Raw genomic sequence first — 57,178 nt, 5'->3', positions numbered from 1 at the left:
CCGGGGTAGGCGGCAGGTCGCCGCCATCGGCGGGGTTGAGGTTGCTCACGGATGTATCGGACAGCGCCTGTTCGTCGCTTCCGGCCTCTGCCTGCGTATTTTCGTAACCGCGCAGGTCCTGCCACACGCCGCCGCCGAACCGGCCGCCCGCAAAGCCGCCAAGGCCATAGCCCGCCGCGATGCTGAGCAGCATTACGGCTCCACCAACGATCCAGAATCTTGAAGACATTAACGCATCTCTCCAGCGACTCCATCCTATCACTTCAACCGTCCCCGCGCATTGGGGTTCCGGTGGGCGGCCTGTATCCGATAGTTCAGAATGGCGCAGTCCGGTGGAGATAGGAAGCGGAATAGGGCGGGGCGGCGCGCCGCCACCTCTTGCGGTCCCGATGGTTTGCGGGGTGGAGCTTGCTGCCCGTGCGGCGTCGAAAAATCATGCGGCCGCATGTCTGGAGAAGTCTCATTTGCCCAAAGGGCGATGGCGTTATCCGCGCATCTCTGTGACGACGCGGCCCGCTAATTTCTGACGCATCACTACCGGAAACAGGAGGAGTGGGCGAGTGATCTTGGATAACGCTCCTAGAGAGGTTTCTGGATGCTTCGCAAACTCTTGTTTTCATCAACGATTCTGCTCGTCCCCACGCTTGGCGCACCGATTGTCAATGCGCAGGAGGCAAGCGCGGCGCCGGATGAGGCTGAATCCGGCCAGCCCTCCAAGATCGAAGATATCGTCGTAACCGCGCAGCGGCAGACGTCGAGTGTCCAGCAAACGCCTCTGGCGATAACAGCGGTCGAAGGCGACACGCTTAAAGATCGCGGCATCGCCGACATTGACGCGCTGACGCGCGCGATCCCGAATGTGAACTTCTCTCGCCTTGGCGGAGACGCGCGGATATTCATTCGCGGTATCGGCCTTGAGGGCGTCGATGCGGGCGCCGACGGCCGCGTCGCCGTCTACACCGACGATGTCGTCAATGCGCGTTCGCAGGCGGCTCTCGGCTCCCTGTTCGACATCAACCGCATCGAGGTGCTTCGCGGGCCGCAGGGTACTCTCTACGGGCGCAATGCCACGGCGGGCGCGATCAACATCATTTCCAATGACCCGACCGATACGTTGGATGGCTATGCCGCAATCACTGCGGGCAACTATAATCTGATCCGTACCGAAGGCGCGATCAGCGGTCCTTTGTCCGACACGGTTTCGGCGCGCTTCGCTTTCCAGACCAACGACCGCGACGGCTTTGGCAGGAATATCATGACGGGCAATCCCGTCGATAGCGAACGCAGCAGGGCGGCGCGCGTGAAGCTGCGTTTTGAGCCTTCGGATGCGTTCCACCTTACCCTGACCGGCGATTATCGGTGGGAGAATGACAATGCGGGCGGTTACGCCTTCGTCCGGTTCAATCCCTATTATGTCGATGTCAATGTCGCCAACGGCTTCGCGCATCCCGAAAGCCGGCGTGATCGCGCCGGCCTGGACCAGCTCTTTTACATGGAGAATTACGGGCTGACCGCGAACGCCGTTCTGGAGCTTGCCGACGGTCTGCAACTCACCTCCATCACCGGATATCGTCATGTCGATCAGGCAAGCAGTCTGAGCGGCGACGATTCAACCGCGCTGACCACCTCCTATGATGTGGCGACAGGGGCCAACCAATGGACCCAGGAACTGCGCGTCTCGCTACAGCGCGGGCCGATAGACCTTGTGGCGGGCGGCTATTATTTCCATGAGAAGAACAGCTTCAGGCTGAATTTCGGCGTTTCGCCTCTGGTGTTCGGAGGCGCTGCATCGCCGCTGTATCAGGGCTTTGGCCAGGGCGGCTTGCAAAAGACGGACGCCTATGCGGCCTTCGCCCAGGCGACCGTGCATCTTACCGACAGGCTCGGCATCGATATCGGCGCGCGGTACAGCTACGAAAAGCGCAGCATCACGCGCTATAATCAGCTCGATTTCGTCAATCTTTTTAATATCGACACCCCGCTGGTTGTGGGTTGCTCAGCTCCGCCGCTCACCGGCTTCATCCCCGGAGTAACGAGCTGCAGCACCAGCGGCGCGGACAGCGCATCCTGGTCGTCCTTCGATCCGAAGGCCACGATCCATTATCAGGTGGCCGATGGCGTCATGGCCTATGCGACCTATTCGCGCGGCTTCAAGAGCGGCGGTTATGACCTGACCCAATTGAGGCCGGCCTATAATCCGGAGCGGCTGACCAATTATGAGGCGGGCATCAAGGCCGACCTGTTCGACCGCCGGGTCCGCGTCAATCTGTCCGGTTTCTATTATAATTACAGCAATCTGCAGATCACCATTCTTGAATTTGAGCCTCCGGCGCCGGGACCGGTGACCCTCAACGCCGCAAAGGCGCGGCTTTATGGCGCGGAAGCGGAAATCATAGCGGTTCCGGTCGATGACCTCCGGCTGGGCTTCAACCTTGCCTGGCTGCACAGCGAGTATCGCGAGCTTTCGGACAATAACCAGTTTACCGGGCAACTGGAAAATCTCGCCGGGAACCAGTTGACGTCCGCGCCGAAATACAAGCTGGTCGGCGAAGTCGGCTACACCTTCCACCCCGGCTTTGCCGATATCACGCCCCGCGCGGAATTGAGCTGGACCAGCAAGATCCAGTTTTCCCAGTTCAATTTCGATTTCCAGTCGCAGCCCGCCCGCTGGGAGCTGAACCTCTATCTCGATGTCGTGCGCAAGGATGACTGGACGATCAGCGCCTACGGCCGGAACGTGACCAACAAGCTCTATTATCTTGGCGAAATCGTGCCCGCGCCTTTCACCGGCGCGCCAGTGCTGGGCATGCCCGCCGCACCGGCGACTTTTGGCCTGTCAGTCACGAAGCGCTTCTAGGCGCGCGAAAGCGTGAGGAGAAACAGATCGATGTATAACCATAATATGGTCGGGTCGAACGATGTGGCGGCGTCGAAGAAATTCTACGACGCGACCTTTCAGGCGATAGGCGGCGCGGAGGGGACCATCAATCCCAATGGCCGCGTCATCTACACCCATAATGACGGGATGTTCCTGGTCTCCGCGCCGCGGAACGGAGAGCCGGCCACCGTTGGCAATGGCTGCACCATCGGTTTTGCGATGGAGAGCGTCGCACAGGTCGATGCCTGGCACCGGGCAGGCGTGGAAAATGGCGGAACGGCGATCGAGGACCCGCCGGGTGTCCGCGAAGGCAGTGGCGGGACATGGTATCTTGCCTATCTGCGCGATCCGACGGGCAACAAGCTGTGCGCGGCGCACCGCCTGGCATGAGGCGGTTGAGATGTCCGCAATGGAACGCTGGGTTGCTGAAAGGCGAATAGGTCCATCCCGCGGGCTGCTGGTAAATTGGCGCGGCAAGCCAGAGCGGCGACAACGCGCATTTACCGTCCATTCCAGCGCGTGTGATCGAGACGGATAATCAGCTTTGGATGTGAATGCTTTGGCTTCTTTTGGGTGAATGGAGAGCGATATGGACCGCCAGCTAACGACGACGGGCAAGGTCAACCGGAAATTCGAAATCCGGGGCATCAACCATATTGCCCTGGTCTCCTCCGACATGCAGCGCACCGTCGATTTCTATGAAGGCGTTCTCGGCATGCCGCTCATCAAGACCTATGAGATTGGTCCGAACGGCAGATTTGGCCAGCATTTCTTCTTCGACATGGGCAGTTCGTCGCTGGCCTTTTTCTGGTTTCCCGACGCGCCTGCGTCCGTGCCCGGCGTCACGTCCGTTTCAAGCCTGATAGGCAGCGTGACCGCCATCGGGACGATGAACCATATCGCTCTGGACGTCGATGCCGACCGGCTGCCCGAATATAAGGCGCGGCTGGAAGCGGCCGGCGTCGAGGTCTCGCCGATCGTGCATCATAATGATGTCGCGCCTGCGCTGGGGCCGGACGCGCTTGAGGATGTCCATGAAAGCAACTGGGTCAGCTCGATCTATTTCCGGGACCCGGACGGCATTCATGTCGAATTCGCCGGCTGGACGCGGCTGTTCACCGAAGCGGACATAGCGTGCAAGGCTGCGACGGCCGCCGATGCGGAAGGCTGGTCCGCCAAACGCGACGCCATAACGGCCTGATGCCGTATCCAAACCGCGTCAAACCGACATGAACCCAGTCCATGTCCGGCCCTGCGCCGGATCTTAGGGGACGGCATGCCGCAACCTATCCCGGCGGCAGTCGAGATTATCCATCACCGGCCGCGCGCATCGGCCACACACTGAATATTTAGAGGGCAACACAGATGAAGATTACCGTTTCCGATGGCAGCTTTGACGCCTATGTCGCGCTTCCCGAAGCCAAGTCAGCGCCCGCCATCGTTGTGATCCAGGAGATTTTCGGCGTGAATGCCGATCTGCGGGCCACGTGCGATGAACTTGCCAGCAGGGGTTTCATCGCCATTTCCCCCGACCTGTTCTGGCGCGATGCGCCGGGCCTTCAGCTCAACAAGCTGGACGAGGCGGAGTGGGCGCAGGCGTTTGCGCTGTACCAGGCATTTGATTTCGACCGCGGCGTGCAGGATGTGCTGGCCACGATCGAGGCCGCACGGTCCATAGAGGGCGGCAACGGCAAGGTCGCTGTCATCGGCTTCTGCCTGGGTGGGCTGATGACCTATCTCGCCGCCGCACGGGGCGATGTCGATGCGGCGGTCGCCTATTATGGCGGCGGCACGGACCAGCATCTTGGCGAGGCCGGTACGCTGACCGCGCCGCTGATGGTCCATCTGGCCGAGGAGGATGAATATATTCCGGCGGATGCGCAGGCGAAGATCAAGGAGGCGTTGGCGGGCAAGTCCAATGTCGAGGTGCATAGCTATGCCGGATGCAACCACGCCTTCGCGCGGCATGGCGGCGTTCATTATGACGCGAGTGCCGCCACATTGGCCAATCAGCGGACAGAAGCCTTCCTCCGTCAGTCGCTCGGTTCCTGACGGGGCCGGGTCAGTCGAAGGCAAGGCGGCATAGCGGGAGTATATGATGGACGTCAGCTTGGGTGAACTGCGCGTGCGCCAGGTCGCTGAACTCGATCTTGCCTTGCCGCTCGACGCCATCCTGCCCGGAATCGGGGGCGAAGATCTGGCGCGCCTGAAGCAATGGTATTGGGACGATGCGCTGTCGCTCGATCCCGCCACTGCGCAATGCGCGCTCAGCATGCACAGCTATCTGGTCGAGATCGACGGCAAGAAAATCATCATCGATACCTGCAACGGCAATCACAAGGATCGCACCATGCCGTTCCTGCACCGGCTGACGACGCCGTGGCTGGAACGGCTCGGCGAGCTTGGGGTGGCGCCGGAAGATATCGATATGGTGCTTTTCACGCATCTGCACGTCGATCATGTCGGCTGGAACACGCGTCTGGAAGGGGACCGGTGGGTGCCGACCTTCCCCAATGCCCGCTATGTATTCGGCCGCCGCGACCTCGACTATTTCAGCACGACGGAGGCGGAGGCTGACCTTTCCCATCAGGAGGCGTTCCGGGATTCGGTATTGCCGATCCTTGAAGCCGGTCTCGCCGATATCGTGGAGGAGGACGCCGTTTTGCACGGCGCGTCCGGGGATGGGGTCTGGCTTCGCCCCGCATTCGGCCATACTCCCGGATGCTGCACCGTGCATGCCCGCCGCGGGGGACCACCTGCGCTTTTCTCCGGCGATATCCTGCTGCATCCGGCCCAGATTGTGAGGCCGGACCTGCACACCAGCTTTGACCGGGACGAGGCGCTGGCGGCGCAAGTGCGCCAGGCGCTGATCGAGGAAGTCGCCGATACCGATACGGTTATCTTTCCGGCGCATTTCATGCAGGGCGCCGCTGGCCGCATTGAGCGGGATGGCGAGGGTTTTCGCTACCGGTTGGTGGGCGAAACGCCGCCCGCCGCTGCATAGCCGCATCGCGGCGGCATCATGACAGACATTGGAGATCGACAGTGGCGATAACAGTGCTTCCGGTTCGCGACCGGCTGGGGGTGCGGCCCGGCCGCCTGTTCATCAACGGTGCATGGACGGATATTGGCGATGCGCGCTACGATCAGATTCATCCATCGACCAATGAAATCGTCACGGACTTTGCCGAAGCCGGAAAAGCGGGGGTGGATGCGGCGGTCGCGGCGGCGCGGCGCGCCTTTGACGATGGCCCCTGGTCCCGCATGGCCGCGCGGGAGCGTAAACGCATTTTGCAGCCGATCGTCGAGGCGATCTACGCCGCGCAGGAGGAAATCGCCCACCTGCAGACGCTAGACAATGGCATTCCCATTAGTTTCAGCGTGGGCAGCCGGGTGTCGGGCCGGGTCGCCGGGGACATATTCGATCATTATGCCGGCTGGATCGACAAGGTCACGGGGGAGACCTTCCCCCAATATACGGACACGACCAACCTCCATTACATGACTTTCCGGGAGCCGGTCGGCGTTGTCGCGGCGATCACGCCGTGGAACGGGCCGGTCATGACGTTCGCGATGAAGGTCGCCCCGGCGCTCGCCTGCGGGAACAGCGTGGTGCTCAAGCCCTCCGAACTGGCGGGGCTGGCCATTCAGAAACTCGCCGACATATTGGCGCAGTCGGAACTGCCGCCCGGCGTGTTCAACCTTGTCACGGGCGGTCCCGTAACGGGCGAGGCGCTCTCCACGCATCCGGGTGTCGATAAGGTCAGCTTCACCGGCAGCCCGATGGTCGGCGAAAAGATCATGTCCACCGCGGGCGGCAATATGAAGCGGCTTACGCTGGAACTTGGGGGCAAGAGCGCGGCTCTGGTCTTTCCCGACACGCGGGACGTCCGCACCGCCGCGCGCAACCTGATGGGGTTATGTTCGACATTCCTGTCCGGCCAGGTCTGCTCCACGCCGACGCGCGCGCTCGTTCACCGCTCGATCGTGGATGAATTTGTGCATCACGCCAGCGAACAGGTGCGCGATGTGAAGTTTGGCGATCCGTTCGATCCTGCAACCACCTCGACCCCGATCATTTCGAAGCGGCAACTCGACAGGGTGCTTGGCTATATCGACATTGGCAGGAAAGAGGGCGCGCGGCTGCTGTTCGGCGGCGACCGGCCGGGTGGAGAGCTTGCCATCGGCAACTGGGTCAATGCGGCGCTGTTTGTCGACGTCGACAACAGAATGCGCGTTGCGCGCGAGGAGATTTTCGGACCGGTGCTATGCGTCATTCCCTTTGACGAGGAGGCCGAAGCCATCCGCATCGCGAACGACAGCGAATATGGATTGTCGGGGGGCATCTACACGGCCGACCTGACCCGCGCCTTCCGCGTGGCCAAGGCAATGCGGACCGGTTCGATCGGGATCAACGGCTATTCGGTCATGCCCAATTCCCCAGCCGGCGGGATCAAACGCTCCGGGTTCGGGCGCGAGGGCGGCTGGGCGACGATCGAGGAATATACGGAGCTGAAAACCGTCATGCTCAATCTGGATGCGTAGGGGACTGTCCCTCACTCCGGCGGACGGTCTGATGCGTTCTCTTAGTCCGCGCTGACCCTTTATCCTGCGCTGGCGTTGCGGGTGAGCAGGTCGGCATAGGCGGCGCGGGCGCGCGAAAGCATGACCAGACCGGCCAGCGCCGACACGCAGCAGGTTATGGCGAGCGATTCCCCGACCCTTGCCTCATCGGCGAACCCGATGTCGGTGATCAGCGCTACGATCGTGGGCGCCAGGCCAAGGCCGATCACGCTGATGATGAATATATAGACGGCCGAGGCCATCCCTCGCATCCGGTTGGGGGTGACAAGTTGCAGCGCGGACGCGGCAAGGGCGGTTGGAAGCGAGTAAGTGAAACTGACCAGCCCGGCGATCGCCAGGACGAAGGCATAGCTGTCCGCAAATGGGAGAAGCAGCGACAGCGCCGCCAGCCCGCAAGCCGCGAATAACGGTACGACCATCAGCGCGTCTTTACGCCCGGAACGCTCAAGCCACCGGGATACGATAGGGCCGGACAAGACGCCCGCCGATCCGCCGATAAGCACCAGGACGCCATATTGTATCCCGACCTCCGACGCGGATGCCGCAAATTTGCGGATCAGCAGCGTCGGCATCCAGGCCGGAAAGGCGTAGAGCGAGATGACGATGCCCGACATGCCGCAATAGAAATTGAGATAAAACCGCCTCTCCTTGCGAAAGCGGTCCATGACCTGGGAAAGGGTCATCGGCTGCTCGCTTTCGCCGCCCCGGCTGCTCTGCCGTGCGGGTTCGCGCACGAAGAATATCAGCAGCAGGATGACCAGCGCGCCCGGCAGGGCGGCCATCACAAAGACGAACTGCCACGGGGCCAGCCCGAAAAATGTCTGCCCTTCGGAAAGCCCCAGCAGCAACCCGCCGAATATGAGCGCCAGACCGCTGCCGATATAGGGACCCATCAAATAGATGCTCATCGCCCGTGGAACCTGTTGGGCGGGGAAACGGTCAGCGATCATCGACCAGGCGGCGGGGGTCAGGCTCGCCTCCGCCCCGCCCACGCCAAAGCGCGCGACGAACAATTGCAGATAGCTTCGCGCCAATCCGCAAAACGCTGTCGCGGCGCTCCACAGCGCGACGCCCAGCAACAATATGCCCCGCCGGTTGCCGGTGTCCGCCAGCCGACCGAACGGGCCGCTGAACAGGATATAGGCGGAGGTAAAGGCCACGCCCTGCAGCAGGCTGAGCTTTGTGTCCGACAGGTCGAATGCGTCTTTCAGAGGGCCGACCAGCAGATTGAGAATTTGGCGATCAATAAAGCTTACCGTGAAGGCGAGCGTGAGAATCGAGACCATGATCCACGCGCCAGCATCCGAGCGACCCTCTCCTTGCCGATTGTCGTTCATGCGAGGCCGCCGGGAGTGACGTGCGACATTGCGAATGCTGGTCCGACTTGGTGCGTCAATGCGCCAGATCCCTTCTTCCTCTCTCATGGCGGACGCATAGCTGTATTCAGCTTATGGTGGCCGACATCCGGTGGATATTTTACCTACGCAACGGCCGGAGCCATGACGATCTCTCTTGTGGAGATTCGGATCATGGCTTCACTGCGGCGGTTAAGCAATATCACCCGAAAACAGGAGTAAACTTGGATCATGTTCAGCGGCAAGTAGGCACATGATGTGCCTGGGGAACATTATTATACTGTTCGACCAGTGAAACGCCATGTCGCGAGAGAGGCGGGTTGCGGCGATCTCTTCGTCGCTCGCCGGATGTGGATCATTCCCGCCGTTTCAAGAGATGCGGGGCCATCGCCCGCAGTTCGTTCACAAAAAGCGCCGGTTGTTCCCAGGCCGCAAAATGGCCGCCGCGATCGACGAGATTATAATAAGCGAGAGCGGTGAAACGCTTCTCCAGCCAGCGCCGGGAGGCAAGAATGGTTTCACCGGCAAAGCCGCTATAGGCGGTCGGCAGACCGATCGGGGGTGGGGGCGCGGGCGGCATGGCGCGCTTCAATTCCCAATATAGTTTGGCGGATGACGCGCCGCTGTTGGTCAACCAGTAAAGGCTGATGCCGTCGAGCATGCGGTCCATCGACAAGGCGTCGGTTATATGTCCGCCATGATAATCGGCCGCCTCGAAAAACTTGTCGAACATCCATGCCGCCAGACCTGCCGGGCTATCGGCCAGGGCATAGGCGATGGTCTGGGGCCGTGTCCCCTGAACGGCGAAATAGCCCATCCGTTCTTCGAAAAAGACGCGCGCCCTGCCCAGATATTCGCGTTCCTGTTCATCGGCATTCTGGATTTCTTCCGGCGTCGGCTGAAAGAAGGACATGTTGAGGTGCAGGCCCGCGCAGCCCTGCGCACGCATATGCCCCATGGCCTCTGCAACGGCGCTGCCCAGATCGCCGCCCTGGCAAATCCATCCGTCATACCCAAGACGTGCCATGAGCGTGGCATAGGCTCCCGCTATCCGCCCGATATGCCAGCCGGGTTCGGATGGCTTCCCGGAGAAGCCGAAACCCGGCATCGACGGCACGATGACGTGAAAGGCCGGCGCATCCGGCGCGCCATATGCGGCGGGGTCCGACAATGGCCCGATACAATCCTCAAATTCCAGTATCGATCCCGGCCAGCCATGCGCCAGAAGGATTGGCGTGGCGTCCGCCCTGGGCGAACGCACATGGATAAAGTGGATGTCGACGCCGTCGACTTCGGTGATGAACTGCGGGAAGGCGTTCAGCTTCGCCTCGCAGCGCCGCCAATCATAGCGTGTACGCCAATGGTCCAGCAGCGCGCGCATCTCCTCCATCGGCGGCCCCTGCACTCCATCGCCGGCGGTTTCGCGATCCGGCAGGCGGACATGATCGAGGCGGCGCGCAAGATCGTCCAGATCGGCCTGCGCCACGGCGATCTGGAAGGGGCGGATATCGTTCATGGATAGCTTGTCCTTGCTCATGTCAGCCGGATACGGATGGGCTGACCGGCGGCTTCCAGCGCCGCAATGCCGTGTCCTGCTCATAGGGTTGCGGCGACGGGTAGGTGATCAGTTCGATCAGCCCGCCCCACGGCGCCTTGATGAAGCAGAATTTATTGCCTGGGCCGCCTTCCGCGCGGGTCAGATCCCATGGATCGTTCAGCTTCTCCGCGCCCGCGGCGACGGCGCGGGCCAGCGCAGCATCGATGTCGTCGACATAGAGCGCGATATGCTGCCAGCCGAGATCGCAGCCCCGCAGGGCCGGACGCTGCCCGTCCACCGCGTCATATTCGAACAGTTCCAGCGTAGGGCCAGTGCCCAGCTTATACATTCGGATGCGCGAAATGCTGAGGCCGGCCGGCCCCAGGATCATCTGCTCCACCGCCGCGCCTGCGAAGGGAGGCTGGGACCGGTTCAGCGTTTCATAGAGGAACTCCACCCCAAAGGCTTCGAACAGGAAAGTTTCGGCCTCCTCAATGTTGGGAACCGTCACGCCGATATGGTCCAGCCCCCTGACCGTGATGTGCGTCATGTCCGTCTCCTCAATTCAATATTCTGCAAGGTCCTGGCCCATGATCACCGCGCCGCTGAAATATTTGCGCACGCCATCGGTGTAGGCCCGCATGTCCTTCTCATTGTCGAAGCCCATGACGGCGTGGGTCAGGATCACCATTTTTACGCGGGCGCGGGCCGCCATCTTGCCGATCTCCTCCGGCGTCAGATGCTCATGGGTCATATGATCGACTTCGGCGGTCAGATGGTCCTCCGGCACTTTGAACTGTTCCTTCAGGAAGCGGATCGAGGCGGGCACATCGATGACCTCGCTGACCAATATGTCCGCGCCCTCCGCCAGCGCTTCGATCGCCGGGCTGGGACCGGAATCGCCGGTAAAGACGATCGACCTGCCGGGCGTGTCGAAGCGGTATGCGAAGGATTTGCCGCCAGCGGGCAGCCTTGATTTGTCCATCGTGTCATAATGGCTGTTCTCGACAGCGGTGACCTTCACCAGATCATCCTGATAGATCTGAACAGGACCGGATCGTTCGATCTCGCTGACCTTCATCATCTCTTTCAGGCCCTGGCCCGGGGGCAACTGCGCCGTGAAAATGGTTTCGGGAACGGCCAGATATTGCGCCGCGCCATCGGCGACCGATCGGGTTCCGGCCGGGCCATATATTTCGATCCGGGTGGCCGGACGCGCGACCCACCGGAACGCCATCAGCGGCGCAAGGCCCGCCATATGGTCCATATGCAGATGGGTGATGAACAGCCGGTCGATTGCCTTGGGCTGAAAACCGGCAAGGGCGAGCTGCCGCGACACGCCGTCCCCGGCATCGATCAGGTAGAGCCGGTCGCCGACCTGCAAAAGGCTGGCCGGTTGCGCGCGCTTCACACGCGGGATCGGGCCGCCCGCCGTACCCAGCAGGATGAGGCGGGTGGACGGCGCAACGTCAGCGGCGGCTTTTGTGGGTTCAGCGCTTCCGGGCTGCGCGGACAGGGGGGCGCTTCCCCATATCAATGCTGAAGCGGCGGTGGCCGCGATCAATCGGCGGAGTGTCATGGATGCGGCTTTCTTCGTTCGGGCAATCAGAAACTACCGGGGTACAGGCCGCCATCGATCAGGATATTCTGCCCGCTGATGTATCCGGCATGGCCGCTGCACAGATAGGCGCATAGCGAACCGATCTCCTCCGGCCTTCCCACCCGGCCAGCGACCGGATTGGTGGTCAGATGCATGGTGATATCCTTGGACTTGCGCAGCCGGTTGGTGTCGAACGGGCCGGGCAGGATATTGTTGATCGTCACGCCCTTTCCCGACACCTGCGGAACCAGGCCGAACACGAAATTGGTGAGCGCCGCGCGGGCGGCGTTGGACAGGCCCAGAACCGGAATCGGCACCCGCACGGTGGACGATGTGATATTGACGATCCGGCCGAACCCGCGATCCATCATCCCGTCGATAGACATGCGGATCAGCTCCACCGCGGCGAGCAGGTTGGTGTCGAGCGCGGCGATCCATGTGTCCCTGTCCCAGTCGCGGAAATCGCCGGGAGGCGGGCCGCCTGCGTTATTGACCAATATGTCCATCTGTGGCGCGGCGGCGACGAGGGCGGCGCGGCATTCGGGATCGGTCACGCTGCCGGCGACCGTCATGACCTCCACGCCGGGCACCGCGGCGCGAATGCTTTCAGCGGCTTCGGCCAGCGCGTCCGGGTCACGCCCGTTGATAACGACGTTCGCGCCTTCCATCGCCAGCGCGGTCGCGCAGGCGCGGCCCAATCCGTGGCTGGCCGCGCAAACGACCGCCCATTTGCCTGCAATTCCTAAATCCATTCACACTCTCCTGCCGGAATTGATGCCGTGTTCTTAGCCCTGCCGCGATCGCGCATCCACTTTCGCTTGCCATGCTGGCATGCTAGACTTTAGGGCAGCCGGAAGTGCGCCGAAATGAAGATGGAGCGGGTGTTGACGAAGAAGAACGCAATCCATGATCTGCTGATCGAACGCCTTCTTTCCGCGCATTACGCCTTTGGCGAACGGATATTGGTGAAGGAGTTGGCGGCCGAAACCGGAATCAGCCGCCAACCCATTATGACCGCGCTCAGCAAGCTGAATGCTGACGGGTTCGTCCGCATCATTCCGCAGGTTGGGTGCGAGGTCATTAATCCGGCGAAGGAGGAAATCGCCGACTTCTTCTTGATGTTCGAACGGATGGAGGGGCTGTTGGCCGAACTCGCCGCAGAGCGCAGGACCGACCGGCAACTGCGCGATCTCAAGATCATCCAGCATCAGCTCACATTGGGTGACGGCCACGTCATCACCCCGCAGGAATATTGCGAGATCAATCGCGATTTCCATCAGATGATCCATGAGATGGCCCATTCGCCCTTGCTGGACGAACGCCAGCGCAACAATTTCAACATGTCGGATTTCTTCATCAACCAGGCGGTGGGTTTCGAGCTGTTCATGGCCGACGCGATGAAAGAGCATGAAACCATCATCGACGCGCTGGAGCAGCGCGATGCCGCGCGCGCCCGCAAAGTGTCGGAGGAGCATATCGCCGCCATCCGTAAGGCGGTGCTGTCGGGCGTCGCCGGATAGCGGGTTGCCTCCACCGCGATCGCCCGCCCGGCGGCGCGAGATATGCGGCGATCAGCCCAGTTCATAGTTCCGGCCGAAATCCGGGGGCGGGGGGCCATCGGCCGACCAGAGGAACATGCCGTCCTTCTTGGTCCATTCCATCGGCTCCCATTCCGCGTCGCCCGGAATATAATCGATGTCGCAGAAATATTCGGCCATGCCGTTCCACGGGTCGCGGAAATAGTGGAAATAGTTTGATCCCACGCCATGCCTGCCGGGACCCCAGGCATGTTTATGCCCCTTGCTGAGAAAGGATGTGGCGGCGACTTCCGCCTCGTCAATGTCCCCCATTTCAAAGCTGGCATGGTGGAAGCCCGTGCCGTCCGATTTCAGCATCGCCACCACATGATGGTCGCTGCTGCCGGAGGTGCGCATGAACGCGGCATAGCCGTCGGTGATGCGGTCGCTCAGTTGGAAACCCAGCACCTCGCAATAGAAGGCCGATTGCGCAAAAACATCGCGCACGAAAAGAATGAAATGGCCCATTCGCCGGGGCTTTGGCTTGATGTCGAAGGGCGGGCATCCCTTCTGCGCCAGCCGCATATTCAGGCCGGGGCGGTTGATGGCGGCTTGTTGGCTATCGGTGCGAAAGGGCGCGGCTTCGGCAACCTGCACATTGACCAATATGCCTTCGGGATCGCGGAACCAGATGCCGTCCGCAGCGCCCGTAAAAGGCGGATCGAGCAAGGCGATCCCGCGATCCTCCAATTTCTTCTGGATCGCGACCAGGCCGGTCGCGGTGGTCCCGAATGCGGCGTGATGGAATTTCCGGTCCTGCCCCGTTTCGATCAGCAATATCTGATCCTGATCGCGGCCGAAGCACCGCATGGCGACATGATCAGGCCGGTCCACATTCTCCAACCCGAAATCCTCATAGAAATCGGTTCCGGCTTTCATCGATGGTATGCCAAGAGCGATATGCTGTAACGATGTGATCATGCTTCCCTCTCCGATCGGGACTGCCCCGTTGGACGCGCGTTTCAATCAGGCCGCTGCGGCGATACCCATGCCCGCATTCCATTCGGCGATATCCTGATAATAGATGTCCCTGTGACTGGCCGGGCCGGCCGCGCTTTGCGCAGCATAAGCTGCAACCCAGTTGCGTACTTCATGGCATCCGCAACCGGCGATGGCGGTCAATTCGTCCTCGCCCATCTCCTCTATGGCGGAGAAATCCCCGGCAACCATCTGCGCCATGAACGCGCGGTCCCATTCGGGATTGAGCGGTAGCGATTCCGCCTCGCCCCGCGCCAGTTTCCGCGCCAGTTCGAAATTCGCCTCCTCGCGCGCGCGCAGCACTTCTATGGGGGGATTGCGCCCGCCGATCAGCATCTCCGCGACATGCGACGGCGCGGTCCGGATATTCGGGATAGGCGGATCGTGCGACAGTCCGCCGGAGCCGAGAATGAGCACGCGCTTGTTCAGCGTCATCGCCCAGCGGCCAACCTCAAGACCCATTTCCCGGACTCGCCGGAAAGAGGGCAGGGGCGGCCCGGCGCAGTTGATGTGAATGGGTATGGTCGGATATGCGCCGACGCCGCCGGTGAGCAGCACGGGGATCTGGGCAAAGCCGTGGTCCGCCTGCATCCGGTAGGACAATGCCATATCGATATCGTGAGACAGCAAATGCCGCACGCAGTCGAGCGCCAGTTCCTCCGGCACATCGAAATCGCCGCCGCCAATGTCATAGTCGCCAATCGAACTGGCCCTGATCCCGACGGTGAATGGCGGCATCACATCGTAGAAGAAGCCTTTGAAATGGTCGGGGCCAAAGACGATGATAAGCTCCGGGTCATATTCCCTGACTTCTTCGGCGAGCATGGAGAAATGCGCCCGGACCTGCGCGTCCACCACAGGGTCGGCCGGCATATGATCCATTAGAGGCGTGTGCGAGGCACAGATCATTCGCAAGGGCATGGCGGTCCTATTCTACCAAGGCGGCGCCAGCGGCCGCCGTCTGTCGAGCGAGAAAGGCCAGGTGGAGGCTGTTGAACTCGTCCGCCTTCTCCCATTGCGGCCAGTGCGCGCAGTCATCCATGATCACCAGCGGCTCGGCATTGGGAATGGCAGCGACGAAACGCTCCCCCGTCGCAACCGGCGCGGTCGGATCATGATCGGTCCAGATCACCAGCGTCGGCGCCTTGATCGCTGACAGGCTTTCGTCGGTCAGCACATTGCGCATGCGGATGTCCATATTCTGCAGGCAGAGGATATGCTCCATTGCCTTCAGAAAGCCGGGCTGGGTGTAGATGGCGTAACGCAGTTCGATCAGGTCGTTCGTCACCAGCGAAGGATCGTTCATCAGCCACTCCAGGCGAGCGCGCACGGTTTCCAGGCTGGCCTCCGCCACCGCCTTCATCGTGACGTTGTAGACGCGCTCCATCACCTTGGGATCGGTGTTGAGGCCGCCCGCCGTATTGAGCGTCAAGGATGCAGTGCGTTCAGGATGGTCGATGGCGAATTGCGCTGCGATCCAGCCGCCCAGGGACTCGCCATGCACATGGATGCGGTCGAGGCCCATCGCATCGCAAAAGTCTTTCAGATGCGCGACATAGTGGCGGATTTCATAATCATGGTCGGGCTTGTCGCTATAGCCGTGGCCGACCATGTCGAGGGCGATGGTCCGATACTGTTCGGCGTGGGGCAGCAGGTTGCGGGTGAACGCCTCCAGATGGCCGCCGGTGCCGGGAATGAATACCACCGCCTCGCGTGCCGTCGCGTCACCAGCCTCCACATAGCGGGTACGGATCGGCCCCGCCTGCACATAGTCGAGGCGAATGCTGCCTCGCGCTATTTCCGGCCAAAGATACATGTTCGAACTCCAGTTTATTCGGAGACGGCCGCCATGCCGGACCAGTTTCCGGCGCGGCGGCTGTCCTGTCAGGCGTAATCGTCGAGGGTTTTGAGCAGATAGCCTTCAAGGATTTCGCCGGTTTTGGGATCGAGGCGGGCGGTGCTGGCGTAGACGTCGATCACGTCAGCTTCGCCGGGGATGGCCCCGATCGGGTCGCCGCCCTCCTTCACGATCTTCGCCTGCTGCTTGAGGATTCGGCGAAGCATCACCACGCCCATATCCGCTGTGGTCAGCCGTTCCTCGGAATGAAGCGTGATCGGTCCCTGGCTTTGTTGGACCAGGAAATCCGTCTGCCAGCGCTGCTTATCCTCCAGCGTCCAGGTCCGGTAAGCCTCCGGCCGTCCGGGACCGAATTTCTCCGGGTCCATCATGACCAGATCGCCGATCGGCAGTCCGCCGTCCTTCTTCACGACCCAGGCGGTGAAGGACCGGTAATTATGGTCGTCGACCGGCACCACCCATTTGAAGGACGGCTTGCCCGCTTCAAAGACCGGGCCTTCGCAATGCATGTTGGGGAAGATGGTCTGGAAAATCGCCTGGGTGATGACGCCCGCGGTCTTGTTTTCCCATTGGCCGATCCAGGAGATGCTTCCCTTGTCGAACGCCTTGAACTTGCAGGGATCGGGATTGAAATTGATATATTCGTTGAACTGCATTCCGTTGATCGTGGAGTGCAGCGCTGACAGGTGCAGCGGGTCCATGAAATTTTCGAAATTCTGGAGCCAGTTCATGTCCATCTGACCCTCGACGAGAGCGATGGGCGCTTCATCCGGCGGCTGGCTGCCGCCGGTCGGCAGGATGATCTCATCATCGTCCAGCGCATCGAGCAGGGGGTTTTCGGGGAATAGCGGCTCCTTGTCCGCTGGTCCCATATAGGTGAAGGCGATGCCGTATTTCTCGATCACCGGATACCAGGGTTGCCGGATCACGCGATGAAGGTGGGTGCTCTTGGGATCAAGCTCGCAGGGCGTGTCCAGCAGATGGCCCTGCGTGTCGAACATCCATCCATGATAGGGGCAGCGCAGGCCCTGCGGCTCCAGCTTGCCCAGCACCAGGGAGGCGCCACGATGCATGCAGCGCGGATACATGAGGCCCGCCTTGCCCTCCGCATCGCGAAACGCGACAAGGTCCTCGCCCAGAATGCGGATCGGCAAGGGCAGGTCGTTATTCAATTCCGACGACAGCGCAAAAGGCTGCCAATAACGGCGCAGCAATTCCCCCATCAACGTGCCCGGATTCGTCTCCGTCAGTTCATGGTCGTGAGTTGCCCTCGGCCGGCCATATTGACGGCCCGTGCTGTAGTCGGAGGCCCTGCCGGTCTTTGGTTCAGGCGTGATGGCGTTCATATGTCAACCTCTCCAGAATGCAGACATCGCGCGAATCATACTAGCATGCCAGTATTGACGGTCCAAGCGCTTTGAAGCACGCGCCATCAGAAATTGAAGCCGAAGCGAAGGCCGATTTCGCGGCCCGTAGACAGGAAGCCAGTCAACGCCTTGCCCGCGCCCGGCGCGTCCGCACCGAAATCCAGGGTCTTTCGGTCAGTCAGGTTCTTGCCGAACAGTGACAGAGTCCATTGGCCCTCGGACGCCTTCAGATCGAGATGGCCGTCCAGCTTGGCATAGGCTTTCTGCTCCTGCAGAGGCTCATGGTTCGGCGAGGCATTATATTTGGATCGCGCGAACAGGGCCAAGCCGCCCGCCATGTCAAAGGCGCTGTTGAGCGCCCACTGATAGTCGATGCTCAGCGTGCCTGTCCATTTGGATGCGAACTGGGTGCGCGTGCCGGAAAGATCCTGGAAGCAGCCATCGACCCCGCCATTGGCGATGGCCTGAGCCACGGTGCAAGGCTGACCGGGGAAGTCGAGATATTTTGCGTCCAGATATGCGCCGGACGCATTGATGCGCAGGCCCTGGATCGGCGCGTAGTTCAATTCCAGCTCTATGCCCTGCGTCCGGGCCTTGCCCACATTCGCTACGACGAAGGAGGCCGTCTGGAAAATCGACGCCTGCAGGTTGGTGAATGTCGTGCGGAACGCGATCAGCGAGAAGTCGAGCGTGTTGTCGAAAACCAGCCCCTTCACACCTGCTTCGAAGGATTCGGCGCGTTCCGACGCGAACTGCGCGCCAGCGGGCGTCGGGCCAAGGGGAGGAACGCCGGTGTAGAAATAGTCGAATCCGCCAGCCTTTTCGCCGCGGACATATTTCACGAACGCCTGGCTTTTGGGTGCGATCTTATATTGCAGAACCACCTGCGGCTGGAAGAATTCGTCCCGGAGCTTCAGCCCTGTGAACTGGTGAGGCAGGACGCCGGTTCCGAGCACGAAGAAGGGCGTGAGGGCCGGGTTGGGGGAGAGCGCGTCCGCGCCGCTGTCGAACGTCTTGCCGGGCACGACATTGGCCGCCACCAGCGACTGATCGGCATTCTTGCGAATCCAGCTATAGCGCGCGCCCGCTTCGATGCTCAGCGAGTCCGTAAGGTGGTAAGTGAAATCGCCGAAGATCGAATAGGATTTCTGGATCTGATCCAGATTGCCGTTCAGCGCGAATGGCGGCAGCACAAGACCCGGCGGTAGGGTAGGCGTGAGGTTGAAGTCGATCGCCGACCACACGTCAAAAGTATCGCGCTGGAAATAGCCGCCGACCGTCGTATCGAGCGCGCCGAAGCTGCCCGAATAACGAAGTTCCTGGCTGAACTGTTTGTAGCGGTAAGCGAGGTAGGCGTTGAGGACCGGAACCGGTGTGGGCGAGGGCAGCGACTGGGCGAATTTCAGGTCGCGATATCCCGTCGTCGATGTCAGCGTGCCATTGCCCAGGTCGTAATTGATGTCGCCCTGATAGGTCGTGTTGCGCAGGCCGAGGAATGTCGGCTGGAAGAAGGGCGCTGCAGTGTTATCGACGCTTGTTACGGCATCTAGCCTTGTATCCGGCAGCGTCAGGAAGCTGAAAATCGTGGGACTCATGACTTCACCCGCCGATCCGGTTTCCCGCATCCGGTCATATTCCGCTTTCAGCGTGACGGTCAGGCCGTCTGCGGGCTTCGCGCGGAGGATTGCGCGGGTCGCATAGTTGCGGGCCTGCGGATCATGTTCGCCGGTCAGTTCATTGAAGACCGGCCCCCTGTCGCGATACTGGTAGATGCCGGAAACACGGATGGCGATATCCTGACCCAAAGGAACGGTCACGCCGGCCTGCGAAACGATTTCGTTGAAATTAAATCCGTAGGCGATGGAGCCGTCGGCAGACAATGCATCGCCAGGCTTCTTGGTCGTGATGTTCAATGCGCCAGCGGTCGCGCTATTGCCGTAGAGCAGCACCTGCGGCCCCTTCAGCACTTCGACCCGCTCCACATCGAACAGCGGCAGGCGGATGTCCTGATCGCGACCATAGGACACATTGTCGATGAACTTGCCGACCGCTTGGTCGAACGAGATATTATTGCCGGAGCCAAAGCCGCGGATCAGGGAGAAGGGCAGGTTCGCGCCGCTCGACACCGTGAAATTGGGAATGCGGGAGGCGAGATCGACGACCTGCGTGATCTTCGCGGTGGTCAGCGCCTGACCGGAAACGGCGCTGATCGAGATGGGCACGTCGCGCAAATTCTCCTCGCGCTTGCGCGCGGTGACCACAATGTCGTCAATGCCCGAAGCTGCCGCATCGGCGGCATCCGCTGGCTGCGCTGCAGGGGCGGATTCCGATTGGCCCCATGCGGGAACGGATATCATCGCCGCGCTCAGCAACAGGCAACCGCGCAAAGTGAGATGCCTCATCTCAGTCTCTCCCCAAATACTTATATCGCCGCATCGAATGCGGCATTTAAGGACGCTCAAAAGTGCATCCAGTTACAAATCTACTATTAACATGCTACCATGTCAAAGAGAAATTTGGAGAAGGATTCCGGCGCGCGCGGGGAAGCCTGCGCCGTATGATGGCGGTCCGGTAAGGGAAAATGTGAGATTGGGCCGTCCAGTTCCCAGGACAAGTCCGACGGCGCAGCGCATTCGCCCGCTGGCCGGGGCGTGGCGGGGCATCCTGCCCGGCGGTCGCAAGACCCAATGATAGAATTGGTCTCGGCTCAGAAGCCTGGCGTTATTGGCCGGTCAGGCCGCAGGCTGAAGCCCGCGCATCATTTCAGACGGAGGCGACGACTCGCTGGCGTTGCTCGCCCAAGCCAGTGATGGACAGCCGCATCTCGTCACCCACCGAGAGATAGAGCGGCGGCTTCATGCCAAGTCCGACCCCGGCGGGTGTTCCGGTTGCGATCATATCGCCCGGCTCCAGCGTCACGAATTGGCTGACATAGGACAATATGGTCGCGACATCGAAGATCATGTTGCCGGTATTGCCCGCCTGCCGCCTATGGCCGGAAACGTCGAGCGTCATTTCAAGCGCGCCGACATCCACCTCGTCGGGCGTCACCAGCCAGGGACCAACGGGGCCAAAGCCGTCATGCCCCTTGCCCTTGTCCCAGGTGCCGCCCCGCTCGATCTGGTCGAAGCGTTCGGAGATATCGTTGACGAGCACATAGCCCGCGATGTGGCGAAGGGCGCCCGCCTTTTCGACATAACGGGCGCGGGTGCCGACGACGATGCCCAGTTCAATCTCCCAGTCCATCTTGGTGGAACCGCGGGGCATCGGCACATCGTCATCCGGGCCTGCGATCGCGCTGATCGCTTTCATGAACATGACCGGCTCTTTGGGCACGGGGTTGCCGGACTCGGCGGCATGGTCGCGATAATTCAGGCCGATGGCGATGAATTTGCTGGTGCGGGCGACGGGCGGGCCATAGCGGACAGGCGCGCTGATCAGCGGCAATTGCTGCGGGTCGAGCGCGGCCAGCCGGGCAAGCTTGTCCGGGTGCAAGGCTGCCCCGTCAATATCATCGACAAGGCCGCTCAGGTCGCGAAGCTGCAAGGCGGCGTCCAGCATCGCCGGCCGCTCCTGTCCTTTCGGCCCGATCCGCGCCAATTTCATGCTTTTTCCTCGCACCCACTCCGCAACATAGCGGAACCAAAATCCAGCCGGAGCAGAAGCCCCGCGCATGGCGTGGCGGCGTCATGCGCAGCCGCCCGGACGCCGTCAACCATATCAGCCCATCCGTGCAGGACGCTGGTTGCGCTTCACTTATCCTTGGTGAGCGTCGATTCTGGCCGCTGGAACTTGCGGCTCAGATGCCCGACCCCGGTCTGGTCGCCAAGTGCGAAGCCCCAGGAATAGCCACCTTCGGGATTGCACAGGATTTCCCATGCATTGTCGTCCTTGTCCCAGAAGTAAAAGCAGTAGGTGCCATGCTGAACCACCGGCTTGCTGATCTTGTGCAGGCCCCATTTCTCGGCATCGCGCTTCACGATTTCATAGGATGCATCGACCTCCGCCTCTGTAGCGACATCGAGACCGTTATGATTGAGGAACGGCATATTCTCCTTGCCGTTTGCAGGGCCTTGCACAACCACGATGATCTGGTCTCCGCCCATGCGCGCCCAGAAGGCGACGGGGGCCATCTGCACGGTCTGAAAACCCAGAAACTCCTCAAAGAATTTCCGCGTGAAGGCGATATCTTTGCAGTCCAGCGTGGCATGCGAATAAAAGCGCGTCTTGAGGGCCGGCTTTACCTTCTCTCCAACTGATTCCGTCACGGTTGCCATGATCTAGTTCCTACCGAAGTTAAGACATATGATGTGCGTGTTGCGTTTATAGATGATTGCATATGCGGTGCGTAGCATCGGGCAAAATCGCCTGCCGTCCCCTGCCGCGGGCATCCTTGAAAACCATCCGCGTGGTTTTGAAAAATATCGGCCAGGTGATCGCGCGGAGTCTCTTGCATCGTGTACGGATGTATACGTCCTTTTATAAATGGATGCAATTGCAAACTCCCGATGCGAAGATTGTGGCAGGCGTTGCTATGCCGATATTATCCGTTACGCAAAGGAATATGGGCTTGAACGCAGCAAAGATTGTTCCAAAGTGTGTGCATTTTTTGCTTTGCGATGAGAAGGCAAATGCCCTAGGGCCGCCGCCGTCATCAAATGGAGAACAGCATGGCGCACATGGTGGTTACGCTGCGTGACGGTACCGAAAAGCAGATCGAGGCCGAAAATGGCATTTCGGTGATGGAAAATCTTCGCGAGGGCGGGGTGGACGAAATGCTGGCCTTGTGCGGAGGATGTCTCTCCTGCGCGACATGCCATGTTTTCGTCGGGGAAAGCTTCCTCCCCCTCCTCCCGGAGATGACGGAGGATGAAAGCGACCTGCTGGACAGCGCCGACTCGCGCCAGCCCAACTCGCGTCTTTCCTGCCAGATCGAGATGAGCGAGGCGCTTGACGGGTTGAGCATCACCATCGCGCCTGAGTGAAGGCCGGCGCGATATGATGCGCGGCTATCCCTGATCCGCGCCAGCACCGGTAACGAAAGCGGCCCCGGACGATATGTCGTCCGGGGCCGCCGACCGGCAAGGCTGCTATGGGAGGGGCCTTACCAGAAGAAGCCGCGATGCACCTGCGCCACGACGCCGGTTCGAACATTCACCAGCAATACGTCATTATAGTGACGCACCCAGCGCATGTCGCCGCGCGCAGCGGGCAGCCTGTAGCGATACGGATCACTGATATAGTAACGCGAATTGTAATAAACAGGCTTCAGGCGAACGCCGGTGTTCCAAGCATTGTAGCGGAACGGGGCGCGCCAGTTGCCACGGGCGTAAACGTCCCGATGGGTGCGGCGATAATCCCGCCAATCCTCGCGGCGCTCCTGCCGGGCGTCGCGCAGATCCTCGCGGGCATTGCGAACGTCACGGCGGTCGCCATAGCGTTGGGCCTGGCGAAGGTCGCGCCGCTCCTCACGCACTTCGCGATTGTCGCGGCGGATTTCGGCTGCCGATTGGGCCATCGCCACATTCGGCGCGGCGGTCGCGGCCAGAAGCGCCATTATGATGATCTTACGCATGTGTCTCTCCAGTCCTTGGGGGCTGATCCTTGTCGTCACGAACCCTCTCGTGCTGACAACGCACATATCGCGGATTCGTTCTGAACTCTTTGGGAACATGTCCGTCAGGAAGCGGAAAGGCTCTGTCGCAAAGTGTAATAACCTGCCTCTTGGAACGGCTTTCCGCGTCGCCATCTATGTGCGGAACAGGAGGCGGTTATGGCCGGCACATTGGATCACCCCATCACAATCACGCCCTATGAAGGCGAGGTCCGCATTCTGCACGCGGGCCGCGAAATCGTCCGCACGCGAAAGGCGCTTTCACTGAAAGAGGCAAGCTATCCGGCTGTGCTCTACGTGCCGCGGGAAGATACGGATATGGGCCTGCTCTCCCGGAACGATCGGACCACGCATTGCCCCTATAAGGGCGACGCCAGCTATTTCGATCTTCCCGGCGCCCCCGCCGCGGTGTGGAGTTATGAAACGCCACGGGACGATGTCGGCGAAATCGCCGGTCACCTGGCCTTTTACCCCGATAAGGTGACGATAGAGGCGTAGGGTTACAGCTTGGGCCTAGGCGAGGGCGGGTTCCCACATCCGTTCGCGGAACCATTTGGTCACCACATATTTGGTGCCGCTTTCCACCAGCCGCGCCGCGTGCAGGCTGTACCTGTTGGGCGCGCCCGCCTCGTCGAGATTGTTCCACATCAGGATCATGCCTTCCTTGGGCGGGACCATGAAGCCGCATTGGGGGAAATGGGTTTCGCCGCCGGATTCGACCTCGGACAGATAGATCATCGCGGTCCAGCAGCGCTGCCCCCCGGACCGCAGCATGGCCGGCCAATAGGAGGCGTTGACGGGGAAATAATCGCAATGGACCTTATATTCCTGTCCGGGGGCATAGCGTTGCCCCTGCAACGTCTCTCCGCTGTGGGGATCAATGCCCATCAGGCCAGTGATCCGGTCAGTCACCTTTTCCACCAGCGGGTCCCATGGGCTGAGATTGCAACTGTGGCTGGTGCGGTATTCGGCATTGGCCGATCCCGAAAACAGGCTGGACGGCTTGGCGTCCTTATCGATCAGCGCGCGCATGTCGGCGCATTCCTGGGCACTGAGGAAATTATGCCGCCCATAGATTTCCAGGTGGGGGGATTCGATCCGGCTGACCATCGGGTTGCGTTTCAGCTTGGCGCGAACGGCCGCGCCGATCGCGGCCCGGCGTTCCGATGCAACCCCGCCATCGTCGATCATCTGTTCTTCCATCGGCGCAAGATTGCCAATCCCCGTCCATCGCCGCAAGCAAAAGAACCCGGAGCGTTGCTGCTCCGGGTCCAGTGTTCCTGAAGGCCAGTCCAGGAAGTCCTTTGCCGCGCCGCTTCCTACCAGAAGAAGTTGCGGATCACGTCGACCACATAGCCGTCGCGCATGTCGACCAGCAGCGCATCATCATAATAGCGAATCCAGCGCATCGATCCGTAGGCCGGCGGCAACCGGTATTCGTAGGGATCGTCCAGCCAGTAATTGTTCGAATAGAACATGCTGTCGATGAAGATGCCCGACGAGAAAGGCCGGTATCCGTAGCTCCATCCGCGCGGCGCGTAGTAGCGGCCGGGGCTGTAAATGCTGCGGTAGCTGTTGCGGTATGAGCGCCAGTCATACCGGCGGTCATTGCGCCAGCCGCTGTCCCACCGGCGCTGATCCTGCCAGCGCTGCCGGTCGTTCAGTCTGCCGCCATTATAGGCCCAGTTGCGATTATTGCCGTAGCGCTGGCCATTGTTACGCCAGTCATTGTCGCGCCTGTTGTCGTTCCGCCAGTTGCTGTCGCGGCGATCATCATTGTTGCGCCAGTTCGCATCCCGGTCGCGGCGATCATCGCCCGTGCGGTTGCGCCAGCCCTCCGTGCTGCCGGGAATGGTGCGGCCGTCCTGCCGCGCATTGCGGCGCTCGTCGCGCCACGCGCGGCTGTCCCGGCCGAGCGTCGACGATGATTCGACCCGCTGCTGCGTCTGGCGCGCCTGCTGGGCGGCCTGCGCGGCCTGTGCCTGCTGCCACTGATTATTCTGACGCCATTGGCCGTTATCGCCACTGGGGCGCTGTTCCATATAGCGGCGGCGCTCCTGCATCTTTCCCTGCGCTTGGGCCGATGCTTGAGGTTGCGCTTGCGGCGCAGCCTGAGGCCGTTGTTGGCGGCCCTGCCATTGGCCGCCACGGTCTCCGCGCGGCGTGCGGTCGCCGCCTCGCGTTTCCAGGTTATTGCTGCGTGTCCCGCCCCAGTCGCGGCGGCCTGCATCCTGCGCCATGGCGGGAGTCGCGGCCGACAATATCGTCGCCGCCATCAGCCCCGCCAGCATCATCTTCCTCATCATGGCTTTGCGCCTTCCTCACGCCGGGACCCATCTGATCCCTTGTGCACCTTATCTAGACGGCGCGCCATGAGTGGATGCTGAATTGGCCTGAAAGCATATAGAAAGGAATCCGCAACCTTTCAGGGCGCGCGCAGCGAAGGGACGGCGCGCGCCGCGTCTGCAGGCGCGATGCCGGGGGCGGGAGCGCCCGACACCAGTTCCTCGCCACGCATGATCCTTCCGGCTAGCTTCACTGCATCGCGAATGCGCGGGTAAGTGCCGCACCGGCATATGTTGGTGATCTCCGCGTTGATCTCCGCGTCAGACGGATTGCTCGTCTTGCGCAGCAAAATTGACGCCGCCATGATCATGCCCGGCTGGCAGAAACCGCATTGGGGCAGGTTGCTGGCTATCCATGCCTGCTGCACAGGATTGCTGCGGTCGGGCGAAAGCGCCTCGATCGTCGTGACGAACCGGCCCTCCGCCTCTGCGATGCTGATCTGGCATGAGCGTACGGCTTCCCCGTCCACTTCCACCGTGCATGCGCCGCAATCGCCGGTGCCGCAGCCATATTTGGCGCCGGTCAGGTTGGAGGCATCCCGCAATGCCCATAGGAGGGGCGTATCAGGGTCCATGCGGTACTGAACCGGCCGGTCGTTCACGGTGAATTTGGTCATCGCCGCCACTATAGCCCAGTCGGGAAGTGGGGAAAGCCCCTGCGCAGGAATGGCCCACTCGGCGATGGTCATGTTCAGGAATGGCCGTGTTCGGGAATGGATTGCCGTTTGCCTCCCGCTGATAGACAAGGGGGCATGGCGGAGATCATAAACCTGCGCAGCGCCCGCAAGGCGCGCGCCCGTGCGGAGGCGGAGTCCGCCGCCGCCCGCAACCGCGCGATCCACGGCCGGACGAAAGCGCAGAAGCTGCTGGAGAAGGGCGAGAAGGAGCGCGCGGCGCGGGCTATCGATGGAACCGCTCTTGAGAAAGACAGCGGCGACTAAATGCACAGGGCGGGGCAGCGCATCGATGTGGCCATTGACGTCACCCTGTTGCGGGGCGGCAAGCAGGTCCGGGCGAGGCTGATCAACCTGTCCGCGACGGGCGTGAACGCTGTGGCGGCCTTCGCGCCCGGCCCGAAGGAGGCGGTGCAGATTCTCTGGAACGGCAAGGCGCTGCCCTGCCATGTCGTCTGGGCGAGGGCCAACAGCTTCGGTCTGGCGTTCGACCGGCCGCTCGCGCCGTCGATTCTCGCATCATTCGTTGATTCTGCGGGAAAACCGGACTGAACTGCGTTGCTTTCGTCCGTCGATGGCCTACGGTCCGGTTTTTCCAACGGGGGGCGAAGTGGACAAATACAAGATCGCGGCATGTCTTGGCATTGTCCTCAGCACGGCGGGCACATTGCTGGTTTTCGTTTTCGGCATCCCCAAACGGCAGCGCTCTGAAGGGCGCGAGTTCATGGCGGGCGTTGTGGAGCGCCGCAAACCGATCGTCGATCCGCGCGAGGAGGCGCGGAACGAACGGTTTGGCCGGGCGGGCATCGCCTGCATGGTCATGGGCGCATTCCTGCAGGTGATCAGCATCATCGCCACGATGTAAAAATTTTCCGAAAGCGGCAGAACCGGTGGAACCAGATCAGCCCTGGGCGGTTCTACCTTTACCAGCCTGGGCTTCCATTTGCCCCCCGCTCTAGCCCGGGTTGGTGAGATAAAGGCCTCGCCAGTTCCCCCCGCTGGCGAGGCCGAAATTTTTCCGGGCTTACCGGAACCCGGCCAGCCATTCCCCGATCATCATGCGCCCGGCGGCGACCGCCCCCGGTCCATGTTCGTCATGCCCGGCGCGCAGGCTTTCCTCGGTTGGGCCGCTGGCATGGAAATCGTCGCGAAAATGGGTCAGCCATTGCTCGAAACGCGGGTCCTCGCCCATTTCGGCATGGAATTGCAACGCCAGCACATTGGCTCCGCGCCGGAACGCCTGGTGGGGATAGGCGGTGGTGGAGGCGAGCAGCTCCACATTGTCCGGCAGGTCGAACGTATCGCCATGCCAATGCAGAACCGGCGCTTCGGCCAGATGGCGCAACGGGGACTCATGGCCGTTGCTGCTCAGCGTGACCGGCGCGAAGCCGATTTCATTCTGTCCGCCCGGATAGACGCGCGCGCCAAGCGCCGCCGCGATCATCTGACTGCCCAGGCACACGCCCAGGGTGGGCCGGTCCTTTTCCAGCCGCGCGGCCAGCTTCTCGATCTGCAACGGAATCCACGGATGGATGTCATGTTCATAAACGCCCATCGGCCCGCCCATCATGATCAGCAATTCGGGCGCGCACAGGTCCGCGTCGATAAAGGCCGGGTCGGCCACGTCGATCCGCTCGATATGGTAACCCGCCGCCTCGATGGGCTGCAGGAATCCGGCGGCGCCTTCGCGGGGGACATGGCGGACGATCAGGGCAGTCTTCACGCGCTGTTGTCTAGGGCGGGAATCCCGGCCGCGCCACACAGCCATTCTTGCCGCTGTAAAAATCCCGCTATCGGCTTGGCGCTGGGCATCGGGCATGCTCTAACCCGGTCATGAACCGCACCCTCCGCATCCTTCCGCCGCTCGTCAGGAGCGTGATCGCCGCCGGCCTTCTGGGCGCTACCGGAGCGGGGGCGCAGGACGCCGCCGCGCCCCCGGCCCCCGTCGATGCGGTCGATCCTTTCATCGGCACCGCCGGGGAAGGGCATGTCTTTCCCGGAGCGGTGGCGCCGTTCGGCATGGTGCAGTTAAGCCCCGACACCACGCTTGGCCGTTTCCGCCAGACCTATAATTGGGCGGCTGGGTACCGGCATGAGGACCCGACGATCATCGGTTTCTCCCACACGCATTTTTCCGGGGCGGGGCATTCGGACCTGGGTGATATTCTGGTCATGCCGGTCGTGGGCGACACTGTGCCGCTGGAGCCGGGCGAGGCGGACAAGCCGGGATCCGGCTATCGCTCACGCTATTCCCATGACGGGGAGGTGGCGACGCCTGGCTATTATGCGGTCACGCTTACCGATCCGCAGGTGCGGGCGGAGATGACGGCGGGTACGCGCGTCGGTGTCCATCGCTACACTTTCCCGGCGGGGAAGGCGGCGCATCTGGTGCTCGACCTGCGCACGGTGATCTACGACTATCCGGGCAAGATTCTCTGGTCGTCGCTGACCCTGCATCCCGATGGCACGCTGACCGGTGCGCGCGAGACGCGGGGCTGGGCCGCGCCAAGGAAGCTGTATTTCGCGATGCGCTTTTCCGCGCCGCTTGCCACGCACGCCTTTGTCAGCACCGAAAAGGATGTCGTCTACAAGGGGTTCAAGGGGCCGGGGCGCGGGCCGGAAACGCTGGACGCGATCGACGGGCGGGCGCTGGTCGCGCAGCTCGACTTCGGCAAGCTCTCCGCGCCGCTGGAGGTGAAGGTCGGCATTTCGGGCGTCGATGAAAATGGCGCGTGGGCCAATCTGGACAGTGAGCCGGGCGATTTCGATGCGATCCGCGGCAAGACCCGCGCGGCGTGGAGGGAGGCCCTGTCCGCCGTGGATGTCGCCGCGCCAGCGCCGATGCGCAAGACATTCTACACCGCGCTCTACCACAGCCTGATGGCGCCGAGCGTGTGGGGAGACGCAGATGGCCGGTATCGCGGGCCGGACGATCAGGTGCGGCAGGCAAAGGGCTTCACCTTCCACTCCACCTTTTCGCTCTGGGACACGTTCCGGGCCGAACATCCGCTGCTGACCCTTGTCCAGCCGGACAGGAAGAATGCCGATTTCCTCGCCTCCCTGCTCGCCAGCCAGAAGGAAAGCCCGTTCGGCATCCTGCCGGTCTGGCAGTTTGCGGGCAAGGAAACCTGGACCATGATCGGCTATCATTCCGTGCCCGTTCTGGCCGACGCCTATCTCAAAGGGGTCGGCAATATGGACGCAAAGGCGATGCTGAACGCGATGGTGTCGAGCGCTGATTACGGACCTTATGGCGGGCTGTCCGACTATAAGTCTCTGGGCTTCGTGCCGATCGACCGGGAGCCGGAAGCGGCGTCGAAAACCGTCGAATATGCCTATGACGACTGGACAATCGCGCAGGTCGCAAAGGCGCTGGGGCAGAAGGATATCACCGCCCGTTTCGAGAAGCGCGCGCTTAACTGGCGCAACAGTTTCGATCCCAAAACCGGCTTTCTGCGCGCGCGCAAGGCGGACGGGACATTCCGCACGCCCTTCGACCCCACGGCCATCAACTATGGCAGCGACTATACGGAGGGGAATGCCTGGCAATATAGCTGGTTCATGCCGCACGATCAGGGCGGGCTGTTCCGCATGCTGGGCGGCGACGCCAAGGCGGTCGCGAAACTGGACGCGATGTTCGATTTCGACAACAGCAAGATCGACTACAGCCATGCGGAGGATATTTCCGGCCTGATCGGCCAATATATCCATGGCAATGAGCCGAGCCATCACGTCGCCTATCTCTACGATTATGCTGGGCAGCCCTGGCGCACGCAGGAGAGGCTGAAGCAGATTGTCGAGAGCCAGTATAAGCCCACGCCCGATGGGCTGGCCGGGAATGACGATCTGGGTCAGATGTCCGCCTGGCTGGTGTTCACGGCGCTGGGTTTCTATCCGGTCGCGCCGGGCACAGGCGAATATGTGATCGGCCGGCCCTTCGTGGAGCGGGCGGAGATGACGCTGCCGGGCGGCAAGCGCTTTACGGTGGTCGCGGAGGGGCTGTCGGACGCGAACCGCTATATCGGATCGGTGACGCTGAACCGAAAGCCGCTGGACCGGGTTTATATCAAGGATAGCGAGATCCGGGCCGGTGGGGAGTTGCGCTTCATAATGGCGGCTGTGCCGAACAAGCTGTGGGCGACCGGAGTGAAGGCGCGGCCCTATTCGATGACAGGATATGGAACGAAGTAGCGGGGCCTTGTCATGTCTGCCGCAGCGCCGGTCCGATGGGTTTTTATCGGACCGGCGGCGACGGCGGCGTCATTATTGGGCGGCCAGGACGATGCCGGCAGGGGCGGACTGGGCGACCTTCAGATTGGCCTTCGCATTCACGATCGCATCCTTGCGGCACTCAGCGACGCGGAAGCGGTTGATGCGGTCATTGGTGCCGCAAACCTGATCGGCGGCGTGTGAGATGCGGCGGTTCAACGTGGCGGCATCGGCAGGCGAGGACAGGTCCAGATCGCTGTAGGAAACGGGGACGCGGACGGTTTCGGCGCGTACCGGCGAGACAGCGGTGACGGACAGGACAGCGGCGAAAACAGCGGCGGTCGCGGCGATCGAACGGTTGGCAATGGTAAGCATGGTGTGTTCCTTTCAAGTCTTGGTTGGTGATGTCAAAGACATTGCAGGGACCGTGCCAAATCAAAAAACGGCGGAAAATCGGCCAAATTTTCCTGAACCTAGTGTGAATAATCCTAACATGCGGTGTTCATGACCGAGAATTGGGGAAATATTTCGGTATTTTTTGAGCGGGGCGGGAAAATGCTGATCCCTCATGCGGCGATGGAAGATGGCATGCCCTCGCCTTAGCCCTGCTGTCCTACAGCCAGGCTAACCCGATAGGCTTCGCGAAGCTCTTTCTCATCTGCAACCTGAATCTCACGCAACTTTCCGATAGGATCGCGTCAACGTAACAAAATGTCGAAAAGTACGGGAAAAGAGGGAAGCGAATTGGCTGCTGCTGCCGTCCGGGCAATGGGGCGGACGGCGATGGGCGGGTGCCCTTATGCGGGCCGGCGCCACATCCGGTACAGCGCCGTGAAGCCGATCCCGCTCCAGATGATGTTCAGCGCCATCGACGGGAGCGCGCCATGCCACCAGGTGTTGAGGATGAAGCAACCCGCGCCGACGGCGTTCAGCCAGTGGAATGCCGGGGACGCGCCGGATAGCCGGCCTGTCGACACGGATATATAGCCGATCAGCACCAGTACCGCGCCGATCCAGCCGATGATCTCCACCGCGATCGCCATAACGTCTCTCCAAACCTCATCCTCTGCACAGCCTTGCTGGTTTCCGCTCCGGCCGCACGGTCATGCTGGCCTAGAGCGAAAGGCTGCTGGATCAAGTCCGGTAGCGCGAAAGGGCAAATGAAAAGGCCCTCACGGCCGGAGCCGGGAGGGCCTGTCTATTATCTTATGACTGGACGGATCAGGCCGCCAGCTTCCGCAGCACATAGGGAAGGATGCCGCCGTTCAGGAAATAGTCCAGCTCGTTCAGCGTATCGATGCGGCAGAGCGCTTCGAAGGTGAAGGCGCTGCCGTCGGCCCGCGTCACGGAAACTTCGACCTGCTGGCGCGGCTTGAGGGCCGAAACGCCGGTGATGGTGAAGGTCTCATTGCCCGTCAGGCCCAGCGTCTCGCGGGTGTCGCCCGGATTGAACTGCAGCGGCAGCACGCCCATGCCGACCAGGTTCGAACGGTGGATACGCTCAAAGCTTTCGGTGATGACGACGCGCACGCCCAGCAGGTTGGTGCCCTTCGCCGCCCAGTCGCGCGACGATCCGGTGCCATATTCCTTGCCCGCGATGACGACCAGCGGCGTGCCGTCGGCCTTATGCTTCATCGCCGCGTCATAGATCGGCATGATTTCGCCATTGTAGCGGGTCATGCCGCCCTCGACGCCGTCCAGCATCTGGTTCTTGATGCGTATGTTGGCGAAGGTGCCGCGCATCATCACCTCATGATGGCCGCGGCGCGCGCCATAGCTGTTGAAATCGGCCTGAGCCACCTGATGCTCCTGCAGCCAGACGCCTGCGGGCGAGCTTGCCTTGATGTTGCCGGCGGGCGAGATGTGGTCAGTGGTGATGGAATCGCCGAAGATCGCCAGCGGCTTCGCCTCAATGATGTCGGAGACCGGCGCCGGGGTCATGCCCATGCCCTCAAAATAGGGCGGGTTGGCGACATAGGTGGAACCGGCGCGCCAGGTATAGGTGTCCGATCCCGTGACGTCGATCGCCTGCCAGTGCGCATCGCCCTTATAGACATTGGCGTAGCGGGCCTGGAACATCTGCCGGTCCATGCAGCCGGCAATGGTCGTGGCGATCTCGTCATTGGTCGGCCAGATGTCCTTCAGATAGACGTCCTCGCCGCTGGTGCTCTGACCGATGGGGGTGGTGATGAAATCCTCGATCACCGTGCCCTTCAGCGCATAGGCGACGACCAGCGGCGGCGAAGCGAGGAAGTTGGCGCGCACGTCCGGCGACACGCGGCCTTCAAAGTTGCGGTTGCCAGAGATGACGGCCGCGGCGACCAGGCCGTTCTCGTTGATCGCCTTGCTGATCGGCTCGGCCAGCGGGCCGGAATTGCCGATGCAGGTGGTGCAGCCATAACCGACCAGGTTGAAGCCGATGGCGTCGAGATGGCTCTGCAGACCCGCCTTGTTCAGATAGTCGGTGACGACCTGGCTACCGGGGGCGAGCGAGGTCTTGACCCAAGGCTTGGGCTTCAGGCCCAGTTCGTTCGCCTTCTTGGCGACGAGACCGGCGGCGATCAGAACGCTGGGGTTCGACGTGTTGGTGCAACTCGTGATCGCGGCGATGGTGACGTCGCCGTCGCCAATGTCGAAATCCTTGCCCTCCACCGGCACGCGGGCCTGCGCCTTCTTGTAGGTCTTTTCCATGTCCGTGTTGAACACGTCATCGACGTCCGGCAGCGCGACGCGATCCTGCGGGCGCTTGGGGCCGGCGAGGCTGGGGACGACGGTGCCCAGGTCCAGTTCCAGCGTGTCGGTGAACACGGGATCGGCGGCGGCGGGATCGATCCAGAAGCCCTGCTCCTTGGCATAAGCCTCGACCAGTGCGATATTCTCATCCGTACGGCCGGTGAGGCGCATATAGTCGAGCGTCTTGCCGTCAATGCCGAAGAAGCCGCAGGTCGCGCCATATTCCGGCGCCATGTTGGCGAGCGTCGCGCGGTCGGCGAGCGACAAAGTGGCGAGGCCGGGGCCGAAATATTCGACGAAGCGGCCGACAACGCCGCGCGCGCGCAGCATCTGGGTGCAGGTGAGGACGAGGTCGGTGGCGGTCACGCCTTCCTTCAGCGTGCCGGTGAATTTGAAGCCGACGACTTCCGGGATGAGCATGGAGACCGGCTGGCCGAGCATCGCCGCCTCAGCTTCGATGCCGCCAACGCCCCAGCCGAGCACGCCAAGGCCGTTGACCATCGTGGTGTGGCTGTCCGTGCCGACGCAGGTGTCGGGATAGGCGACGGCGTTGCCGTCCACATCGACCGACGACCAGACGGCCTGCGCGATATTCTCCAGGTTCACCTGATGGCAGATGCCGGTGCCCGGCGGCACGGCGTAGAAATTGGCGAGGCTCTTGCTGCCCCATTTCAGGAAGTCATAGCGCTCCATGTTGCGCTGATATTCAATCTCCACATTCCGCTCGAACGCCTTGGGCGTACCAAATTCGTCGACCATGACCGAGTGATCGATGACGAGATGGACGGGGACCTGCGGATTGATCTTCGCGGCGTCGGCGCCCAGCGCGTTCATCGCGTCGCGCATCGCGGCAAGGTCAACGACGCAGGGGACGCCGGTAAAGTCCTGCAGCAGCACGCGGGCGGGGCGATACTGGATCTCCCGCTCGGCCTTGCCCCGGTCATTCTGCCAATCGATGATCGCCTGAATGTCCTCCACGGTGACGGTGACGCCATCCTCGAAACGGAGCAGGTTTTCCAGAAGCACCTTCATAGAGAAGGGAAGGCGGCTGACGTCGCCCAGCTTGGCCGCGGCTTTTTTCAGGCTGTAATATCCGATGTCCTTGCCGTTGACCGCAAGCGTGTCTCGCGTGCCCAGAGTGTCCTGTCCGATGGCTGTCATGTGCAGTGCGTCTCCGTCGCTATGGCAGCCGTATGTGGGTCCGGCCGCGAAAAATAAAAGCTTACGCCGATCGGGGAGAACGCAATAGGCGGACGGGGTGGAGGAGCGTCGCGGAACGGGCGCCCCTTTGGCCCTAGCCGCACCCTGCATCTACCGGCGGAAAGCGGGTCAATCCCGGTGCGCCTGCGCCATAGCGCATGGCGGCCCGGAGTCAATGTTTTCAGCCCCGCGCAGCCGGTCTCGATCCGGATTGGCGACTATTCTCCAAATACGCACGGAAGCGGCTAACTGCGCCGATTTTCGGCAAATTTTCACGTACCAAATACGCACCATGCTGATATGGATCGTAAAATCTGGTTATTTTCTCCAAATATGTTCATAATTATAAATTATCATGAACCGGCGTTTGGATAAAATTAATATTAAAAACTCCCGCATTTGGAATATAGGAAAAGAAATATTTTAAAACGTTTCTCAAAATTCCAAAAAATCATCAGTCATGATTTGAGAGTATGATTTATCACATTTCATCACAGACTCTACGACTTTAGTGGAGGATTAAAGTGATCGATGAGGAACATAGGTTTTTCTTAACTATGGATATCTCTTTATTTCCGGGTGCACGCATGAGCGAGGAAATCCGGTGTCGATCAATATGTTCAGAGGCTTTGGTTCTATCCGCAGGGCCGTCCGTGCGGCCCTGGGACTTGCGCCTGTTGTGGCCATGGCGGTCAGCACGCAGCCCGTTTATGCCGCACCGCCCGCCAACAACATCGTAAGCGCCTGCTCCGGGGTGAGCCTGCCGCGCTCGGTGGTCACCGACATTATGAGCCCGGTCATTACCGGCGTCGCAACGCCGACGGAGGCCAGCGTCAACAGTCTGTTGGGCGTAGTCGATGGGCTGATCCTTGGCCCCCTTCTGGGCGTCCCGACGCTCAACATCAACGCTACCGGCCTTTTGAACAACGCCGCCGCCGGCCAGCCGATCACGCTTCAGGCGATCAGCAATTCCGGCACGGTGATCGGACCGAGCGATCCCTGCTACTCGCAGGCCACGGGGTTCACCCTGGCCACGCCCGCCGGTATTGCGGTTGGCGGCAATCAGATTACCGGACTTGGCAGCGGTACGGCCGCCACGAGCGGCGAACTCAACTCCATCGCCTTCGGCAATGGCGCGATCACCAACGCCAGCGCGCTGGGGTCAATCGCGTTCGGCACCAATGCGCAGGTCGGGGCCAATGCGGTCGGCGGTCTGGCGCTCGGCCGCAATACGCAGGTCACGGCTGCGGGCAGCGTCGCCCTGGGCGACGGATCGATCGCCAGCCGCGGCGCGCTGACCAATTACAGCGCGACAGGTCTTTCCGCGCTTCAGTCCTCCGCGGGCGAAGTGTCCGTCGGCGTCGCGGGCAGCGCGCGCCAGATCACCAATGTCGCGGCAGGCTCCAGCGCGACCGACGCGGTGAATGTCGCCCAATTGCAGGGCGTCGCAGGCTCCGTGACGGCCCTCGACACTGTGGCGATCAAATATAATGACGGAACGCGGGCGACAGCGACGCTTGGCGGGGCTGGCGGCACGACCATCGCCAATCTGCGCGCGGGGGCGGTGAGCGCTTCCTCCATGGAAGCGGTGAATGGCAGCCAGTTGTTCGCCACCAATAGCAATGTGACGGCGAATGGCACCGCCATCAACACGTTGCGCAACGATGTCAGCAATGCCGCGATCGGCGCGCTGCGCTATGCCAATGCCGGTACGCCCACCACCCCCAATGGCGGCACGCCCAGCCAGGACGTGACGCTGGTCGGCGGCGCGGCGGGGGCGGTGAAGCTGCACAATGTGGCCGATGGCGCAATCGCCGCCGGTTCGACCGATGCGGTTAATGGCGGTCAGATATTTAACCTGAACGGCCAGATAAACCTGCTCGCCGACCTGGGCGTGCAATATGACGATAGCAGCAAGGCGCAGGTCACGCTTGGCGGGGCAGGCGCGGGCGCCCCTGCCGTCACCATCGCCAATGTGAAGGCGGGCGCACTCGGTTCGACATCGACGGAGGCCGTGAACGGCAGCCAGCTATTCGCCACCAACAGCAACGTCACGACCAACGCCAACGCCATAACGAATCTGCGCAACCAGACGCTGAATGGCGCGATCGGCACGGTGCAGTTTTCCAGCAGTGCGCTGCCCACGACTCCCAATGGCGGCGTGCCCAGCCAGGATATGACCCTGGTGGGCGGCGCGGCTGGCGCTGTGAAGCTGCACAATGTCGCCAATGGCGCGGTGTCAGCCGGGTCCACCGACGCGGTGAATGGCGGGCAGCTTTTCGCGGTGTCGGGTCAGGTCGATCTGCTGAGCGGCCTGGCGGTTCAATATGACGACGGCACGCAGACGCAGGTGACGCTGGGTTCAGCCGGAACGCCGGTCAGGATATCCAACGTCGCCAACGGCGCGCTCAATGCGGGGTCCACAGAGGCCGTGAACGGCGCGCAGCTTTTCGCGACGAATCAGACGGTGTCCAGCCTGTCGGTGGGCATCAACAATGGTTCGGTCGGCCCTGTGCGCTATTCGAATAGCGGAACGCCGACAACGCCCAATGGTGGCACGATCACCAATGATGTGACCATGGTCGGCGCAGCGCCGGGCGCGGTGCGGATCCATAATGTCGCGGATGGCAGTGTTGCCGCCGGGTCGACCGACGGCGTCAATGGCGGGCAACTCTACACGCTGCAGACCAGCGTCACCGCGCTTGGCGGCCTTTCGGTCCAATATGTGGATGGGTCCAAGACCAGCATCGCCCTGGGCAACGCCGGAACGCCGGTCAGCGTCACCAATGTTGCAAATGGCACGATCGGCGCAGGGTCCACCGATGCGGTCAATGGCGGGCAATTGTTCACGACGAACCAGAATGTGACAAACAATTCCGCACAAATTACCAATCTGGCAAATAATGTCAGCAATGGCGCGGTGGGGCTTCTCCGCTATTCCAACACGGGTACGCCGACGACGCCCAATGGCGGCACGGCGACCAATGATGTCACCATCGTCGGCGGCGCGCCCGGTGCGGTGCGCCTGCACAATGTCGCAAGCGGCAATGTGGCTGCGGGATCGACCGATGCAGTGAATGGCGGGCAGCTTTTCGCGCTTCAGGGCAATATCAGCGCTCTCGACGGCCTTGCGGTCCAGTATGACGATGGCACCAAGTCCCGCGTTACGCTGGGCGGCGTGGGCGCGCCTGCCGTCACCATCGCCAATGTGGGCAATGGCGCTGTGAACGCCGCATCCAGCGAGGCGATCAACGGCAGCCAATTGTTCGCGACCAGCCAGACGCTGACGACGGCGATCAACGCCGGCAACGCTTTCTCCCTCGCGCTGTCCAACAGCGTATCCAATGGCGGCATTGGGCCGGTGCAATATTCCACCGCCCTTACGCCGACAGTGCCCAATGGCGGCATCCGTTCGCAGAATCTGACACTGGTCGGCAGCGCCGCTGGGCCGGTCGGCCTGCATAATGTCGCCAATGGCCTGATCTGCAACTGCTCGACCGACGCGGTGAATGGCGGCCAGTTGTTCGGCGTCGCCAACAGCGTCGCGTCGATCCTCGGCTACACCTACAATCCGGTGACCAACAGCTTTTCGGGTAATTTCACCTTCGGCTCCGACCAATATGCCGATGTCCAGAATGTCTTTACCGCGATCTATGACCAGATGACGGCTGGCGGATCGACCAGCAACACGGCGTCGAAATATTTCCACACCACGTCCCTGCTGGCGGATAGCACCGCGTCGGGCGCTGATTCGACCGCCATTGGTCCCAATGCCGTGGCGAGCGGGGAGGCCGCAATCGCCACGGGCCGCGACGCAGTGGCTGCGGGCGACGGTTCCGTCGCCATCGGCAATGGCGCAACCGCGCAGAACGGCAAGGCGGTCTCCATCGGCTTTGCGAACGTCGCTTCGGGCGACGGCGCGGTGGCCATCGGCGACCCGAACATGGCGACCGGCGAAGGCGCAATCGCGATGGGCAAGGATAATACCGCAACCGGCGACGGCGCAGTGGCGCTGGGCAACACCAATTCGGCGACGGGCGACGGCACGGCCTCCGTCGGTTATTTCAACATAGCGAACGGCCTGGGCGCAACAGCCATCGGTGACCAGAACCAGGCGACCGGCGACGGCGCATTCGCAGCCGGTTCCTTGAACATGGCCAGCGGCGCCAATGCGCTGGCCATCGGCACCGGCAACATGGCTTTGGGTGACGGCTCCATGGCGATCGGCCGCGACGTGTGGAATAGCGCGGACGATACGCTGGCCATCGGGGCCCTCGCGGCCGTCACCAGTATCGACTCGATCGCGATCGGCAACCGCTCCACCGCCAGTGGGGAAAGCTCGACGGCGGTGGGCAACGACACGCTGGCGCAGGGGATCGAGGCTTCCGCCTTCGGCGACGGTGCGCGCGCAACCGGCACGCGGTCCACGGCGCTGGGCAGCTCCGCCATCGCCTCCGGCGAATATTCGATGGCCGTTGGTGAAAGCAGTTCGGCTCTGGGCTTTGGGGCGTCGTCGTTCGGACTTCTTTCCCAGGCGAATGGCTATGCCGCGACGGCGCTGGGGTCCGGCTCGATAGCCGATCATGACGGCAGTGTTGCCCTCGGCAGTGCGGCCAGGACGACGCGGGGCGGAGTGTCCGGCTACAGCGCCTTCGGCCTCGACCCGGCACAGACATCCCTGGGCGAAGTGGCCATTGCCCGCAACCTGTCCTATCTGGATATCAATACCGGCCTGATGACGCCAACCGGCGACCGCCAGATCACCGGCGTCGCCGCGGGCAGCGGGGCGACAGATGCGGTCAATGTCAGCCAGCTTCGCGGCGTGGCGTCGAACATCGGCACGGCGATCGCCTCCAGCCTTGGCGGCGGCATCACCTATGATGCAAATACGGGCAAGCTCACCATGCCCAGCTTTGTGATGAACGGAACCACCTACACCAATGTCGGCGATGCGCTGGCCGCGATTTCCGGTAGCGGTTCGGGCGGAAGCGGCGGGAACTCGCCGGTCTACGATAATAGCGCGCAGACCAGCATCACCCTGAATTCCGGTGGCACGACCATTCACAATGTGGCGGCGGGCGCGGTCAATTCGACATCGACCGATGCCGTGAATGGCAGCCAGCTCGCTTCCACCAACCAGGATGTCACCAACCTGTCGAACCAGGTCGACAATGGATCGGTCGGCACTGTGCAATATTCCAGCGCCGCGGCCCCCTCCACGCCCAATGGCGGCACCAAGACGAATGATGTCACGCTGGTCGGCGCGCAGCAGGCGCCGGTCGGCCTGCACAATGTCGCCGCCGGACGGGTCGCCGCCGGATCGACGGACGCCGTGAACGGCGATCAATTGGCCGCGACCAATGACGCCGTATCGCTGGCGCAGGCTGCCGCCAGCCGCGCGGTCCAGTATGACGGCAACGACCAGGCGTCGGTCACTCTGGGGTCCGGCGATACACCGGTCGCTCTCCACAATATCGCGCCGGGCGTGTCGGCGACGGACGCAGTGAACGTCGCCCAGCTCGATGCGGGCATGAGTGGCGCGATCAGTCAGGCCAACGCCTATACCGATGCTCGGATCGCGGCGCTGAGCTTCGACCTGCGCAAGATCAGCCGGGACGCCAATGCCGGTACGGCGGGTGCGCTGGCGGTTGCGGGCCTGCCCCAGACGATGGAAACAGGGCGCGGCATGCTGGCGATGGCGGCAGGCACTTTCCAGGGGCAGCACGCCATGGCGATCGGCTTTTCCAAGGCGTCCGACAATGGCCGGACAGTGGTGAAGGCGGGCGCGACCTACAACAGCCGCGGGCAGGTGGGCGCGAATGTCGGCATCGGCTGGCAACTCTGACCGCTGCGATCTTTTCCCGGAGAGGCGGCCCCCAAAAAAGACTGGCCCCAAAAAAGACCGGCCGGCGTGGGTCTATCGCCGGCCGGTCAGGGGGAAAGAGGCTTAGCCTGCCGCGATCGGCCGGGGGGCGGGCGACCCCTTGTCCTTCACCACGAAGAAGGGCAGCGCATAATGCACGATCCAGCCAATGCTGATGGCGTAGAGGACCGTGCCGATCCCCACCGTTCCGCCAAGTGCCCAGCCGACCGATAGCACTGTCAGCTCAATGCCGGTTCGCACCAGCTTGATCGGCCAGCCCGTCTTGCGGCAGATGCCGGTCATCAGGCCATCGCGCGGTCCGGGGCCAAGCCCCGCGCCGATATAAGCGCCGCCCGCAATGCCGTTCAGCACGATGCCCAGTCCAAGCATCGCAAAGCGCGCGGGATAACCGGAAGGGTCGGGCAGATAGGGCATAGAGACATCGACCGCCGTGCCGATCAGCAGGATGTTCAGCACCGTGCCTATCCCCGGCTTCTGCCGCATCGGGAGCCAGAGCAGCAAGATGATCGCGCCCAGCACATTGACTGTCATGCCGAAGCTGAGGCCGAGGCGCGGGGCAAGCCCCTGATGCAGCACGTCCCATGGGTCCAGGCCCAGATTGGCGCGGATCATCATCGCCATGGAAAGGCCATAGAGCCAGAGGCCCCAGCTCAACTGAAACAGTCGGTATTTCATCATGAAACGTACCACTAAAGAAAAATGGCATCTTTAAAAATGGCCACTCATGATCTATTGGCCCTTTATGGATATGCCCTCACTTGGTTCCGCTTCGCTCGTCCGCCAGCTTGGCCGATGGCGGGGCGAGGATAGCAGCGAAGCCGCCTACCGGCAGCTTGCGCGCGCGCTGCGTCTGTTGATCCTGGACGGGCGCATCGGCATTGGCGTGCGCCTGCCGGGTGAGCGGGAGCTGGCGCAGGCGCTGGGCCTCAGCCGCACCACGCTTGCCGGGGCCTATAACCAGTTGCGCGATGACGGCTATCTTGTCAGCCGTCAGGGTTCAGGCAGCGTGACCCGTATCCCCGGCAGCCGCATGGCCCCGGCCGAGCCGGAGGAGGGCGGCGAGAGCAACAATATTCTCGACTGGACCTCCGCGGCGCTGCCTGCGCCGGAAAGCCTTTGGCACGCCTATGAGGACGCTCTGCACCAACTGCCCGCATGGCTGGGCGGCATGGGCTATGAGGCGCTTGGCATCCCCCGCCTTCGGCAAGCCATCGCCGACGACTATGCCCGGCGCGGCTGTCCGACGCGGCCGGAACAGATCATGGTAACCAGCGGCGCGCAGCATGGCTTTGCCCTGATCCAGCGCCTGCTCGCGGGGCCGGGCGACCGGGTGGTGGTCGACCATCCCACCTATCACAATGCGCTGACGGCCATTCGCCGCAGCAATTGCGTGCCGGTTCCCGTCGGCCTGCCCGGCACGGGATGGGATATAGACGCCTTCAGCGCCGCCTTCCGCCAGACCGGGCCGCGCTTCGCCTATGTCATCGCCGATTTTCACAATCCGACCGGCCGCTGCATGGATGTCGCCGCGCGTCAGGCGCTGGTCGATATTGCGGAGCGCACGCGCACGCCGCTGGTGGTCGATGAGACGATGGCCGATATTTCGCTCGATCAGGATGCGCCACCCCCCGTGGCGGTGCACGATCGCGCCGGGACGAACGTCATCAGCCTGGGATCGGCCAGCAAACGATTCTGGGGCGGGTTGCGGATTGGCTGGATTCGCGCGGACGAGCAGATGATCGCATCGCTCGGCCGTATCCGGGTGACGCTGGATCTGGCGACGCCGGTCATGGAGCAACTGGCGACGGCCGCACTATTGCAGTCCGACGCCGGGGCGCAGGAGCGGCGCGCCATGCTGATCGCGCGGCGCGACCGTCTCGTTGCCCTGCTGGGCGCGCATCTGCCGCATTGGCATGTGCCGGTTCCGCCGGGGGGCATGTCGCTCTGGGTGGAAATGCCAAGGCCGGAGGCGTCCGCGCTGGCCGCAATGGCGCAGGGGGAGGGGGTGCGCATCGCTCCCGGCCCGCGCTTCGGCCTGGACGGCGCGTTCGAGCGTTTCGTGCGCCTGCCCTTCACCTTGCCGGAGGACCGGCTGGAAGCGGCCGTTGAGCGGCTGGCGGCTGTCGATGCGCGACTCCACCGGCGCATGCCGCGCGCCGCCGACGAGGCTGTCTGGGCGCTGGAGGCGGACAGGGTCATCTGACCGGGCGGGGGATCGCAGCGACGGCGCAGGCTGGCTCAGCCGACGTTGGTCTCCACGACCATCTCGCCGCCATAGGGCTGCTGCAGCATCAGCGCGTCCTGCAGCGTGCCGTGCATCCATCTGTCCCAGTCGCGCGGATGCAGGATCACCGGCATGCGGTCATGCACTGGCGCGACATAGGCGCAGGCTTCGGTCATGACGGCGCTGTAGACGTCTCCCCATTCCTCGCTTGCCTTCCACAGCCCAGCCCAGGCGAGAATGGGCTGGTCCGGCACCGCGAACCATGTCTGCTCGGACGGGCGCTTTACCGGCGGCTCGACGAAACGGGTGACGGGGATCAGGCAGCGGTTGGCGGGATTTTCCGCCACTTCCTTCCAGAAAGGACGGGTGAGGCCCTTGGCCTTGTTCACCGGCTTGGGCTTCGCCTTCGGATGGCGCCGCAGCGCCGCCTTGCTTGGCTGAAGCGGAAAGCCCCACAGCATGGCGCTCAGGATGCGGCGGCTTCCCTCCTGCCGGACGACCAGACCCTGGTCGCCGGGGTTGAGCAACTTGGGAACAGGCGTCTCGCCAGCAATCTCCGCACCGAACAGGCGGGCGATTTCAGGCGCATTGGCGTCGATCTGGTATCTGTCTGACATCTTATCGTGGCGGTGGGGTATTTCGCTTGTGTTTGCTCTGTGCAGAAGCATTGTCGGCCCGGCCTGGTTCCGGCTGCAGGGTTGCCGATCCGCGAAAACGGCAGCTTCCCGGCATGCGGAACCGCATGCTCAGTATCGCTCTGGCCGGTTCGTCATACAACCGCAAAACCAGCGTCGAGAGCGCCAGCATCGCCAGCAGGAACACGATGCCCAGAATGGCCGGATGGATGGCGTGGCCCCGCGCCACGAACAGATAGATCATCAGCAGCGGGAAGTGCAGGATATAGAGCGGATAGGATATGTCCCCCAGCCAGGCGAAGAAGCGCTGATGCCGTTCTGGCACTTCCCAGATCGCGCCGCACCACAGGACCGCCGGGATGATCAGCATCAGCACGACGATGTCATATTCCGCGTTAAACCAGCTATCCGGCCGCCCCAGCAGGAGCGCGATCAGGGCAAGGATGGCGATCAGGACGTCGCCATTGACCTGACGTTCCCGTCCCTGGGTCATGCGGAAGATCAGCATGCCGGTCAGGAAGGAAAAGAACACCCGCGGGAAACCATAGGCGAAGTCCGGCCAGGAGGTGCCCAATCCCGCCACGCGCCCGTCATGCGACAGGATGCCGGGCAGGAGCAGCATCGCCGCTATCGCCGTGGCGAGCAGCAGGCTGGAATTGCGCCAGCGGAACAGGGCGGCGCCGAAGGCCAGGCTGACGATCATTTCAAAGAATAGCGACCATCCCGGCGTGTTCAGGGGGAAGATGCTGACCAGATGCGCGCCGGGGGTGGGCAGCATCATGGGCGAGGCGATCAATGTCATCGTCAGGGCCGGCAGCGACAGGGCGGTTCCATCGTGCATCAGGATCTGGCCGACGGCCTTCACGCTGCCCAGCGCCACGCCGATCAGGAACAGCGGATAGAGCCGGATGGCCCGCTGCAGCATGAACCGGCGGACGCTCAATCCTTCCGCCAGCCTGTCCTGATAGGCCATCGCCAGCACGAACCCGCTCAGCGCGAAGAAGAAGTCCACGGCCAGATAGCCAGAGGCGGCCAGGCCAGGGTTCATCTGTAGCCCAAAATGGTGCAGCACGACGATGATGGCGGCCAGGCCGCGCATCCCGTCTAGCGAATAATATCTCCCGCTTTCGACCCCGCTCAATTGTGCGACTCCGTGACGCGCAGTCGGCCGGACGCTGGTCTCGCCGTCAGTATGACGGCGATAAGGATAGCGACGCCCGCCGACACCGCCGGCAGCAGGGTCAGCAGCATGCCTTGCCCCGCCTCCAGCTCAAATATGGACAGCCCGTAAAGAAGGGGCGGCGCACCGGTCTGGGACCTGGCGAGCGTCATAGCAGAAGTTCCCAAGGCGCAGAAGGGCGGCGGCGCCCCCCGTAATGAACGGGGGCAACCGATATAGAGGCTGTATTTCGCCGAGTAGGGGGGCTACCGAGCGAAAAGCGCCGCCATACGCATGGGAACGACGGAGAAGCCATTGACGAAGGAACCTGGAACCGATCACGGTCCAGCGGGCTGCACTTACACCAGAGAGATCAGTAGCAGTAAAAGCTGGATCGCAATGGGTTACCCAGGGTTAGGCGCCGGGACTAGCCACGCGGCATGCCGCGTCCGTCGAATGATCGCAGCATCAGCGATTCGCGCTGTAATGGCAACAGAAAATGGTGCCGCCGCCATTAACCGTCCCATCAGGATACAATGGCGCGCAGGGTGACGGCGAAGGTGCGGTCCACCCAAGGAAAAAGGGCGGAGAAAATGCTGTTTCCTCCGCCCTTTTCGAACTTTTGTCAGGCCGCTGCCTTGGACTTGTCCGCCTTGTAGCGGTCAATGGCTTCCATGGTGATCCGCTTGGCGTCTTCCGCCCCGCCCCAGGTGCCGATCCGCACCCACTTGGTCTTTTCCAGATCCTTATAGTGGGTGAAGAAATGCTCGATCTGCTCCATCACGATGCCGGGCAGGTCGTCCTTCTCGCCGACGGCGCTGTAATAGGGGAAGGTCTTGTCGTCGGGGACGCAGACCAGCTTCTCGTCGCCGCCGGCCTCGTCCTCCAGGTTCAACACCGCGATCGGCCGGGCGCGCACGACGCAGCCGGGCACGAAGGGTGAGCGGGCGATGACCAGCGCGTCCAGCGGATCGCCATCGGGCGAGAGCGTATGCGGCACGAAGCCGTAATTCGCCGGATAGCGCATCGGCGTGTGCAGGATGCGGTCCACGAACAGCGCGCCCGACTTCTTGTCGAACTCATACTTCACCGGTTCGCCGCCGACCGGCACTTCGATGATGACGTTCAGGCTGTTGGGCGGATCGTCGCCCACCGGGATCAGGTCGATGTTCATGGGATTAGGCCTATCTGCACTCTATTGAAGTTCGGGGTGATTATGTTCTTGGCTTGAGCAGCATATCCAGGCTGCCGTCACCCTCTCCTGTCTTTTCGAGGCGCGGATAGCGCAACCCGCCTGAATAATCGAGACTGATTGTTCTGTAATTCTTGTCTCGTTTCAGGATGATCTCGACCGGCTTCTTGGGGTCCTTAGAATCCTTGAGCGCGGCCTTGAAAACATCCGGCGAATATTCGGTGCCGTTCACCGCCATAATCTTCGATCCGATGGTGAAACCGCTCTTGAAGGCGGCGCTGTCCCATACGACGCCCGCGACCTCCCCATCATTCTTGACCGTCAGGCCGACGCCGAAGCTCTGGTCGACGAGTTTCTGGCTGTTCTCCACGGATTTTGTCGTCGATCCGGGGGTTTCGGCATAGGTCAGGCGGTATCCGCCCATCGTCAGGCCGTTCTTTGGCGCTTCCTTGCTTGGCCTGTCGACCCGTTCGGTCAGGAAGGCGGCCCAATCATAGGGGACGATCGCGTTCAGCGTGTCGATCACATCCTGCCGGTTGTAGAGCAGTTCGCCGAAATCTCCGTCATGCGTGCCGAAGAACGCCCTGGCGAAATCGTCCAGCCCCTTCCGGCCGCCGGACTGTTTGCGCATGATCGCGTCGGCCTCCAGCCAGATCAGCATGCCCTCATTATAATAGTCCTCCGACCGCTGCCAGCTCGCCCAGCCCTTTGGCCGTCGCGCGGAAATGATCGGGTCGTGCGTGGTGTCGCCCATCGCCCGCCACTCGCGGCCGCGCGTCGTGTCCAGCCGGGCGGCGATATGGGCGTAGGCGTCCAGCGTCTGCTCCTTGCTGTAAAGGCCGGAACGCGCGCCCAGCACATAGCCCCAGAACTGGTCCTGCCCCTCATAAACCCACAGCAGATTGTCCTGCATCGGCACCGAGAAAGTGGGTGTCCAGAGGAGGTCCGGCCGCCGGAACTTCCCGTCCCAGCTATGGCTGAATTCATGCGGCAACAGGTTGCGCTCGCCCGGCCCGTCATTCCATTTCGGAAAATAGCCGGTGTCGACCTGATTTTCGGACGAGCGGTGATGTTCCAGCCCGATGCCGCCCATCTCGTCGGTAATCGCCAGCAGGAAGTCATAATGGTCGAAATGCCTTGCCCCGAACAAGGTGAGGGCCTCGTCGACCAGCTTCCTGTGCGCCGCCATCTGTTCCGGGCGGAACTCCAATTCGCCCGGACTGTCCGCCACCATATTCAGGGTGACATTCTTGCCCAGGTCCACCGCCTTGAAATATTTGCCCGCGAACACCGGCGAATCCTGCAGCACTTCATAATCGGTCGGGTCATAGGCGATGGTTGATCCCGTCCGCCTGCCACGCAGCGCCGTCGCCGCCTGCCACCCGTCAGGATAGGTCACGGTCGCCTGGATGGGGATCTGCCGGGTGTAATAGCCCGCCGGGTAGAGCGAGACCGCCTCCCACTGCAGGTTCAGCATCTTGTCGGTCACGACGACGCGGCCCTGATTGGGCGCGGTGGCGGAAAGGAACTCGAACTCCGCGACGACGGACCGCGCGCCCTCCGGCACGCTGACATGAAAGGCATAGACGTCCAGCGGATCGCGCGTCCACGGCACATCCTTGCCATTGGCGGTGATGCGCAGGCCGTTCAGCTTCTCGATCTGCCCGCGCGGGGCATGATTGCCCGGCAGCCATTGCGGCATCATCAGGGTGAGCGGGCCGCTCGACGCCACGGGTATGGTTTCCTTCACGCGGAAGATTCGCCGGACGGTATCCGTGACATCGACCTCCAGCTTGATGGTGCCGCCGGGATAGGGCGCGTCACGCGGCTGGGGCACGGTTTCGACGACGGGCAGGGCCGTGGGTTTCAGGCGCGTGCTTTCTGACGGCGCCGATGACTGGGCCGCCGATTGTGTGGAGAGCGCCGTCGCGGCGACCGAAGTGGACAGGAGGAGGGCGGCTATCAGCCTGAGACGCATGGATATTCTCCAGTGGGATATGCGGCCCCTGGGACGGGGTGATGCAGCCGAGCATTACACCCGGAGGAAAGCCAGTCCACCCCCTCAGCGATTTCCATGCGGCTGAATCACCGCCCGGCCGGGAAATCGCGGCAAATAAAAGAAAGTGAACAGCTTGGGACCGTTATGTTGCACTGCCCAAAAGCGGATGTTCCATTCGCCGATTTTTCCCGCTACAGGCCCATCCCCATGGCGAAAATCGAGACACCGCGCCCGATCCGGGGCACGCAGGACATGCTGGGAGAGCAGGCGGACCGTTTCGCCCATGTCGTTTCGACCTTCGACCACGTTCGCCGCCTCTACGGTTTTCAGCGGATCGAACTGCCGGTGTTCGAAGCGACGGCGGTATTCGCCCGGTCGCTGGGCGAAAGCACCGATGTCGTCTCCAAGGAAATGTATACGTTCGAGGATCGCGGCGGCGACAGCCTGACCCTGCGGCCGGAATTTACCGCCGGTATCTGCCGCGCCTATATTACCGAGGGCTGGCAGCAATATGCGCCGCTCAAGGTGGCGACGCACGGGCCGCTGTTCCGTTACGAGCGCCCGCAAAAGGGCCGCTTCCGGCAGTTTCACCAGCTCGACGCGGAGATCATCGGCGCGGCAGAGCCGGGCGCTGACGTGGAGCTGCTCGTCCTTGGCGACCAACTGCTGCGGGAGCTGGGCATCAGTGACGGCGTGACCCTGACCCTCAACACGCTGGGCGACGCCGCCAGCCGGGACGCCTGGCGCGCCGCGCTGATCGCGCATTTTGACGCGCACCGGGACCAGCTTTCGGAGGAAAGCTTGGATCGCCTGTCCCGCAACCCGCTGCGCATCCTGGACAGCAAGGACCCGCGCGACCGCCCGGTGGCGGACAGCGCGCCGGACATTGACGCCTATCTGACGGACGAGGCGCGGGGCTTCTTCGAAAAGGTGACGGACGGCCTGAACGCGGCTGGCGTGAAATGGGAACGCAATGCGCGCCTTGTGCGCGGCCTGGACTATTACCGGCATACCGCGTTTGAGTTCATTACCGACCGGCTGGGCGCGCAGGGCACGGTGCTGGGCGGCGGGCGCTATGACGGGCTGATCGAAAATCTGGGCGGGCCTGTGACGCCAGCGGTTGGCTGGGCAGCGGGTATCGAGCGGCTGGCGATGCTGATTGATGCGCCGGAGGTGGAGGTCGCTGAAGTAGCGATTGTGCCTAGAGGCGACGATGCACTGGGTCTTGCAACCGAAATCTTGGCGCTTTTGCGAAGGGGGCAGATAAGGGCCGAAATGGCTTATGGTGGGTCACCCAAAAAGAGATTTGAGAAAGCGAAGAAGTCGGGCACCTACCGTCTTGTTGATGTAGAGGTAGGAAACGACGGATTGGGTTCATTACTGATCAGAGATATCAATGCCCAATCGCCTGACAGCCCGGCTCCAAAGATTAGAGACCGCCTCAAGTCGGCCATCGGGACTGTTTTTACTTATGCTGATCCGGATCAAGAGTTTCCGAGACCAATCATCTTGACGGGCCGCATCTGAATGAGTTCGCTATTTAAGCGCTCCCTTATCCCGTTCGCCCTGAGCTTGTCGAAGGGCTGCACTTCTCTTCGCAAGAAAGGGCAGGGCTTCGACAAGCTCAGCCCGAACGGATCGGGGGTAAAATCTTAATGTCCATCTCCCCCGAACGCATCGCGCAGATTGAACGCCGCCGGGACGAGGTGCAGGCGTCGATGACGCGCGCCGATCTGCCGCCGGAGGAATTTGTCCGGCTTTCCAAGGAATATGCCGAGCTGGAGCCGGTGGCGAACGCAGCGCATGAAGTGCGCCGTTTGCGGCAGGAGCTGAAGGCGCTGGAATTTATGGCCGGCGGCGAGGACCCGGATGCCGACCCTCTGATGCGCGAAATGGCGCAGGAGGAGATGCAGATCCTGAAGGACAAGCTGCCAGAGGCCGAGCGCGCGCTGGCGCTGCAGCTTCTGCCAAAGGACGCTGCCGACGCGCGCCCCGCCATGCTGGAAATCCGCGCTGGCACGGGTGGCGACGAAGCCGCTTTGTTCGCGGGCGACCTGTTCCGCATGTATCAGCGCTATGCCGACGAGCAGGGCTGGAAGATGGAACTCATCTCCGCCAATGTAGCGGAAGTCGGCGGCTTCAAGGAAGTCGTGGCCTCCGTCACCGGGACAGGCGTGTTCGCGAAGCTGAAATTCGAAAGCGGCGTTCATCGCGTCCAGCGCGTGCCCGTCACCGAAAGCGGCGGCCGCATCCACACCTCCGCCGCCACCGTCGCCGTGTTGCCGGAGCCAGAGGATGTGGACATCCAGATCAATGAGGCGACGGACCTGCGCATCGACGTCTATCGCGCGTCTGGTTCGGGCGGTCAGCACGTCAACACGACGGACAGCGCCGTGCGCATCACCCATCTGCCCACCGGGCTTGTCGTCACCCAGCAGGACGAAAAGTCGCAGCATAAGAATAAGGCGAAGGCGCTCAAGGTGCTGCGCGCGCGCCTTTATGAAGCCGAGCGCGACCGCACGCAGAGCGAGCAGGCCGGCGCGCGCAAGGCGATGGTCGGGTCCGGCGACCGCTCTGAACGCATCCGCACCTATAATTTTCCGCAAGGCCGGGTGACCGACCACCGCATCAACCTGACCCTTCACCGTCTGCCGGAAATATTGGAAGGGCCGGGCCTGGCCGAAGTCGTCGACGCGCTGATCGCCGAAGATGAGGCGGCGCGGCTGGCGCAACTGGACGGCGTGGGGTGAATAGCTTTCGACCCGCGCTCCTGCGAAAGCAGGAGTCCAGGGATAAGCATCGCAATCTGGCTCTAGGCTCCTGCTTTCGCAGGAGCACGCTGGAATTTGGTGGTTGAGTATGAGCGCCGCCGACGCGCTTCGCGATGCAGCCCGGCGTCTCCTCTCCGCCACTGACACGCCGCGCCTCGACGCCGAAATCCTGCTGGCCTTCGCTCTCGGCATTTCCCGCGAGGATATGATCCTTCGCCTGCGCGACCTTGCTGTTCCTGCGGGCTTCGACGCGCTTGTGGGCCGCCGTTCAGCCGGAGAGCCTGTCGCCCATATCACCGGAACGCGGGATTTCTGGACGCTGACTCTGGCCGTGACGCCCGATGTCCTCGTGCCGCGCCCGGACAGCGAGACTCTCATAGAAGCGGCGATCGAGCATTTCCGCGGAGGCGCCCCAAAGCGTATCCTCGATCTTGGCGCCGGTTCCGGCGCGCTGCTTCTCGCCGCGCTGGACGAATGGCGAGATGCGACCGGGTTGGGCATCGATATTTCCGATGCCGCCCTCGCCGTTGCATCCGCCAACGCCGCGCGTCTTGGCATGGCGGACCGCGCGGCGTTCCGGCGCGGCGACTGGGGGGAGGGGCTTGCCGAGCGGTTCGATCTGATCCTTGCGAACCCACCTTATATATCCACTGCCGCCGCGCTCCCGCATGACGTGTTGTATCATGAGCCGCATCTGGCCCTGTTCGCCGGGACGGATGGTCTTGACGCCTATCGCCGCCTCGCCCCGCAGTTGGCGGGATTGCTGGCGGACGGCGGCGTGGCCTTGCTGGAAATCGGATTCGATCAGGGAAAGAGCGCCGCCGACCTGTTCCGGGCCGAAGCTTTGCAGGTCGCCGTCCGTCAGGATTTGGGAAAGCGCGACCGCTGCCTTGAAATTCGGACCTGACAGCAGCATTTTAGGGTTCCCAAGCGGATTTTTCTTGGTTTCTTAACAGGGACCGTTTAGGAGACTGGCTCAGGGGAGGCCATGGTCCGGGGTGTGGACTGGCCGATACCTGCTCCCAAAGTCATGGCGGCGTTGATCTTCTCGCTGCTGGCAGGCTGGGGGTCCGGGCGTTCTGTTGGACTGCCTGGCCCGGCGCAGCCGTGCATGACGGAGCACGGATAGGGATTGCTTTGAAACTAAGGACCCACCATTGATCAACAATCGTCAGGCCGGACGCCGTAATCGCGGCCGGAACAACAACGGACGCCCGAACGGTCAGAACCGGGGAGGCGGCGACAGCGGTAACCGGATCGACAGCCGCTCACGCGGTAATGCCGCCCAGCTACTTGAGAAGTACCGGAACATGGCGCGCGATGCGCAGCTTTCGGGCGACCGGGTCAATGTCGAATATTATCTGCAGTTCGCAGACCATTATTTCCGGGTCCTCGCCGACAATCGCGCCCGTCAGGAAGAACAGAACCCGCAGCGTTTCCGCCGCGAGGAATCCTTTGACGAAAATGGCGAGGATTTCGACGGCAGCGACGATTTCGGCATGGACTATATGGCCGACCGCACGCCGCCGCAGCGCCAGGAGCGCGCCGACCGTCAGGACCAGCCGGGGGACAATCAGCGGCAGGACCGTCAGGAAAATGGCTATCGCCAGGACAATCGCGAACGGCATGGCAATGGACGGCAGGATGGCCAGCGCCAGGATTATCAGCCGCGCGAACAGCGCGCAGACCGGGGCGATCAGCAGGATGGCCGTGGCAATCAGCGAGGCGACCGCAACCGGAACCGCAACAATCGCGACCGTGACTATGACCGCGCGCCGCAGGATGCGGCTATAGCCGCAGCGCCCGTTCCGGCTCCCGTGGAAGCGCCCGCCAGTCAGCCGGAATTTATCCCGGAACAGGCTTCGGTTGCTGCCGGGGACGCTGCGCCCAAGCCGCGTCGCGGCCGTCGCCCCAAGGCGGAAGCCGCGCCCGAAGCGGACGTGCAGGAAGGGCTGGACCTTGCCGTTCTGCCGCCCGCCATTTCGCGCGCCGACAATGACAGCGATGGCGATGAAGCGCCTGCGCCGCGCAAGCGTGGCCGTCCGCGCCGCGCGCCCACTGCGGAGGCGGCGGAATAGCCGTTCATAATTTCGTCAGATAGTGATGTTCAGGATCAGGGCGGCGCCAGTCATGGCGCCGCCCTGATGTCGTTTGGGCGCTATGCATTGGCAAGGCGATGGAGCATTGTCGCCGATGGGATGGGGAGAAAGTTGCAATGGCGACCGCAAGGATTTTCGTCGGCCTGGCATTGACTGCGCTTGCCGCTCTGCCGGTTGCGGCGCTGGCGCAGGCCGGGGGGTCTGCCCAGGGCGACATATCCGTCACCATCTACAACAATAATCTCGCGCTGGTTCAGGATGTGCGCACCCTGCCTATCGAGCGGGGCGTCAGCCGCATCGAGTTTCCCGACGTTTCGGCGCAGATCCGGCCGGAGACCGTTTCCTTCGCGGCGGACGGTACCGCCATTGTCGAACAGAATTTCGATTTCGATCTTCTCTCGCCGTCCAAGCTGATGGAGAAGGCGGTCGGCCAGGTCGTGACCATTGTCCGCACCAATCCGGCGACCGGAGCGGAAACCCGCGAACAGGCGAAGGTCCTTGCGGTGAACGGCGGCACGGTCCTGCAGATTGGCAGCCGGATAGAGGTGCTTCGCGATGATGGCCTCCCCGTCCGCGTCATATTCGACAAGGTGCCGCCTAACCTGCGTCCCCGCCCGACCCTCTCGGTCACGGTGGACAGCGACCGCGCCGGTGCGCGCCCTGCATCGCTCCGTTATCTGACGCCGGGTCTCGGATGGGCGGCCGACTATGTTGCGCTTTTCGATTCGAAGGCGGGGCGGATCGATGTGCAGGGCTGGGTGACGCTCACCAACAGCACGGGCACCACATATACAAATGCCCATACCTTGCTGGTGGCGGGTCAGGTCGGAACCTCGAATCCGGGTTATGGCGGCTATGGCCGTCCGCGCGCGCCGGGACCGCTGCGCAGGGCCGGGACGGAAACCGCCAGCCGCGAACGGCTGGGCGATTTCTATCTCTACCCGATTGCCGCGCGTACGACGATCGCCGACCGCCAGACCAAGCAGGTCAGCTTCCTGGATGTTCAGGGCGTGCCCGCCAAGGCCGGCTATGAATATCGCAACGACTGGCTGAACAGCGTGGAGGAGCCGCAAAGTTTTTCGAGCGTCGTTAAATTCTCGACGTCGGGCAATGGCGGGCTGGGCGATGCGCTGCCCGCCGGGACGGTGCGCTTCTATATGAAGGATGCCTCCGGCGCGCCGCAGTTCATCGGAGAGAATAGCGTCGGGCATACGCCGATGGGCAGTGAGCTGGCGCTCGCTACCGGCGAGGCGTTTGATGTGAAGGTTCAGCCGGTCGTCGAAAAGCGTGAAAGGCTTGGCGACCACCGCTGGCGCACAACGATGCGGTACGAGATCAGCAATGCAAAGCCGGAAGCCGTCACCGTCGACCTGACGCAGGCCGGGCTGGACTGGATTTATGAGGACACCCGCATCGTCAGCGAAAGCCAGCCAAGCAAAAGGCGCAACAGCGACTCGACGGTCTGGACGGTTGCTGTTCCGGCGAACGGCCGGGTTATCGTGAACGCCGTTTTCGATACGCGCTATTGATCCGCGCGCCGATGCGCTTGCTCCTCGCCTGTCTGTTTATCCTCTGCCCCACGGCGGTCTGGGCGCAGGCGGTGGTGACGTCGCACGGCCCGGATTCGGCGTCGGTCACTGTCTATCGCGATCCTGATCGGGGAGAGGGGGGAATCAATCCCCAGTTTCCATCCGGCTTCGCCCTGATTTCCGAAACGCGCAGCATGGCGCTTCCCGCCGGCGAATCAGTGATCCGCTTTGAGGGCGTCGCCGATGGCATGATCGCGGTCAGCGCTGTGGTGTCCGGCCTGCCCGGCGGCGTCGCGCAGAAGAATCGCGACGCCCGGCTGTTGTCGCCAGCCGCTTTGCTTGACGGTTCGCTTGGTAATCGAGTCCATTTGCGCCGCACCAGCCGCGCGACCGGAAAGGTCGTGGAGCAGGATGCCGTCATCCGCTCCGGCCCGGACGGTGCGGTCGTGCTGCAGACCGGGGAAGGCGTGGAGGCGCTTCGCTGCTCCGGCATTCCCGAAACATTATCCTATGATTCGGTTCCCGACGGGCTGTCCGCCCGGCCTACCCTTTCGGTAACGACGGTCAGCCCATCGGCGATGCGGGCGACGGTCACGCTTACCTATCTCGCGACCGGGTTCGATTGGGGCGCGAACTATGTCGCGAAGGTTGCGCCCGATGGCCGCACTCTGGATCTGTTCGCATGGCTGACCGTGGCGAATGGCAATGACGCCAGCTTCTCCGGCGCGCAGCTTCTTGCGGTCGCGGGGCGGTTGAACAAGCAATCGGATTATGATGCGCTGGTGGAACGCGCGCCTTCTCCTTTCCTGTCGCTGCAATGCTGGCCGATGGCGACCACCAGCACGGACAGCCCGCCGCCCATGCCGGCCCCGCCGCCCGCGCCAATGATGGAGGCGATCTCTGATATCGTGGTCACTGCCCAGAAACGCACGGAGAGTCTGGCCGCCGCTCCGGTCGCGATGATGGCGAAACAGGAAGAACTGGGCGACCTAAAACTCTACCGCGTGCCGCAGCGGGTCAATGTGAATGCGAAGGGGCAGAAGCAGGTCGCGCTGCTCCAGAAAACCGGCGTGCCATTCCAGCTTTATTATGCTGCGTCGCTTTGGCCCCTTAATGGCGAGGGCGAAAGCCAGCCTATGACGCGCATGTTGCGCATGCAGAACCGGGCGAGGGATGGCCTGGGCATTCCGTTGCCCGCCGGCGGCGTCGCCCTGTTCGAACAGACAAAGGGCGAATCGCTGCTGCTTGCCGATGGCGGGATGCGCGATCATGCGGTTGGGGAGGAGACGGAGATTAATGGCGGCGAAAGCCCGCAGGTCCAAATCATCCAGACCCCACTCCCCGGCAGGGGCAAAGTCCAGATCTACCGGATAGAAATCAGCAATGCGCTCGACCGCCCCGCGCCTGCGGAAGTCAAGATCGCGAAACCGGACGGCGAGGCGCTGGTCGGCTCCAGCCGTAAACTGGGGGAGAAGGATGGGGCGTGGCTCTGGACTGTGACGGTGCCCGCCAATGGCAAGGCGCAACTCACCTATGAACTAAAGGAACCGGACTGACCTATTCCGGCGGCAGCGGCCGGGGACGATGATTTTCGTCCAGCGCCACGAAGGTAAATACGCCGCTGGTGACTTCCACCTCTTCCTGGCCGCGGTCGCGCGACGCGATGACGGCGATTCGGATGGCCATGGACGTTCGCCCGCGCCGTTCCAGCTTCGCATAGACCGAAATAATATCCATCAGCAGGATGGGCGCGAGGAACTGCATGGATTCGATGGCGACGGTGGCCACCGGCCCCTGCGCCACCCGTCCGGCAACGATGCCCCCGGCGATATCCATCTGGCTGAGCACCCACCCGCCGAAGATATGGCCGTTGGCGTTGATATCTCCGGGACGGGGCACCGTCCGCAATGTTGGTTCGCCCTTATCCGTCAATGTCTATCTCCCCTTTCAGCCGGTCCTCGACCTGCTCGTCATGCCCGGTTCCGCTGGACAGGAACACCAGCGCCATCAGCCCGGTGCCGAGCATGAAGGTCAGCCAGACGCCCAGAGTCGTCGCGATGATCATGTGAATCGGCATGGGCGATCCGCGCGATGCGAGCCAGCCGAGCGCGGCAAGAACGCACCCCGCGCCGATCAGCGCCATCCACGCCATGATCCGCCGGAAACGCGCCCATGCGATGGCTGCAATTTGTGGATCATCCAGGCCTTCGGCGCGTTTCATCATCTTCCCTTTGCGCGCGGGACATGGGATCATCAACCCCCAGCGACAAGAGAGGAGCAGGGTCATGACCATAGCAGCGATTTTGAAGGGCAAGGGTGGCGAGGTCATCCAGATTGCGGCCGACTCAACCGTGCTCTCCGCCATATCGATATTGGCCGAAAAACGGATCGGCTGCCTTCCGGTCGTCGCCGATGGCCAGGTCGTCGGCATCTTCTCCGAACGCGACGTGATCTATCGGCTCGGCAAGGAGGGGGCCGCTTCGCTCGACTCGCCAGTCGGGGAGGTGATGACCTCGCCCGCGCACACGATCAATTCCGACATGCCAGTGATTCACGCCCTGTCGCTGATGACCAAAAGGCGCATCCGCCACCTGCCCGTGGTGGACGGGGACAAGATGGTCGGCTTCGTATCGATCGGCGATCTGGTGAAATATCGGATCGACCGGATCGAATCGGAGGCGGCGTCGCTGCGCGACTATATTCAGGGCGCGTGATTCGCCCGGTCAGGCGGCGGCGGGTGCGCGGCGCGCGATAAGGTTGATCAGTTCGTTCGCGGTCGCGCGCGCGAACAGCAACAGGATCGCCGCATAGGCCGCGCCCCCCACGGCAACGGAGATCGCAAGGCGAATCGGAGCGGGGAGGGGCGGCAGGGCCGATTCCACCAGCATGACGACGACGGCCATCGCGGCGGAGATCAGCACCGCCGGGGCCGTCGCCTGCAGCACGTCATTGGCGCGCAGGTTCATCGACGCGCCGGCCAGCCGGATGGTCACCAGCGTCAGCACCGGGAAGGCGCAAAGCCACGCCCATGCCAGGCCGGCGGCGCCGAATTGGATGCCAACAAGAAATGCGGCGGGCATCAGCACTGCGCCGACGCCGGAAATGCGGGCGGTGATGCCGGGGCGGCCAAGCGCATTGCTGACCGGCGCGAACATCACCTGCAGCGTCATGAAGGGC

53 protein-coding genes and 1 other annotated feature (2 of these 54 cut by a window edge) are annotated in these 57,178 nt (G+C 62.5%); of the genes, 23 read left to right on the top strand and 30 right to left on the bottom strand.

Annotated features, from left to right (window positions below):
* A protein-coding gene (locus KFK14_RS18925) for a hypothetical protein (protein WP_212608761.1) crosses the window boundary here: on the bottom strand, window positions 1–193 show its beginning. 227 nt of this gene lie to the left of the window's left edge; only the first 193 of its 420 coding nucleotides appear in the window; its start codon is at window positions 191–193; its stop codon lies off the left edge, out of view.
* A 402-nt stretch (window positions 194–595) separates the two neighbouring features.
* On the opposite strand from KFK14_RS18925, the gene KFK14_RS18920 reads away from it, so the two are divergent.
* The 6 genes from KFK14_RS18920 to KFK14_RS18895 all read left to right on the top strand — a co-directional run bounded on the left by KFK14_RS18920 (window position 596) and on the right by KFK14_RS18895 (window position 7,423).
* Complete coding sequence (locus tag KFK14_RS18920; RefSeq protein ID WP_212608760.1) at window positions 596–2,857, top strand: TonB-dependent receptor; 2,262 nt, start codon at window positions 596–598, stop codon at window positions 2,855–2,857.
* 30 nt (window positions 2,858–2,887) lie between these two features.
* On the top strand, window positions 2,888–3,268 hold the full coding sequence (locus tag KFK14_RS18915) for a VOC family protein (RefSeq protein ID WP_212608759.1): 381 nt from the start codon (window positions 2,888–2,890) through the stop codon (window positions 3,266–3,268).
* A 199-nt stretch (window positions 3,269–3,467) separates the two neighbouring features.
* Complete coding sequence (locus KFK14_RS18910; RefSeq protein ID WP_212608758.1) at window positions 3,468–4,079, top strand: VOC family protein; 612 nt, start codon at window positions 3,468–3,470, stop codon at window positions 4,077–4,079.
* 164 nt (window positions 4,080–4,243) lie between these two features.
* On the top strand, window positions 4,244–4,930 hold the full coding sequence (locus KFK14_RS18905) for a dienelactone hydrolase family protein (protein WP_212608757.1): 687 nt from the start codon (window positions 4,244–4,246) through the stop codon (window positions 4,928–4,930).
* 43 nt (window positions 4,931–4,973) lie between these two features.
* Window positions 4,974–5,882: an MBL fold metallo-hydrolase gene (locus KFK14_RS18900; RefSeq protein WP_212608756.1), complete on the top strand. Its 909-nt coding sequence runs from the start codon at window positions 4,974–4,976 to the stop codon at window positions 5,880–5,882.
* Window positions 5,883–5,923: 41 nt separating this feature from the next.
* The gene (locus KFK14_RS18895; protein ID WP_212608755.1) at window positions 5,924–7,423 is read left to right on the top strand and encodes an aldehyde dehydrogenase family protein; all 1,500 of its coding nucleotides are present in this window, start codon (window positions 5,924–5,926) and stop codon (window positions 7,421–7,423) included.
* 59 nt (window positions 7,424–7,482) lie between these two features.
* Here KFK14_RS18895 and KFK14_RS18890 read toward each other — a convergent pair whose 3' ends face one another.
* From KFK14_RS18890 to KFK14_RS18870, 5 genes are all read right to left on the bottom strand, one after another.
* Complete coding sequence (locus tag KFK14_RS18890; RefSeq protein ID WP_212608754.1) at window positions 7,483–8,799, bottom strand: spinster family MFS transporter; 1,317 nt, start codon at window positions 8,797–8,799, stop codon at window positions 7,483–7,485.
* Window positions 8,800–9,172: 373 nt separating this feature from the next.
* Window positions 9,173–10,333: an epoxide hydrolase family protein gene (locus KFK14_RS18885; protein WP_212608753.1), complete on the bottom strand. Its 1,161-nt coding sequence runs from the start codon at window positions 10,331–10,333 to the stop codon at window positions 9,173–9,175.
* Between the two features lie 22 nt (window positions 10,334–10,355).
* The gene (locus KFK14_RS18880; protein WP_212608752.1) at window positions 10,356–10,904 is read right to left on the bottom strand and encodes a VOC family protein; all 549 of its coding nucleotides are present in this window, start codon (window positions 10,902–10,904) and stop codon (window positions 10,356–10,358) included.
* Window positions 10,905–10,919: 15 nt separating this feature from the next.
* Window positions 10,920–11,933, bottom strand: a complete 1,014-nt coding sequence (locus KFK14_RS18875) for an MBL fold metallo-hydrolase (RefSeq protein WP_212608751.1) — start codon at window positions 11,931–11,933, stop codon at window positions 10,920–10,922.
* 26 nt (window positions 11,934–11,959) lie between these two features.
* Window positions 11,960–12,706, bottom strand: a complete 747-nt coding sequence (locus KFK14_RS18870; protein ID WP_212608750.1) for an SDR family oxidoreductase — start codon at window positions 12,704–12,706, stop codon at window positions 11,960–11,962.
* A gap of 132 nt (window positions 12,707–12,838) precedes the next feature.
* Between KFK14_RS18870 and KFK14_RS18865 the strand changes: the two genes are divergently transcribed.
* Window positions 12,839–13,474: a GntR family transcriptional regulator gene (locus KFK14_RS18865; protein WP_171905841.1), complete on the top strand. Its 636-nt coding sequence runs from the start codon at window positions 12,839–12,841 to the stop codon at window positions 13,472–13,474.
* Window positions 13,475–13,525: 51 nt separating this feature from the next.
* On the opposite strand, the gene KFK14_RS18860 is transcribed toward KFK14_RS18865, so the two are convergent.
* The 7 genes from KFK14_RS18860 to KFK14_RS18830 all read right to left on the bottom strand — a co-directional run bounded on the left by KFK14_RS18860 (window position 13,526) and on the right by KFK14_RS18830 (window position 22,011).
* Window positions 13,526–14,452 carry a VOC family protein gene (locus KFK14_RS18860; protein WP_212608749.1) on the bottom strand — a complete coding sequence of 309 codons (927 nt, stop codon included), beginning with the start codon at window positions 14,450–14,452 and terminating at the stop codon, window positions 13,526–13,528.
* Between the two features lie 45 nt (window positions 14,453–14,497).
* The gene (locus KFK14_RS18855; RefSeq protein ID WP_281417192.1) at window positions 14,498–15,418 is read right to left on the bottom strand and encodes a 3-carboxyethylcatechol 2,3-dioxygenase; all 921 of its coding nucleotides are present in this window, start codon (window positions 15,416–15,418) and stop codon (window positions 14,498–14,500) included.
* A gap of 19 nt (window positions 15,419–15,437) precedes the next feature.
* Window positions 15,438–16,325, bottom strand: a complete 888-nt coding sequence (locus tag KFK14_RS18850; protein WP_212608747.1) for an alpha/beta fold hydrolase — start codon at window positions 16,323–16,325, stop codon at window positions 15,438–15,440.
* A gap of 68 nt (window positions 16,326–16,393) precedes the next feature.
* Entirely contained in the window at window positions 16,394–17,713 is a 1,320-nt protein-coding gene (locus KFK14_RS18845; protein ID WP_212608746.1) for a Rieske 2Fe-2S domain-containing protein, read from the bottom strand.
* An 86-nt stretch (window positions 17,714–17,799) separates the two neighbouring features.
* The gene (locus tag KFK14_RS18840) at window positions 17,800–20,136 is read right to left on the bottom strand and encodes a TonB-dependent receptor (protein ID WP_212608745.1); all 2,337 of its coding nucleotides are present in this window, start codon (window positions 20,134–20,136) and stop codon (window positions 17,800–17,802) included.
* Between the two features lie 361 nt (window positions 20,137–20,497).
* On the bottom strand, window positions 20,498–21,340 hold the full coding sequence (locus KFK14_RS18835; RefSeq protein ID WP_212608744.1) for a fumarylacetoacetate hydrolase family protein: 843 nt from the start codon (window positions 21,338–21,340) through the stop codon (window positions 20,498–20,500).
* Between the two features lie 146 nt (window positions 21,341–21,486).
* Entirely contained in the window at window positions 21,487–22,011 is a 525-nt protein-coding gene (locus tag KFK14_RS18830) for a VOC family protein (RefSeq protein ID WP_212608743.1), read from the bottom strand.
* A 116-nt stretch (window positions 22,012–22,127) separates the two neighbouring features.
* Between KFK14_RS18830 and KFK14_RS18825 the strand changes: the two genes are divergently transcribed.
* Together KFK14_RS18825 and KFK14_RS18820 are read left to right on the top strand one after the other, a co-directional pair.
* A complete protein-coding gene (locus tag KFK14_RS18825) occupies window positions 22,128–22,433 on the top strand; it encodes a hypothetical protein (RefSeq protein WP_212608742.1) in 306 nt (101 codons plus the stop codon).
* Complete coding sequence (locus KFK14_RS18820) at window positions 22,405–22,719, top strand: 2Fe-2S iron-sulfur cluster-binding protein (protein WP_070156116.1); 315 nt, start codon at window positions 22,405–22,407, stop codon at window positions 22,717–22,719. The genes KFK14_RS18825 and KFK14_RS18820 overlap by 29 nt, the downstream gene beginning before the upstream one ends.
* 119 nt (window positions 22,720–22,838) lie before the next feature.
* Here the strand turns inward: KFK14_RS18820 and KFK14_RS18815 are convergent, their stop codons facing one another.
* Window positions 22,839–23,309: an RcnB family protein gene (locus tag KFK14_RS18815; RefSeq protein WP_070156117.1), complete on the bottom strand. Its 471-nt coding sequence runs from the start codon at window positions 23,307–23,309 to the stop codon at window positions 22,839–22,841.
* 198 nt (window positions 23,310–23,507) lie between these two features.
* Between KFK14_RS18815 and KFK14_RS18810 the strand changes: the two genes are divergently transcribed.
* The gene (locus KFK14_RS18810; RefSeq protein ID WP_212608741.1) at window positions 23,508–23,846 is read left to right on the top strand and encodes a DUF427 domain-containing protein; all 339 of its coding nucleotides are present in this window, start codon (window positions 23,508–23,510) and stop codon (window positions 23,844–23,846) included.
* A gap of 15 nt (window positions 23,847–23,861) precedes the next feature.
* Here the strand turns inward: KFK14_RS18810 and KFK14_RS18805 are convergent, their stop codons facing one another.
* From KFK14_RS18805 to KFK14_RS18795, 3 genes are all read right to left on the bottom strand, one after another.
* The gene (locus KFK14_RS18805) at window positions 23,862–24,539 is read right to left on the bottom strand and encodes a prolyl hydroxylase family protein (RefSeq protein WP_246524701.1); all 678 of its coding nucleotides are present in this window, start codon (window positions 24,537–24,539) and stop codon (window positions 23,862–23,864) included.
* A gap of 128 nt (window positions 24,540–24,667) precedes the next feature.
* Window positions 24,668–25,654: an RcnB family protein gene (locus tag KFK14_RS18800; RefSeq protein WP_246524700.1), complete on the bottom strand. Its 987-nt coding sequence runs from the start codon at window positions 25,652–25,654 to the stop codon at window positions 24,668–24,670.
* Window positions 25,655–25,773: 119 nt separating this feature from the next.
* Window positions 25,774–26,310, bottom strand: coding sequence for a (2Fe-2S)-binding protein (locus tag KFK14_RS18795; protein WP_212611231.1), 537 nt, complete (start codon window positions 26,308–26,310; stop codon window positions 25,774–25,776).
* Between the two features lie 135 nt (window positions 26,311–26,445).
* Here KFK14_RS18795 and KFK14_RS18790 point away from each other — a divergent pair, with 135 nt between their 5' ends.
* Genes KFK14_RS18790 through KFK14_RS18780 form a run of 3 tightly spaced genes read left to right on the top strand, consistent with a single transcriptional unit; the run spans window position 26,446 to window position 27,232 of the window.
* Window positions 26,446–26,634, top strand: a complete 189-nt coding sequence (locus KFK14_RS18790) for a DUF4169 family protein (RefSeq protein ID WP_212608739.1) — start codon at window positions 26,446–26,448, stop codon at window positions 26,632–26,634.
* Window positions 26,635–26,919 carry a PilZ domain-containing protein gene (locus KFK14_RS18785; protein ID WP_212608738.1) on the top strand — a complete coding sequence of 95 codons (285 nt, stop codon included), beginning with the start codon at window positions 26,635–26,637 and terminating at the stop codon, window positions 26,917–26,919.
* A gap of 58 nt (window positions 26,920–26,977) precedes the next feature.
* Window positions 26,978–27,232 carry a hypothetical protein gene (locus KFK14_RS18780; RefSeq protein WP_139139289.1) on the top strand — a complete coding sequence of 85 codons (255 nt, stop codon included), beginning with the start codon at window positions 26,978–26,980 and terminating at the stop codon, window positions 27,230–27,232.
* 159 nt (window positions 27,233–27,391) lie between these two features.
* On the opposite strand, the gene KFK14_RS18775 is transcribed toward KFK14_RS18780, so the two are convergent.
* On the bottom strand, window positions 27,392–28,090 hold the full coding sequence (locus KFK14_RS18775; RefSeq protein ID WP_212608737.1) for a glutamine amidotransferase: 699 nt from the start codon (window positions 28,088–28,090) through the stop codon (window positions 27,392–27,394).
* A gap of 110 nt (window positions 28,091–28,200) precedes the next feature.
* Here KFK14_RS18775 and KFK14_RS18770 point away from each other — a divergent pair, with 110 nt between their 5' ends.
* Window positions 28,201–30,558: a GH92 family glycosyl hydrolase gene (locus tag KFK14_RS18770; protein ID WP_212608736.1), complete on the top strand. Its 2,358-nt coding sequence runs from the start codon at window positions 28,201–28,203 to the stop codon at window positions 30,556–30,558.
* A gap of 72 nt (window positions 30,559–30,630) precedes the next feature.
* Here KFK14_RS18770 and KFK14_RS18765 read toward each other — a convergent pair whose 3' ends face one another.
* The 3 genes from KFK14_RS18765 to acnA all read right to left on the bottom strand — a co-directional run bounded on the left by KFK14_RS18765 (window position 30,631) and on the right by acnA (window position 34,470).
* On the bottom strand, window positions 30,631–30,951 hold the full coding sequence (locus KFK14_RS18765) for a UrcA family protein (RefSeq protein WP_212608735.1): 321 nt from the start codon (window positions 30,949–30,951) through the stop codon (window positions 30,631–30,633).
* A gap of 422 nt (window positions 30,952–31,373) precedes the next feature.
* The gene (locus KFK14_RS18760) at window positions 31,374–31,619 is read right to left on the bottom strand and encodes a CBU_0592 family membrane protein (RefSeq protein WP_212608734.1); all 246 of its coding nucleotides are present in this window, start codon (window positions 31,617–31,619) and stop codon (window positions 31,374–31,376) included.
* A gap of 178 nt (window positions 31,620–31,797) precedes the next feature.
* Window positions 31,798–34,470, bottom strand: coding sequence for an aconitate hydratase AcnA (acnA, locus tag KFK14_RS18755; protein WP_212608733.1), 2,673 nt, complete (start codon window positions 34,468–34,470; stop codon window positions 31,798–31,800).
* Between the two features lie 643 nt (window positions 34,471–35,113).
* On the opposite strand from acnA, the gene KFK14_RS18750 reads away from it, so the two are divergent.
* Window positions 35,114–40,354: a YadA-like family protein gene (locus tag KFK14_RS18750; RefSeq protein WP_212608732.1), complete on the top strand. Its 5,241-nt coding sequence runs from the start codon at window positions 35,114–35,116 to the stop codon at window positions 40,352–40,354.
* A gap of 102 nt (window positions 40,355–40,456) precedes the next feature.
* On the opposite strand, the gene yczE is transcribed toward KFK14_RS18750, so the two are convergent.
* Window positions 40,457–41,071 (bottom strand): membrane protein YczE, encoded by a 615-nt coding sequence (gene yczE / locus KFK14_RS18745; protein ID WP_212608731.1) that lies wholly within the window; start codon window positions 41,069–41,071, stop codon window positions 40,457–40,459.
* A 64-nt stretch (window positions 41,072–41,135) separates the two neighbouring features.
* Between yczE and yczR the strand changes: the two genes are divergently transcribed.
* Window positions 41,136–42,596: a MocR-like transcription factor YczR gene (gene yczR / locus KFK14_RS18740; protein WP_212608730.1), complete on the top strand. Its 1,461-nt coding sequence runs from the start codon at window positions 41,136–41,138 to the stop codon at window positions 42,594–42,596.
* Window positions 42,597–42,631: 35 nt separating this feature from the next.
* Here the strand turns inward: yczR and KFK14_RS18735 are convergent, their stop codons facing one another.
* From KFK14_RS18735 to KFK14_RS18715, 5 genes are all read right to left on the bottom strand, one after another.
* On the bottom strand, window positions 42,632–43,234 hold the full coding sequence (locus tag KFK14_RS18735; protein ID WP_070156301.1) for an SOS response-associated peptidase: 603 nt from the start codon (window positions 43,232–43,234) through the stop codon (window positions 42,632–42,634).
* Between the two features lies 1 nt (window position 43,235).
* Complete coding sequence (locus tag KFK14_RS18730) at window positions 43,236–44,393, bottom strand: acyltransferase family protein (RefSeq protein WP_212608729.1); 1,158 nt, start codon at window positions 44,391–44,393, stop codon at window positions 43,236–43,238.
* On the bottom strand, window positions 44,390–44,584 hold the full coding sequence (locus KFK14_RS18725; protein WP_212608728.1) for a hypothetical protein: 195 nt from the start codon (window positions 44,582–44,584) through the stop codon (window positions 44,390–44,392). Before KFK14_RS18725 ends, KFK14_RS18730 begins: the two co-directional genes overlap by 4 nt.
* Before the next feature lie 228 nt (window positions 44,585–44,812).
* Window positions 44,813–44,865: a sequence feature (sul1 is cis-regulatory element that is thought to sense ions involved in sulfur or methionine metabolism; They are found in Alphaproteobacteria), on the bottom strand.
* A gap of 171 nt (window positions 44,866–45,036) precedes the next feature.
* A complete protein-coding gene (gene ppa, locus KFK14_RS18720) occupies window positions 45,037–45,585 on the bottom strand; it encodes an inorganic diphosphatase (protein ID WP_070156298.1) in 549 nt (182 codons plus the stop codon).
* A gap of 40 nt (window positions 45,586–45,625) precedes the next feature.
* Entirely contained in the window at window positions 45,626–47,581 is a 1,956-nt protein-coding gene (locus tag KFK14_RS18715) for a M61 family metallopeptidase (protein WP_212608727.1), read from the bottom strand.
* Window positions 47,582–47,809: 228 nt separating this feature from the next.
* Here KFK14_RS18715 and hisS point away from each other — a divergent pair, with 228 nt between their 5' ends.
* From hisS to KFK14_RS18685, 6 genes are all read left to right on the top strand, one after another.
* Window positions 47,810–49,129, top strand: coding sequence for a histidine--tRNA ligase (gene hisS / locus KFK14_RS18710; protein WP_212608726.1), 1,320 nt, complete (start codon window positions 47,810–47,812; stop codon window positions 49,127–49,129).
* A gap of 128 nt (window positions 49,130–49,257) precedes the next feature.
* Entirely contained in the window at window positions 49,258–50,352 is a 1,095-nt protein-coding gene (gene prfA / locus KFK14_RS18705; protein WP_212608725.1) for a peptide chain release factor 1, read from the top strand.
* Window positions 50,353–50,461: 109 nt separating this feature from the next.
* Window positions 50,462–51,280 carry a peptide chain release factor N(5)-glutamine methyltransferase gene (gene prmC, locus KFK14_RS18700; protein ID WP_212608724.1) on the top strand — a complete coding sequence of 273 codons (819 nt, stop codon included), beginning with the start codon at window positions 50,462–50,464 and terminating at the stop codon, window positions 51,278–51,280.
* A 250-nt stretch (window positions 51,281–51,530) separates the two neighbouring features.
* Window positions 51,531–52,451, top strand: coding sequence for a DUF4167 domain-containing protein (locus KFK14_RS18695; RefSeq protein ID WP_212608723.1), 921 nt, complete (start codon window positions 51,531–51,533; stop codon window positions 52,449–52,451).
* Between the two features lie 137 nt (window positions 52,452–52,588).
* A complete protein-coding gene (locus tag KFK14_RS18690; RefSeq protein ID WP_212608722.1) occupies window positions 52,589–54,001 on the top strand; it encodes a DUF4139 domain-containing protein in 1,413 nt (470 codons plus the stop codon).
* Between the two features lie 11 nt (window positions 54,002–54,012).
* Window positions 54,013–55,557 carry a DUF4139 domain-containing protein gene (locus tag KFK14_RS18685; RefSeq protein WP_212608721.1) on the top strand — a complete coding sequence of 515 codons (1,545 nt, stop codon included), beginning with the start codon at window positions 54,013–54,015 and terminating at the stop codon, window positions 55,555–55,557.
* Window position 55,558: 1 nt separating this feature from the next.
* Here KFK14_RS18685 and KFK14_RS18680 read toward each other — a convergent pair whose 3' ends face one another.
* Both KFK14_RS18680 and KFK14_RS18675 read right to left on the bottom strand, forming a co-directional pair.
* Entirely contained in the window at window positions 55,559–55,933 is a 375-nt protein-coding gene (locus KFK14_RS18680; protein WP_070156292.1) for an acyl-CoA thioesterase, read from the bottom strand.
* On the bottom strand, window positions 55,923–56,222 hold the full coding sequence (locus tag KFK14_RS18675) for an adenosylcobinamide-GDP ribazoletransferase (RefSeq protein ID WP_212611230.1): 300 nt from the start codon (window positions 56,220–56,222) through the stop codon (window positions 55,923–55,925). Before KFK14_RS18675 ends, KFK14_RS18680 begins: the two co-directional genes overlap by 11 nt.
* A 64-nt stretch (window positions 56,223–56,286) precedes the next feature.
* Between KFK14_RS18675 and KFK14_RS18670 the strand changes: the two genes are divergently transcribed.
* Window positions 56,287–56,715, top strand: a complete 429-nt coding sequence (locus tag KFK14_RS18670) for a CBS domain-containing protein (RefSeq protein ID WP_070156291.1) — start codon at window positions 56,287–56,289, stop codon at window positions 56,713–56,715.
* 9 nt (window positions 56,716–56,724) lie between these two features.
* Here the strand turns inward: KFK14_RS18670 and KFK14_RS18665 are convergent, their stop codons facing one another.
* A protein-coding gene (locus KFK14_RS18665) for a lipopolysaccharide biosynthesis protein (protein ID WP_212608720.1) crosses the window boundary here: on the bottom strand, window positions 56,725–57,178 show its 3' portion. The gene runs 1,025 nt beyond the window's last position; 454 of the gene's 1,479 nt are visible here — the last part of the coding sequence; its start codon lies beyond the right edge, outside the window — the gene reads right to left on this strand; the stop codon is at window positions 56,725–56,727.

This window comes from Sphingobium phenoxybenzoativorans, assembly GCF_018286635.1.
Classification (GTDB): Bacteria; Pseudomonadota; Alphaproteobacteria; order Sphingomonadales; family Sphingomonadaceae; genus Sphingobium; species Sphingobium phenoxybenzoativorans.
The sequence above is the reverse complement of the archived record's forward strand: the minus strand, read 5'-3'. Positions and strand labels throughout refer to the sequence as shown.

Coding starts and splice junctions, on each gene's coding strand:
- acnA (WP_212608733.1), bottom strand. CDS start 34,470: ATGACAGCCATCGGACAGGACACTCTGGGCACGCGAGACACGCTTGCG.
- KFK14_RS18735 (WP_070156301.1), bottom strand. CDS start 43,234: ATGTCAGACAGATACCAGATCGACGCCAATGCGCCTGAAATCGCCCGC.
- KFK14_RS18845 (WP_212608746.1), bottom strand. CDS start 17,713: ATGAACGCCATCACGCCTGAACCAAAGACCGGCAGGGCCTCCGACTAC.
- KFK14_RS18800 (WP_246524700.1), bottom strand. CDS start 25,654: ATGATGAGGAAGATGATGCTGGCGGGGCTGATGGCGGCGACGATATTG.
- KFK14_RS18785 (WP_212608738.1), top strand. CDS start 26,635: ATGCACAGGGCGGGGCAGCGCATCGATGTGGCCATTGACGTCACCCTG.
- KFK14_RS18790 (WP_212608739.1), top strand. CDS start 26,446: ATGGCGGAGATCATAAACCTGCGCAGCGCCCGCAAGGCGCGCGCCCGT.
- ppa (WP_070156298.1), bottom strand. CDS start 45,585: ATGAACATCGACCTGATCCCGGTGGGCGACGATCCGCCCAACAGCCTG.
- KFK14_RS18880 (WP_212608752.1), bottom strand. CDS start 10,904: ATGACGCACATCACGGTCAGGGGGCTGGACCATATCGGCGTGACGGTT.
- KFK14_RS18910 (WP_212608758.1), top strand. CDS start 3,468: ATGGACCGCCAGCTAACGACGACGGGCAAGGTCAACCGGAAATTCGAA.
- KFK14_RS18715 (WP_212608727.1), bottom strand. CDS start 47,581: ATGCGTCTCAGGCTGATAGCCGCCCTCCTCCTGTCCACTTCGGTCGCC.
- KFK14_RS18830 (WP_212608743.1), bottom strand. CDS start 22,011: ATGGCAACCGTGACGGAATCAGTTGGAGAGAAGGTAAAGCCGGCCCTC.
- KFK14_RS18685 (WP_212608721.1), top strand. CDS start 54,013: ATGCGCTTGCTCCTCGCCTGTCTGTTTATCCTCTGCCCCACGGCGGTC.
- KFK14_RS18885 (WP_212608753.1), bottom strand. CDS start 10,333: ATGAACGATATCCGCCCCTTCCAGATCGCCGTGGCGCAGGCCGATCTG.
- KFK14_RS18670 (WP_070156291.1), top strand. CDS start 56,287: ATGACCATAGCAGCGATTTTGAAGGGCAAGGGTGGCGAGGTCATCCAG.
- prmC (WP_212608724.1), top strand. CDS start 50,462: ATGAGCGCCGCCGACGCGCTTCGCGATGCAGCCCGGCGTCTCCTCTCC.
- KFK14_RS18855 (WP_281417192.1), bottom strand. CDS start 15,418: ATGATCTGTGCCTCGCACACGCCTCTAATGGATCATATGCCGGCCGAC.
- KFK14_RS18870 (WP_212608750.1), bottom strand. CDS start 12,706: ATGGATTTAGGAATTGCAGGCAAATGGGCGGTCGTTTGCGCGGCCAGC.
- KFK14_RS18810 (WP_212608741.1), top strand. CDS start 23,508: ATGGCCGGCACATTGGATCACCCCATCACAATCACGCCCTATGAAGGC.
- KFK14_RS18860 (WP_212608749.1), bottom strand. CDS start 14,452: ATGATCACATCGTTACAGCATATCGCTCTTGGCATACCATCGATGAAA.
- KFK14_RS18905 (WP_212608757.1), top strand. CDS start 4,244: ATGAAGATTACCGTTTCCGATGGCAGCTTTGACGCCTATGTCGCGCTT.
- KFK14_RS18835 (WP_212608744.1), bottom strand. CDS start 21,340: ATGAAATTGGCGCGGATCGGGCCGAAAGGACAGGAGCGGCCGGCGATG.
- KFK14_RS18920 (WP_212608760.1), top strand. CDS start 596: ATGCTTCGCAAACTCTTGTTTTCATCAACGATTCTGCTCGTCCCCACG.
- KFK14_RS18795 (WP_212611231.1), bottom strand. CDS start 26,310: ATGACCAAATTCACCGTGAACGACCGGCCGGTTCAGTACCGCATGGAC.
- KFK14_RS18690 (WP_212608722.1), top strand. CDS start 52,589: ATGGCGACCGCAAGGATTTTCGTCGGCCTGGCATTGACTGCGCTTGCC.
- KFK14_RS18875 (WP_212608751.1), bottom strand. CDS start 11,933: ATGACACTCCGCCGATTGATCGCGGCCACCGCCGCTTCAGCATTGATA.
- KFK14_RS18890 (WP_212608754.1), bottom strand. CDS start 8,799: ATGAACGACAATCGGCAAGGAGAGGGTCGCTCGGATGCTGGCGCGTGG.
- yczR (WP_212608730.1), top strand. CDS start 41,136: ATGGATATGCCCTCACTTGGTTCCGCTTCGCTCGTCCGCCAGCTTGGC.
- KFK14_RS18760 (WP_212608734.1), bottom strand. CDS start 31,619: ATGGCGATCGCGGTGGAGATCATCGGCTGGATCGGCGCGGTACTGGTG.
- KFK14_RS18840 (WP_212608745.1), bottom strand. CDS start 20,136: ATGAGGCATCTCACTTTGCGCGGTTGCCTGTTGCTGAGCGCGGCGATG.
- KFK14_RS18850 (WP_212608747.1), bottom strand. CDS start 16,325: ATGTATCTTTGGCCGGAAATAGCGCGAGGCAGCATTCGCCTCGACTAT.
- KFK14_RS18725 (WP_212608728.1), bottom strand. CDS start 44,584: ATGACGCTCGCCAGGTCCCAGACCGGTGCGCCGCCCCTTCTTTACGGG.
- yczE (WP_212608731.1), bottom strand. CDS start 41,071: ATGATGAAATACCGACTGTTTCAGTTGAGCTGGGGCCTCTGGCTCTAT.
- KFK14_RS18900 (WP_212608756.1), top strand. CDS start 4,974: ATGATGGACGTCAGCTTGGGTGAACTGCGCGTGCGCCAGGTCGCTGAA.
- prfA (WP_212608725.1), top strand. CDS start 49,258: ATGTCCATCTCCCCCGAACGCATCGCGCAGATTGAACGCCGCCGGGAC.
- KFK14_RS18815 (WP_070156117.1), bottom strand. CDS start 23,309: ATGCGTAAGATCATCATAATGGCGCTTCTGGCCGCGACCGCCGCGCCG.
- KFK14_RS18675 (WP_212611230.1), bottom strand. CDS start 56,222: ATGAAACGCGCCGAAGGCCTGGATGATCCACAAATTGCAGCCATCGCA.
- hisS (WP_212608726.1), top strand. CDS start 47,810: ATGGCGAAAATCGAGACACCGCGCCCGATCCGGGGCACGCAGGACATG.
- KFK14_RS18765 (WP_212608735.1), bottom strand. CDS start 30,951: ATGCTTACCATTGCCAACCGTTCGATCGCCGCGACCGCCGCTGTTTTC.
- KFK14_RS18805 (WP_246524701.1), bottom strand. CDS start 24,539: ATGATCGACGATGGCGGGGTTGCATCGGAACGCCGGGCCGCGATCGGC.
- KFK14_RS18770 (WP_212608736.1), top strand. CDS start 28,201: ATGAACCGCACCCTCCGCATCCTTCCGCCGCTCGTCAGGAGCGTGATC.
- KFK14_RS18820 (WP_070156116.1), top strand. CDS start 22,405: ATGGCGCACATGGTGGTTACGCTGCGTGACGGTACCGAAAAGCAGATC.
- KFK14_RS18915 (WP_212608759.1), top strand. CDS start 2,888: ATGTATAACCATAATATGGTCGGGTCGAACGATGTGGCGGCGTCGAAG.